Consider the following 57,671-nt stretch of genomic DNA (forward strand, 5'->3'; position numbering starts at 1 on the left):
GGTTATCAGGGCCTTAAAGCACGGCTCAAAGCTATGACTTCCGCTACAACCTTTTATTTTCCTTTGGATTATATCAAAAGGAGCGCTGGAAAAATATCCGGCGCTCCTTTTTCAATTCGTTTATTTCTTTTTCCTGCTGAAAAATTTGAATAATGTCCTGTTCATTGCCACAATATCGATCGGCTTTGCAATGTGGTCGTTCATGCCCGTGGCAAGCGACGCCGCAACATCCTCTGAGAAGGCGTTTGCGGTCATTGCTATAATTGGAATTTCCGCCGCGTCGGCACGCTCTTCCGCCCTTATTTCACGCGTTGCCTGATAACCGTCCATCACAGGCATCTGAACATCCATCAAAATCGCGTCATAGTGCCCCTGCGGGCTGCTGTTGAATTGTTCCACTGCTTCGCGCCCGTTTATTGCAGTTTCAATCGCTATTCCTGTCGGCGCAAGCAGCTCCGTTACGATCTCCATATTCATTTCATTGTCCTCCACCAGAAGGATTCTCTTGTTGCTGAAGTCAAACGTCTCTCCGTCCTTGTCCTTCTTTTCATGGCAAAAATCACGTTTTCCAATCACAAAGAGCAATACATTATAGATGGAGGACTGCAGCATTGGCTTGGAGATAAACGCGTTCGCTCCTGCCGCACGCGCATCTTTTTCGATTGATTGCCAGTCGTAAGCGGAAATAATGATGACAGGCGAATCCTTCCCCGTAATCTCCCTTATTTTTCGCGTCGTCTCTATTCCATCCATTCCGGGCATTTTCCAATCGATCAGGCAAATGTCAAATGCGTCTTTTCCATGCTGTGCCGCTTCAACCTGTTCTGCTGCCGCCGCACCGGAAAGCACCCATTGCGTCCTGATTCCCATTCGTTCCAGCAGAATGGCGACGTGTTCGCACGTGTCTTCGTCATCATCCACAACCAGCACATGAAGATCCCGCAAATCGTTTCGTTCTTCTTTCTTTTCACCTGTATCATCCACCTGGAGCGAAATTTCCACTGAAAAGGTAGTTCCTTCGCCCTGCTTGCTTTGTACGCTGATATCTCCGCCCATCAAGCCGATCATATTTTTCGTAATCGCCAGTCCAAGCCCGGATCCCCCATATTTCCCGGCAATATTTTCACCCTGCTCGAAGGGCTCAAATACCCTGTTCAAAAACGCCTCGTCCATACCGATTCCAGTATCTTTGACCGTAAACGTCATGTGTACCTTGCCTTCCCTTACAGGCCGCTGCCTGATAGAAAGCAGGACATGTCCTCCATCCGGAGTGAATTTCACCGCGTTGGAAAGCAGGTTCAGCAAAATCTGATTCAGCTTTCTCTCGTCGCCGATCAGCTTTTCTTCCGCCACCCCTACGAGCTTCAGATCAAAGCTTTTTCCCTGGGATTCACATTGCGTATGATACAGAGACGCAATTTCTTCTATCATCTCGCCAAAATCAAACGGATCGTTTTTCATTACGAGCTTACCGCTTTCAATGGCAGACATGTCCAGCACATCATTGATAATTCCTAACAGGTGCCGCGACGAATAGGCTATTTTATACAGGCAATCCGCAACCTTTTCTTTATTATCCAGCGCATTTGCAGCAATCGTTGTCATGCCGATAATCGTATTCATCGGCGTGCGTATCTCGTGGCTCATGCGGGAAAGGAACGCCTTTTCCGCTTCATTGATACGCCTTGACGCCACAAGCGAATCTGTGAGTATCTGGCGCGTACGCCGTGATTCGGTCACATCTGTAATTGATACGATATACCTCTGCAAAATCCCGTCCGCCATAATGGGATACGCCCGCATCATCATCCACCGCTCGCTTCCGTCCTTCGGATGGTTCAGCTTGATCTCCAGTTCTGCATTGTTTCCCATTTCGCCGTTTAAAAAAGCTTCCCGTATCCTCACTACGGAATCCTCATCCATGTAAGAATACAAAATATTTTCGTTTTCCACAAAAGCCGCCTGGTCTATGCCTAATATACGTGCGCTGTTCGGACTGATAAACTCGGACTTTCCTTTCTCCATGTCAACGATAAAAATCACATCGTCAATTTTATCGGATAATTGCGAAAAGAGATTTTCCCTGTAATAAATTTCCTGGTTTTTCTTTCCTACCGCATATCGAAAATAAACGGAAACCAGAATAATAACTGCTGTCAGTAACACGACAAGAACCGTATTGTTTCTTGTGAGACTGCTTGATTCATTGTTAAAGTCATTGATTACTTTTTGTTCGTAGGAAACAATTCCGTCCGATTCCTCCATGAAGCTGTCATACAAAACAGAAACGTTTTCCGCCATATCCCGTTCGATCCGGCTGTTATTATTCACATTTTCCGGATTCGCAAGCAACGCCTCCTGCGCATCTATAATTTGCGCGCCGGTATCCTTGAGCCGCTGTGCGGCGCCATCTGTTCCAAGATAATTGGTTTCAATCGAATCCAGGCTTTTTTCAAGCGCCGGTTCAAGACCGCTTATTGCCCTCTGTGCAATCTCAAAATCTGCTGGCATGGAATAGTTGATTAATTGCTCCATGCGCATACGCATTTCAGATACCGTGTTTGTAGCATTATTGACCTCCATCGTAACGGTAAAAGGATGCTTTAGTATCATATCGATGCTTTTATCCAGGCTTCCCACTCCAGTGATAGAAATGAGCATAAAAATAACAGCGAATACACAGACAAGAAAAGAGCCCGTTTTTCCGATTCTGTCCTGAAAACGTCCCTTTGGCTTCGTTGTTTTCTTTTTCATAATGACCGATTTCTCCTGAAAATTGAGCGGTCCCAAAAATATCGTCCATGAAACAGGACTACATAAAGTTAGTATATCTTAACTTGAGCGTTAACACAACCATCGTGCAGATTCTTTGCGTCTATTGCCGGCAGACTGCTTAATGCAAAAGATATTCAACCGTTTTTTCAAGCTTCATCCCACGGGACGCCTTCACGAGAACCGTATCCCCACTGTGGATGTGCCCCTCTATTTTTTCAAGCAGCTCATTCTGCGTTTTAAAATAGCTCGCATTCCCGCAACGCTCTGATGCGCCGTCATAGATACCCTTTGCAAGCTCCCCTACGCAAAGGATTTCGTCAATCCCTTTTTTTGCGGCATAGCTCCCCACCTGCCGGTGGTATTCCTCCGCTTTATCTCCAAGCTCAAACATATCGCCAAGCACGCAAACCTTGCGTCCCTTCGCATACGATAAAACGTCAATCGCAGCTTTCATAGAGCCCGGATTGGCATTATATACGTCATTTAATACTGTCAGCCCGTTTGCCTTTTCGATACACATCCGTCCGGAAATGGGAGTATATCCGGCAATCCCCCTGGCAATCTTCTCCGGCTCCATGCACAGCGCGAGTCCTGCCGCAATCGCAGCAAGCGCATTATAAATCATATGACGGCCGGGCGACGGAACATGAATCGCCATTTCTTTTCCATCAAAGTGCGCTGTAAAGTCCGATCCCTCAAGGCCCATTTCCCTGATATCCGTCGTATAGATATCGTTTTGAGTCCCTATTCCAAAGGTCGTTACGTCGCTTCTCGTCTCTTTTAATGTCCACAAATATTCATCGTCGCCGTTTACAAATACCCGTCCATCCTCACGCATATATTCGAGCATCTCGCTTTTCGCTTTCAGGATACCCTCTCTGGAGCCCAAATGCTCGATATGCGCCTGCCCGATGTTCGTCAGGAAGCAAAAATCCGGGCGCGCCATCTTTGAAAGGCTTCTGATCTCTCCAAAATGATTTGTTCCCATCTCGATCACAGCAACTTCATGCTCAGGCAAAAGCCGGAGTAAGTTCTGCGGAACGCCTGTCTGGTTGTTGAGATTCCCTTCTGTTTTAAGGACGCAAAATTGCTGTTCCAGCACGCTGGCAACCATCTCTTTTGTGGTCGTTTTCCCCACGCTCCCGGTAATGCCAATCATCTTTACGCCAAAGAGCCCTTTATAAAACTCCGCAATGTCCTGATAAGCCTGCAGCGAATCCTTCACCAGGATATACGGCTTTTGCGTTTCCAGCTTTTTTTCACTCAGGCAGCATACCGCCCCCGCTTCATATGCCGCCCCGATAAAGTCGTGCCCGTCAAAGCGCTCTCCCTTGATCGGCACAAACAGAAAGCCGTCTTCCACCTTGCGGTTATCGATCACAACGCCTTTTACCATCTGGCCTTTTACGGCTTCGCCTCCATTGTAAATACCATCGCAGGCGCGCGTCGCGTCATAGACTGAAAATTCCTTCATACCCGTTTCCCTTTACTTCTCAAGCGACAGCTCGATCACGCGGGCGCATAGCTGTTCATAAGAAATTCCGACCGCCTGCGCCTCCTGTGGAATCAGGCTCGTGGGCGTCATGCCGGGAAGCGTATTCATTTCAAGGAAATAGATATCTCCTCTCTCATCCAAAATAAATTCCCCGCGCGCATATACTTCCAGCTTCAGGGTTCGGCAGGCTATGAAAGCCAGCTCCTGCATCCTTTTGGTCGTCTCTTCATCAAGGCTTGCAGGACACACCTCTTCTGTCCACCCGGCCTGGTATTTGTGCGCATAATCATAAAACCCACCGCGTGGAATAATCTCAATCGGCGGAAGCATCTCATTTCCGAGCATTCCCACAGAAAATTCGCGTCCCTGAATGAATTCCTCCACCAATACCTCATTTTCATAACGGAACGCATCGGCCAGTGAATTTTTCAGCTCTTCCACATCATTTGCCACAGAAATTCCAATGCTCGAGCCACCGCAGCACGGCTTTACAATACATGGAAAACCGATCTCTGCCGCTTCAGAAGCGCCCTGTCCTTTGTAGAGCACTTTCCCCTTTGCCATCATAACGCCGCTCTGCAGCATCATCTGGCGCGTAACGCCCTTGTGCATCGCAAGAGCGCTGCCAAGATAACCCGTTCCGGTGTATTTGATTCCAAGTACATCCAAAAATGCCTGCATACGGCCGTTTTCTCCGTCCTCTCCATGCAGGCCCATATAAACGATGTCCGCTGCTTTGCAAACCTCTATTACATTTTTCCCTATCGTTCCAAAGCCGCTGTCTCCCCTGCCAGCCTTGATTTTTTCGATGTCCGGCGCTGTTTCTTCCACACGGACCGTTTCCACTTCACCCTTATCTGAGAAAATATCCAAAATGTTCTCCGGCAGCTCCTCTAATCCCAGAAAGGAATCCACCAAAACCGTTTTATATCCAGACCGGCGAAGCGCATTGCACACCATTGCGCCGGATGAAAGCGATACCTCTCTCTCCGTGCTGATGCCGCCCGCCAAAACAACTACATTCATCATATAAACTCCGTTCCAAAAGAATTTTGAACGGATTTATTATATCATATCCAGCCAAAAGTGTTAAGTAAAACGCGCTTTATTCACATTTGAAAATATACGAATTAATTTTATCTGTAGCAATATAAAACCGGGCTGCGCAGGCAGCCCGGTCTGTTCCTTTTTTGCATTTTTTATACGTTTATGCTCTGTGCAAACCGCAAAAACGCCGCTTTCCCTGCGTCAGTACGTTTAAATACTCCCGCATCCTCCAGCACGCGGCTGAATACCTTTCCAACCTCTTCGCGCAGGATGGCGCCGACAGCCTCCTTTTCAATCGTATCACGCCGGGCCAATATTTCGTCCACCCAGTCTGCATGGGAAGAAATCCGCTCGTCCGCGCGGATATCCTTTTCCATCAGGATCGCTTCTTCGAGCAGAGCAAGTTCCTCTTTTAAGCGCGCGGGGAGCACTGCAAGGCCCATCACCTCAATGAGTCCGATGTTTTCCTTTTTGATGTGGTGCAGCTCTGCATGCGGATGATATACCCCCAGCGGATGTTCATCCGTGGTGATATTGTTGCGCAGCACAAGGTCAAGCTCAAGTTTCCCGTCCGACATCCGTGCAATCGGCGTAATCGTATTGTGCGGCGTTCCTTCCGTCTCAGCAAACACAAACGCCTGCTCATCCGTGTAGGCCCGCCATGCCTGCAATATCCTGTCCGCGAGCTCCACAAGCCGCGCCTCGTCCGTTCCGCGCAGCCTCAAAACCGACATCGGCCACTTTACTATCCCAGCCTCAATCTCTTCATATCCGCTGAATAGAAACGGAGTCTCTATCGGCGCGCTCTCCATAGCAAATTTGTAATGCCCACCCTGGAAGTGATCATGCGTCAGGATAGATCCCCCCACAATGGGAAGATCGGCGTTGGATCCAAGAAAATAATGCGGAAATTGCTTCACGAAACCGAGCAGCCTGCGAAAAGTTCCTGCGTCTATTTTCATTGGCGTATGCTCTGCATTCAACACAATGCAGTGCTCGTTATAATAAACATATGGCGAATACTGGAAAAACCACGGTTTTCCATCCAGCGTGATCGGAATGATCCTGTGGTTCTGGCGCGCCGGATGGTTTACCCGTCCCGCATAGCCCTCGTTTTGGGGGCAAAGCAGACACTTTGGATACCCGCTCTGCGCCATGCTGCGTGCTGCCGCAATCGCCCGCGGATCCTTTTCCGGTTTGGAAAGGTTGATCGTGATATCAAGATCGCCATACTCCGTCTGCGCTTTCCACCGAATATCCTTTTTGACGCGGTACGTGCGGATATAGTCCGTATCCTGGCTGAGCTGGTAGAAAAAATCCGTCGCAGCCTGCGGGCTTTGTCTGTAAAGCGCTGAAAAACGGTCTATTACCTCATGTGGCCGCGGTGTTAAAAGCCCCATCAGCCTGGTGTCGAAAAGATCGCGGTATACCGTGCTGTCATGCTCGAGTATTCCCTGCTGTGCGGCGTAATCAAGCAGGCCCTTCAGGATTTCCTCGAGGTCTGCGCTATCCGCTTTGCAATCCGGCTCCGTGTATTCTGAAAGATGCAGCGCATCCAGGATTTCATTGGTTGCCCAAATGCGGTCTGCCTCCCCGATCAGGCCCTTATTAACGCCGTAATCCACCAATCTTTTTATTTGCAAATCAATCATATCGTATCCCCGTTATTTCGTAGCGTAGCCGTCCGGATGGCTTTTGTGCCATTTCCACGCGGATGCAATAATCTCTTCAAGCGAATCATGCTCCGGATTCCACCCGAGTGTTTCCCGCGCCTTCGCGCTCGACGCGATCAACTGTGCCGGATCGCCTGCACGCCGCGGGGCAATCACCGCCGGTATATCGTCCTGCGTCACTATTCGCGCCGTGTCGATCACTTCGTTCACCGTAAATCCAACGCCATTCCCCAGATTGAAAATATCACTTTCCCTGCCGTCCCGCAGGTATTTCACAGCCAGGATATGCGCCTGCGCAAGGTCTGTTACATGGATATAGTCGCGCACGCACGTACCGTCCTTCGTGGGATAATCGTCCCCAAATACGCTGATCGCTTCGCGTTTTCCATTCGGCACCTGCAATATCAAAGGAATCAGGTGCGATTCAGGATTGTGATCCTCGCCGATCCTGCCGCTCTCGTGTGCGCCGCACGCATTGAAATAACGCAGGGATACAAATTTAATGCCATAAGCAACATCCGCCCAATGAAACAGCTTTTCCATCGCAAGCTTGGTCTCCCCATACGGATTCGTGGGCTGGGTACGATCCGTTTCCATAATTGGAACACGCTCCGGCTCGCCATATGTTGCCGCCGTAGAGGAAAAAACGATCTGCTTTACGCCGTTTCTCTGCATCGCATCCACAAGGGCAATCGCCCCGCCTACGTTATTATCATAATATTTGACCGGATTTCCCACGCTTTCGCCCACCAGCGAATATGCCGCAAAGTGAATCACCGCGTCAATTTTTTCCTGTTCGAATACACTGTCCATGAAGGCCCCGTCGCGCACGTCTCCCTCATAAAAACGCGCCTTCGGATGCACAGCCTCCCTGTGCCCTGTCGCCAGGTTGTCGACAATTACAACATCCTCGCCTGCATCCTCCAGCTCATAAACCGTATGCGAGCCAATATAGCCCGCGCCTCCCAGAACCAATACCGCCATATTTTTCTCCTCCCGCTCTACAGAATTTCAAGTCCTCCCACGTGACGGATAAAAAGCACGTGGCAGCGTCCGCTTCCGAGCGCCGCGTCCATTTTCTTCCGGAACGCATCTGCCATATCCGCAGGTACGAATGCCTGCACCGTACCCGCAAAGCCGCCGCCATGCACGCGGAAGGCCCCTTTTCCATCAAGGAATTCATCACACAGGGCAAGCGTTACCGCAAGCTCCTGATGCTTATCCGCCCCCGGCACGCTGACGTTTTGCAGGTACATAAACGACGACCTTCCGGATTCGTTTACAAGCGCCAAAAAGTCCTCAAACCGGTTCTCCTTAAGCGCCTTTGCCTCCAGGATCGCCCTTTCATTGTCATGGTAAAAATGAAACGCCCGAAGAACCGCCCGGTCTCCAAGCTTTTCCCTGACCGCAGGAAGCTCCTTTATAAAGTCTTCTCTGGACACTTCCCTTAGCACCTTCTTGCCAAAATGTGCCGCAACCGCCTCCATCTCGCTGCGGATTGCCGCATATGCCGGCGTTAGACCGGCGTGGTCCGCACCGGAATCTACAATGCACAGTGCGTGCCCATGAAAATCCGCATCGATCTTTTCCACAACAGGATTTTCCTTATCCCTGAAATCAATCGCAATAACCCCGCCTGAAATAGAAGCTGCCTGATCCATCAGGCCGCACGGCTTACCAAAATAAACGTTTTCCGCATACTGCCCGATCTGCGCCGTCTCGATCGGCGTTACGCTTCCCCCGCAAAACATATGATTCATCGTTACTCCAAGCCACATTTCATATGCCGCTGAGGAGGAAAGTCCGGAGCCGGAGAGCACATCTGACGAAACATATGCGTCAAATCCACGGATTTCAAACCCACGCTTCTGCAGCTGGGCCGCCACCCCGCGTATCAGCTCTCCCGTCTTTCCCGCGTTTTCTTCATGCACCTTAAGATCATTAAGATCCACTGTACAAAGATCATATCCTTCCGAGAGGATGCGGATTTCATTGGTACCGTTTTCCGCCGCAACGCCAAGAGCGTCTACGTCTACGCTTGCGGCAAGCACGCATCCGTTCTGGTGGTCGGTGTGGTTCCCGCCGATCTCCGTCCTGCCGGGCGTACTGAAAATTCCCACCGCCGCCGGAGCGCCAAACAGTTCAGAAAAATTTTTCAATATCCGCAGATACCGTCCGCGCGCTTTTTCCACATCGCCATAGAGCGCTTCCAGCTTTTCATCGAGTTTTCCACTCTCGATTGTGCTTACCGCTTCATTCCATTCAGTCATCTTTTTCCTACCTTTATCTCAAAAAATTAGTACCATTATATGAATATGCCTGCCGCGAAACAGGTGATTTCCACTGAAAATATGCAGTCCCAAACGCTTTTCAAAAAAGCAGGCGTTCTGATTCTTTCATTTTATGATAGAATATTTTAAGACCTCCGTCAAGGAATACCATACCCGCAATTAGCACGGCTTATAAGCACTTTGCTTCCGCCCAGTCAAAAACGTCCTCTGCCGCGGCGATGCGGCAAAGGACGTTTTCGTATCGTTATCTTTTTTCAGTCAACCATTGCGACCGCGCGAATCGGCGAGCCGTCGCGGTCTTTGAGCCGGAGCGGAAGCGCAATCAGCGTAAACTCCTCCCCTGCCGCAAGCTCTTCCATGTTTGCAAGCCCTTCAATAATCAGTACATCGTTTCCGAGCATCGTTTCGTGGATATACTTCCAGTCTTTTCCGTTCGGAGTAGGCATGTCCATTCCTACAAGCTTTGTTTTTTTCCGGGCAAACCATTCCGCCAGTTCCCGCGAAACAACCGGGAAATCATTGAAAAATTCATCCTTTGGAAATACTTTATCCCAGCCGGTATGCAAAAGCACCGCAAGCCCCGCTTCTATTTTGTCCGCGTAGGGTTCAATATCCGCCACTGTAATTGGCTCACCCGGCTTTTTTGCCGTCAGGTCTACTTTAAACGCGCGCGTCACACAGCGCTCGAGACTGATTTTGTCGATCGTCTGTCCGTCATAGAAAAAATGCCTTGGCGAATCAAAATGCGTTCCCTGATGGGTGGAAGTCGTCACACGTGAAAGATTATAACCAAGCGTGTCCAGATTACAGTGCCAGGAAATCGAAAGCTTCGGATCCATCGGCATGGTAGGAGCGCCATCGTACATTTCGGCGGTGAGGTCAATCAGCTTTGTCATATCACTTGCCTCCTTACAGCAAATAAATGAAGCGTAGCGCATAGCGCAGATACAATCATATGCGTTTGATTGCAGTTTTGATCAAATGTTGCCTTCGCATCCATTTGACAGGCTGCAACCATGTCCAATCAATCGCTTCCTGCAAAATTAGAGTCCTTGCCAAGCCCTTCAGGCCCAAGGCTCAGATAGCCGCCCTCCACAGGAATATCGGCTGCAGTGATCGCGCTCGCGTCGTCGCTTAGGAGGAAGGCGACTGCGGACGCGATCTCTTCCGGCCGTTCCAGTCTCTGGAGCATGTGAAAATCTCCCCACATCTCTTCCGCCGTATCCCTGTCTCCGTTCGGCGCTGCTTTTTTCACTTCGTCCGTCCATACCCATCCGGGGCTGACGCAATTTACGCGGATTCCGGGCGCAAGGTCAAGCGCAGTGCAGCGCGTCAGCTGCTTCACCGCTCCCTTCGCCGCATTGTACGTCCAGCGCTCAGGCTGCGCGATGTGTCCGGATATGCTGGACATATTTACTATCGAACCGTTTTCCCTGCCACGCTGGCTGACAAATTCCTGAATCATCGTCGCATAGGATACCGGGCCTGCTTCCATCGTATGCAGCCAGTCCTCACGCGATGCGTTAAGTCCCTTTGCCGTGAATGGGAACGCGTTATTTACAAGATAATCGAGCGTTCCGAATTTTTTGATCGCCCCCGCGATCAAATCCTTGCAGAACTGCGGGTCCTTCATATCGCCCGCCATAAAATCAACATTATCAAATTTTTCTTTCAGTTCACTGAGCGTCTTTTCTCCTGTCTGTGCGTTCCTTCCGCAAAATAAAACGCTTACCTCTTCTTCGAGCAGCCTTTCCACACACGCGCGTCCGATTCCCCTTGAACCGCCCGTGACGATCGCCGCTTTTCCTTTTAAGCCTCTCATTGGTTACCTCCTGCTCATTTTTCGTCCGGCAAACGCCGTATCACATACATTTTTTATGGGGCGCCCTGTAAAAAGGGCGCCCCACCATTTCATCTGATTCTTATTTTACCATATTGCTTTAGAACTGTGCCGCATATTCTTCGATATTGGATTTGTCATAGATAAGCGGCTCTTTCAGGGAAATGATCTGTCCATTGTCTGTGAAGGTGAACGTACCATAGTCCCCGGCTTCAAAGCTTGCGCCCGGCTCGATTGTGAGCGAACCATCCTTGAGCGCTACCGACATATAAACGCCGATGTCGCCTTCCATCGGAGGATTCCACAGTGCAAATTTTTCTACCGTGCCATCCAGGATGAATTCTTTCATTTCGGAAGGAAGTCCAAGGCCTGTCAGTTTTACTTTGTCGCCAACGCCTTTTGTCTGGATTACCTTTGCCGCCGCTGCGATACCAACCGTCGTCGGAGCGATTACGCCCTTGAGGTCAGGATATTTTGCAAGCAGGGCTTCCATCTCTGTGGTGGATTTTTCCGGCTGGTCGTCGCCATAAACAACCTCTACGAGTTTCATGTCCTTATATTTGTCATTCGTCTCGAGCAGGTTCTTCATGTCGTCGATCCATGTGTTCTGATCCGGAGCGTCCGTCGTAGCGGAAAGAATCGCGAAGTCGCCCTTGAAATCGATCATATCTCCAAGCGTGTCAAGAAGCACGGTTCCTGTTGTAGTAAAGTCAACCGGCATAATCGCCGCGTCGCGATGATCTTCGCTTCCGGGAATGTCCTGATTGATAATCACAATCTTCGTTCCCGCTGCGCGCGCATCGTCAAACGTTCCATTGAGTGCGTCATTTGAGTTTGCCGCGATGAAAATAACGTCTGCGCCATTCTGTACGGCAGCTTCAACATACTCGATCTGCGAGGTCGCGCCCGCATCCGCCGGGCCTGTCGTTGAGAATTCAACCTTATCTGCACCCAGCTTTTCAGCAGTTCTCTGGAATCCGAGAACAATGGATTCAAAATACGGATTTCCCTGATTCTTAGGGATAAACACGACCTTTACCGGGCCGTCCGAGGAAGCGGGTTCACCTGATTCGGCAGTACCGCTGTCCGAAGATTCAGCAGGTGCCTTGGATTCTTCTGCCGGAGCGCTGGATGTCGAAGACTCAGCCGCCGGAGCGCCGCAAGCCGCAAAAGCGAACAATGCAACGAGAACCACACATACGATTACTGTAAGTTTCTTTTTCATTTTTTTCCTCCTGATTTTACCTTATTTTCCTTACTCTTACATCAGCGCATTTGCGCTGAAATCAATTTCAAATTAAATTTTCATCCCTTTTTGTCTTTGATCAACTGGGCGACATTGGGGATAACGATGGAGAGCAGGAGCAATACGCCCATTACAAACATCTGGTCCTGCGCCTTTACATTGGCTACGATAAGCCCGGTTTTCAAAATTACCACGATGATAACGGCGAGGAAGGTGCCAAGGATGCTCCCTTTGCCGCCGTTGATGTCCGCTCCACCGAGCAGCACCATAGTAACAATATCAAGCTCTCCTCCGTCTGCCATATCAAAACGTACCAGGAGCAGCCGCGACATGGTGAGGATGCCTGCAAGCCCTGCCATCAGGCCGGAAAAGCTGAACAGCAGGCATTTGATTTTTTTGGTGTTGACGCCGGAATATACCGCTGCGCGTTCATTGGTGCCGATTGCATATATTTTTCTGCCAATCGACGTCTTGTGCAGGATGAAGAAGAATACCACCGCCATAATGATAAACAGCAGGATTGTTACGCCAAATACGGCGTTCCCGGCTTTAAACACCGGTATTTTCTCCACGCTGTTAAACCAGTCCGGAAATTTTCCAAGGCTTGCGTCGCCGATAAATATTTGCGATAGCCCACGGAATAACGACATCGTACCGATCGTAACGATCATGGACGGCAAATTCGCATACGCGACCAATACGCCGTTAAACGTACCAAAGCCAAATGCGATTGCAAGGCCAATCACGCACGCAAGCCCCATATCCATTCCTGCATGGAACATCATTGCCGTGAAGGTAGCCACGCACGCCATGATAGACGCTACCGAAAGGTCGATCTGCCCCGCGATAATAATGAGCGTCATTGTGAAGGCCACAAGGCCAAGCTCCATATACTTCGTAGACGATTTCAGGATATATGCCATATCGCGGAAACTCGGCGATAAAGCGGCTGCAACGATAATGACAAGGATAAGCAGTATGAAGGTAAACGTTTCGCGGCTTTTTACAACCGATTTCAATTTCATCTGCCGCACTGTTTGTGTATTACTCGCTTTCATTTAACCGACCTCCTTTTCAAGTTTCATTGACTTTCTCTTCTGTGCCGTCTGGACAGACATATCAACCAGAAGGGCGATTACAATGATAAGTCCGTAACAGAATTTTTGGAATGTACCGGGCATCCCGACCATGGCAAGCATCGTATTGACCGTTCCGAGCAGGATACAGCCAAGGAAGGTTCCAAGTACGGTTCCCGAGCCTCCCGAAACGCTTACGCCACCGATGATTGTCGCTGAGATGACGACGAATTCAAGCCCGTCGCCGGTATTGGAAGGATTGACGTATCCATACCTTGCCGCATACATCATTCCCGCTATCCCGCATAAAACGCCGGTGATCGAGAAGATGTTGAATACCACCTTTTTGTTGTTGATGCCCCTCAGGTGGGCTGCTTCAAAATTGGAGCCAACCGCATAGACCTCGCGGCCAAAATGCGTATACTTCAGGATAAAATAGAATGCCACTGCAATTCCAACCGCGATCCATACGATCCACGGAATGATAAAGTTCCCGATTTTCAACCCTTCCGTTACAAATACGGAAAGCCCGCTGGGAAGCTCGTATCCTGTAATCTGCTTGCCATCCGCAAAAATGAAAGTCAATCCGCGGAATGCGTTCATCGTACCAAGCGTAACGATGATTGCCGGTATTTTCAGGTAGGAGATCAAAAATCCATTGAAGGCCCCGCACAGGTAGCCGACACCCATTGAAACGAGGAAGCCCAGCCAGATCGGAATATTGAAATCGCGGAACAAAATCCCGGCAACCATTGCCGATACCGCCACAATCGCCCCAACTGAAAGGTCAATATTTCGTGTGATAATGATCATCATCATGCCGACCGATACGGTCAGGATAAGCGGAGTCCATAACAGTATGCTGTTCATAACCTCCGGAAAACGGTCTGCGCCAAACAATTCAGGCTTTGCAACCGCCACCGCTATAAAAATAACCGCGATGATAATCAGGGTAACCCGCTCCTTGACTCCGATCGGAAAGTTGCCTTTTTTCTTGATTGTATCGTTCATTGCACTGCCTCCTTCCGGATATTCTTACGCGTTGAAGCCGCTGTCATGATCTTTGCGCTGTCAAGCTCGTTGCGCTCCATTTCTCCTGTCACATGGCCTTCGCACATCACGTACACCCTGTCGGAAAGCTGCAATATCTCCTGCATCTCGGAAGAGATCATCAGGATCGCCTTGCCCTGCTTCGCGAGCTCGCTGATCAGCTTATATACCTCGGCCTTTGCGCCTACGTCAATTCCCCTTGTCGGTTCGTCCAGGATCAGGATGTCAGGCTCTGTCAGCAGCCATTTTGCAATGACAACCTTTTGCTGGTTCCCGCCCGAAAGCTCCGATACCGGCTGGTTCGCATCGCGCATCTTCACCTTCAGGTAATCGGAATATTGGCTTACCAGCTCGTTTTCTTCTTTTGTATTGACAAACGATCCCTTGCTGATTTTCTTCAAAATTGCAAACGTCATATTTTGTTTGATACTGAACGGAAGGATCAGCCCTGTCTGCGCCCTGTCTTCCGAAACCATTGCCACGCCTTTGTTCATGGAATCGATCGCATTTTTGATCTCGACTGTTTCTCCATTGATTTTGATCGTTCCTCTCACCGCAGGCTCCGTACCGAAGATTGCCGATGCAACCTCGCTGCGTCCCGCACCCACGAGGCCCGCCATTCCGACGATTTCGCCGCGCCGCACCTTGATGCTTACGTCCTGGTACTTGCCCGGATAGGTAAGCCCTTCCGTTTCAAGAAGCACTTCGCCAATCTCGGTTTCTTCCTTCACGATCAGTTCCTTAAAGGTTCTGCCGACCATCATCTGTACGAGCTTATCCTGGTCTACATCCTTCTTAAAGCATTCCCCAACAAGCTCTCCGTCGCGCAAGACCGTAATCCTGTCGCTGATTTCCATGATCTCTTCCAAACGGTGCCCGATAAATACGATGCCCTTGCCCTGCTTTTTCAGGCGTTCCACAATATCAAACAGTGATTTCACCTCGCCATGGGAAAGCGCAGCAGTCGGCTCGTCCATGATAATTACCTTTGCGTTCTGTGAAAGCGCGCTTGTAATCTCGATCATTTGCTGGTCCGCAATCGTCATCCCGCGCACAGGATCTTTTGCTCCCATATGTACTTCAAGCGACTTCAAAAGTTCATCCGCCTGTTTGTATTTTTCCTTCCAGTTGATCGTCATCTTCCCTTCGCCGCGTGTATGTCCAAGATAAATGTTCTCCGTTACATTCAAATCCTGGAAAGTAAGCGGCTCCTGATGGATGAGCGCAACGCCTGCCTCACGTGCGTCATGAGGAGTTTTAAACGATGCCGGTTGCCCGTTTATGCTGATCTCTCCGGATGTTGGCGTATAAACGCCGCTTATAATTTTCATCAGCGTCGATTTCCCGGCTCCGTTTTCACCGATCAGGGCGTGTACTTCGCCCGGGTAGATATTAAAATCCACATCCTTAAGCACAACGACTCCGCTGAACGATTTGACAATGTTTTTTGCGCTTATAATCGGATTCAATCCTTCTGCCATTGCATTATCTCCTTTTCCCTGTTATTTCTTTCGGAAATACCATTACATTTCCGCTGTCTTACCACATTGATATTCCGCCATTGACGTCGATGCACGCGCCGGTTACATACCGCGAAAGGTCAGACGCCGCAAACAGCGTCGCATCCGCTACCTCCTCCGGCGTTCCGATCCGCTGCAACGGAACCGTCTGCGGATCATAGCCAAATTCCGTTGTCATATCGGTAGCGATCAGCCCCGGCGCAACGCTGTTTACCGTAATATTGTACTCAGCAGCGGCCTTGGCAAGCGATTTTGTCAGGTTAAGAAGCCCGCCCTTTGACGCCGCATAATCGATTCCGATCGTAAGGCCTCCGGATTTTCCAGCCTGAGATGCCATGTTGATGATCCTTCCGTATTTACGGCCCTTCATCATTTTGAGCGCCTCACGTGAGAACAGGAATGCTGCGCGCAAATTAACGTTCATGGTAAGATCCCAGCTTTGTGTTGTAATATCCTGCATATCGATAATTCTGCCAATGCCCGCACAGTTGAGCAGGATATCAAGATTTTCCTGATACTTTTTAAATTCCGTAAACACCTTTGAAATTTCTTCTTCGTTTACAACATTTGTTTTGACCGCTATGCAGCGCGTCCCAAATTCCTTCGTAATCTCGTCCGCCCGCGCCTGCCCCTCTTCAAGGTTGAGATCGGCAATCAATATAAATGACGCGCCCTCCTCGGCAAACCTTCTGGCACACGCGGCCCCAATTCCGCCTGCGCCTCCTGTAACAATCGCTGTCTTGTCTTTCAGTAGTTTCATGTGCTTCCTCCATCTTCAATTAATGAACTCCAACTCATCAAATTGAAAAAACAAACAATAAATTACTCCTTTTTTGAGAATATAAATACAATGGCGTTGTAGGGAAACGCCAGCCCGGGCCCACCCATTTCCTGTAGCATGGAAACAACCGGTGGCACGCGTTGTACGCACAAAAATGTTTCCTGCAACTATTCTTGCGCAGCCATTTGTTAAACTGCAATAAGGCGCATATTAATCAAGCTTAAAAGTAAATAGAAAATTGTGTAAAAGTTATGCTTATTCCAGATAGAACGCCTCATGTAAATACTGGATGCCGCTATCGATCGCGCCGTCAAAATCCGTATCGATCATCTTTGTGGTGATGGCATTCCAGCGCTTGCAGTCTTCATTGTTGTTCACATAATCAAAAGAAGCCTGTGCGTCGTCGCTCTCAAACACATAGATAAACTGACAACCGTTTTGAAAAATAGAATAATTACGAAAACCTGCATCGTGATGCGCTTTCATAATTTCCGGCCACGGATGCGCGTGCATCTCAAGGTATTCGTCAAGACATTCAGGTTTAATATTCCATGTCCAAGCATACTTCATAATTGATCCCACCCTTTTCAATCGTTTTGTTTGCTGTTTGCTTAAATCCCTTTATTATTTATATGGCTTTTTTGGCTGCCCTATCGTTAAATTTTGTTCGTATTGTCAACTGTCAACATTTATAAGGCGTAAACGACAATCCTCTGATTAATTTAGCATAGATAAATTCATTTTCATTTTGTAACTGAGTTTTTTGGAGTTCGAATTGCTTACTGTTTTTTGTTAACATTATTATACGTCGTGATTTTCCAAAAAGCAAGCCCATTTTAAAAGTTTTATTTTTCACAAAGATTTTTAACGTTTCAAAATACTACATTTTGAAATGTTATTGAAATCAAATACTGTATTTTGTTGACAATTCACATATTGTGCTCTAAAATAATCCTAAAGATAAAAAATTCACATAGATTGGATTTTACCATGACTACGAATTTAAAAACAAACCTTGCACAACGGATTTCAGATATTCTTCGTCAGGAGATATTGGGAAACGAGATCCACGAGGGCGACCATTTTAATGAAACCGCTCTTGCAACCCGCTTTGGCGTAAGCCGGGGCCCGATTCGCGAGGCGCTTCGCCTGCTTGAAATGGAAGGCCTTGTAATGACGCCCTCCAACGGGCGATCTGTGGCGACTGGTTTTACGCCGGACGATATCGGCGGCTATTATGACTTGCGTTATTTTATCGAATCCGAATCGATCAAACGTATTTTGTCAAAACCTGCCGACGATGACTACTGGGAATGGATTCGCAAGATGGAGTCTATCCTCGACCAGTCCCGTATCCAGCTTGAACTCAATAACGAAGGCGTTTTCACTGAGCTTGACGGTGATTTTCACCGCGCGATTATCATGCAGGCGAATTTTAAGGTGTATATCCATGTCTGGAAGATCACCAATAACCTGAGCCGCAGCATCATGGAGATGAACCGTACCTATATTATGCAGCAGCAGCTCCACAACCTGCGAAAGACATTTACCTTCCATGATAATATACTGCTCGGCCTCAAAAACCGCGATCTTGAGTTTACGCTCTCCAATTTGCGCGCCCATGTAGAAAAAGGCGTGGAAACCTACCTGACGATTATTGAGCATCTTTCCGATATCAAAAAATAAGCAAGGTTAATTTTTATAAGAAATTACAAAAGAGCCATGCCCATCTGGACGAGGCTCTTTTTTTGATTTCTATACCGGGTTATATTTCCAGGCGGCGTATCCTTTATTTTACTCACGATCCATATCGCATCTTTTGGCTTCCCGCATAAAACGTTCCATCTTGCAGCAGCCATCGTGATGCCTGTGGAATTCGTGCATTTCCGGGCCGGGGCCATGCGGGCCATGGGGGCCGTGCGGGCCGGGATGCGGCCTGTGCGGCGGTTCTTGCTCTCCAGCATCATCAAGCTCTTTTTGCCATGCGCCGCACAGCTTGTCAAGTAACGCGCCCAGCTGTACACGTTCCTCTTCGCACAGCGCTTCGAAAATTTTTGCCTGCTGTTCTTCCTTTCCGGCAAGCGCTTTTTCGGCAAGCGCCTTTCCTTCGCCGGTCAGCGTCACAATCATATTCCGTTTGTCCTGCTCGTCAGGCGTACGGGTTACGAACCCCTTTGCCTCAAGCTTTTTAAGCAGCTCGCTCAATGACGACGGGCGGATATCCAGCATCTCAACCAGCTCCTTTTGTCCAACCGGTTCTTTTCGCAGGATCAGGAGCAGCAGCTTTCCCTGCCCCGGATGAATCATCGGCCCTTCCTCATGCCGATGGTGTAAATGTGTCACTCTCTTCATCAGGTGAGCAAACCGTATCGCTTTTTCCTCTAAATTTTCTATTCTGTTGTTCTCTTCCATTTCGTTATCCTCCAAATTCATTTAGGTACCTTAACATCAATTTAACACACCATATCCTTTCCTGTCAAGCATTATTTTTAGGTGCCTTATTAATTTGAAAGATTTCTCTTTCACAAGCCTGCCAAGATTGTTTTTTGTTTTTTTCGATAATAGATATATCCGGTAAGGTCAGCCGCAAGCCAGCCGATTGGAATAGCCCACCAGATTCCAGGCAGCCCTATTTCAGGAATTGCTGCGAGCACATACGCAAGAAGGACACGCAGCCCAAGCGAAATCACAGTCAGTACAACTGATATCTCCGGCAGGGCAAGCCCCCGGTAAAAACCATAGAACAGAAACAGATATCCGATCAGGCAATAGAAGCTTGCCACAATCGTAAGGTATTGTATTCCCACCTCAATTACGCCGGTTTCCAACGGGCTGATAAAGCAAGTCATAAGCTGTCTTGCAAACAGGATCACCACTGAGGAAATCGCCACGCAGAAAACAGTGCTCATCAAAAAAGCGGCTCTGGTTCCTTTGCGGATGCGGGCTTTGTCGCCCGCGCCCTTGTTTTGGGCAATATAGGTGGAAAACGCATTTCCAAAGTCCTGTACCGGCATGTAGGCAAAGCTGTCGATTTTCACCGCAGCCGCAAAACCCGCCATGGCGGTTACCCCAAATGTATTCACGAGCCCCTGTACCATCAGAATACCAAAATTCATAATCGACTGCTGAATACTGGTCAGCACAGAGTTATGAATAATTTTTTTCAGCACATTCCTGTCCCAGCAGATCATCCGCCTGGAAATCCGCAGCAGCGGCACCTTCACAACGCAATAGATCAGGATAGCAACCGCTGAAAACGCCTGTGCAATCACAGTCGCAGCCGCGGCTCCCACAACGCCCATCCCCAGCGGCACAACAAATAGTATATCGAGGCCGATATTAATTCCTGCCGAAATCATCAAAAAAATAAGCGGGGTAACAGAATTTCCCATACTACGCAACGCCGCGGCAAAATAGTTATAGAGAAACACAAAGAAGATGCCTGCAAAGATAACCTGCAGATAGTCTCTTGTCATCCCGTTTATGCTCTGGGGAATGTGCAGGAACACAAGGATCGGCTCCAGCAGCACAAAGCTTAATATATTGATCGCAACAGAAACCAAAGCGATAAAGACAAACGCATGGAAAAAACTTTTTTGGAGTTCATCGTAGCGGCTTGCGCCAAATGCAAGTGAAAATACAATTCCACTGCCCATGCAAAGCCCCAGTATAACCGAGGTAAGAAACACCATCAGCGTATAAGATGCCCCAACTGCCGCCAAGGCGCCAGGCCCGATAAACTGCCCTACGATTACCGTATCCGCAATGTTGTAAAACTGTTGGAACAGATTTCCCAAAATCATGGGCATGGCAAAAAAAAGAATTGCTTTCGCTTCGTTTCCCTTTGTCAGATCCTTCTGCATTATCCTGCCGCCCTTTATTTCTTTTCGAAAGTTTTATATTTCTTTATGTAAGTTATTATAAATTGCCATGTCCGCAGTGTCAACCAAATAAGCACAAAACTGTCTTTTTGTTGCGTTGTGGCGTGTAATATTATACAATCAAAGCAGAACGGCAAAAGAGGGAACATGCAATGTATCTAAAGGGCCTGGATGAAATCGATCGGAAAATTATAGAGCTGCTGACTCAAAACGCGCGTATTTCCTACGTGGATATTGGCCATGCGGTCAATTTGTCGCGTGTCGCGGTTAAAAACCGGATACACGCGCTGGAGGAAAAAGGCGTGATTGAAGAATACACCACCATTGTAAATCCCCAGAAGGTGGGGAATGCCGTATCCTCTTACTACGAAATCGAATTTTTGCCGGAACATTTCAGCGCGGCGGTTGAACGCTTGCAAAAGGAAGAGAGCGTCACGCAAATTTATCATGTGTCAGGGAAAAACAAGCTGCATGTGCACGCCGTCACTGCCGGCAATGATGAAATGGAGCTGTTTTTAAGCAACGTCATCTATCAGCTTCCAGGGGTTACCAGCCTTTCGTGCAATATTATTTTGTCCCGTATCAAAGATATCAAAGGCCTGCGTTTGTAAAGTGTGCTGATTTGTTAATATTTATTTCATTAAATTGACATTTCCTATTCATATCTGTGTCGTAATATAATTACTATAGTAAACTTTTTCATTTTTCTTCCTTATAGCGGGCGCTCCTTTGCAGGGAGCGCCTTTTTAAATCCCGTTGTTTAAAAAATATTGTTCACCCAATATTGCATCCTCATACTCTGGATATGATACGGTTTGCGATTGAAGTTTCATTTCCCATAAAGTCATGTCCCGTTTTCCGGTCTATTATGCAGTTTTTGAAAGATATTCCGAAAGGAAAAGGGCTGTTCTTTTGAAGTTAAATATAAACCTGGAACAATAGAGCCTCCCTGTTTTTTAGAACAGCTATGCGCCAATGATTAATTCCTCGGGCCATACAGGTGGGGAAAATATAAAAGAGCGGGGATTTCTCCCCGCCTTTCCTAATATTTGATGATGTAGTTACATACAAGGTAGGGCTGTAGGTTGTTGTGCGTTTGGCCGCCGCCAGTATAGCTTGTGCTTTGTGGACCGGATGTCTTCCCCGTCTGATAGGGGAAGACCGTTGCTGCAGCGCCAATATAGTTAGTAAGAAATGTATGGCTATGTGACGGTATTTCCGCAATCGTCAATGTATGCTTTTCCTCGCCGCCGGTCTTGCCAAGTATGTCAAACGTACCGGCATCCTTGCCGATGCCCACGCGTCCACGCATATCCGGCACACGGAAGGTACCTGCTTCATCGTTCGTTTCATTATATTTTGTTCCAATCGTTTCATACAGCTTTGCATAATTACCGTTTGCAGGATAGCTCGTTCCGTCACACCACAGATAGCCTGCCGGAAGAATGCCGCCCGCAAAAAACTTCATACAGCCTGCTGGCTCCTGTGCAGCCTCTGCTATGTCTTTTGCCGCTGCCGCTGCTGCTTGCGCTGCCACCGCCTTTGCGTCCGCCGTTGCCGCATCGGTTTTTGCTTCGCTTGCCGTGGCCTGCGCGTTATTCGCCGTAACAAGCACGCCGTTTACCGTTGCTCCAAGGGTTGTCACGGATGCTGCCGACGCATAATACGTCGATTCGTTGCCGCCGAGTTTAACCGCGTTTTCCGCAAACTGGCTTCCCGTCGCACTATCCGCATGCTCGGCATTTTTCACCACCCCCGCATGCTCGCTCGCATACTCCGTCTTTGTCATATAATCCAAAATTTTTTCGTCCATCTTTATTCCTTCTTTCCGTTGCTTTTTGAGAACATTCCCGCGCGCCGGTCTGTCTTCTGCTATTAATGATAACAGTACCTGTGCGACATTGCCCGCCATCCAGCAGACATAAGAAAAGACATTGAGCAAAGCGTGCGTCCCAAAGGAAACTGCCCAGACAATGCTATGATAAAAAACTTTTTCAGGCATTTAAAGAGTGAGTTATTATATTGACAGGAATTTGATTCTATGGAGCAATTTAAAGAGCAACTTATAAGAATATTGCAGGAGGAAAAACTAAAAAGCTTGCCGTCTGCGAATCGCAGGCTGCAAGCCCTTCCGCTTTTCCATGTCTTTCAAAACAGAACATTTTCGAGTATAAAAACTCCATATAATAAAAACAAATCCCTAAAACCACATGGTTAAAGGGATTTTTGGAGCTGATGACGGGATTTGAACCCGTGACCTCGTCCTTACCAAGGACGTGCTCTACCCCTGAGCCACATCAGCAAAATTATTGTCAGCCCTAGTATTATATGATACTATTCACAAATTTTCAATAGGTTTTCCGGTGATTATTGATAGAATGATTCGATTCAATGAACCAAACGCAGGTGATTTAACATTAAAAATGAAAATTTCTGATTTTTTTCAAATTTTTTGCAGGAAATAAAAAATAGATGGAGAATATATATAATAAGATCACAGGAAAATGTTTGAAATCGTCAAAACCGTTTATATTACTAATAAGACGGAAGATACTTCGGCGGATAGTTGATCCGGAAGATATCCTCAATAAAGTGAAAGGGCGTGATACCAATGTACGATCTAGATAGTTCTATATGGGGCACGCACACACAAGCCCAAAAATAGAGCTTTGAGGAGCACGAAGGGAATCGCGGAACATATTTTTTAAATTGACAGTTTGCAGTTTGGAAATATCCGCGGCGGCGATAGAATAATAAGATTCATCGCAGCAGGACCGCAAAGAAGGTCCGGTGGGGGCGCCAACAAAAGCAAGCGCATAGCGGACGCTGTAGCCGCATGGGGTTTGGAAACAAATAAATGTGTGTGGTGCCGAATCGCAGACCTGCGAGTAACTACTTGCGCTACCGGAAAAGCCGGTTTTCGTGTAAATATATGGTAATAAAGCCTTGCGCGTAAATGTGGTGGTCGGCAGAAACCGATGGGGGATGCATGATCCGAAGGTATGGCAAAACGAGCAGAGATGCAAAATAAAAACTGAATGTAACGATGCAAAGAGGGATTCCTGATGGAAGCCCTCTTTTTTTCTTTATTTCAGGCACCTCAAAGAAGGATTTTGCGGCCTGTATTGATCCACAACTGTTTGCGCGCACTGGATAAACGTTCTCATTGCATCGCTCATAAATTTATTTTTGTGATACACAAGGCAGAAGGTCCTGTCCCACTTTCCCATATCATTTTTAACGGCAAACAGTACGCCGTCCTCTATTTGCTCCTTCACAAGGCGTACGGAAGCAATCCCCACGCAGTTTTCCTGCAAAACCATACGCAGCGTTGCGTCAAAGCAGGATACTTCCCATTTGATATATATTTTCGCATGGTTTTCCCTGATAAAATCTTCAAAAAGCTCCCGCGTACCGCTTCCCTGTTCACGCATCACAAATTCCGCTTCCTGCAAATCCTCAAGCCGGATTTCTTTTTTTTGCGCAAACCTGTGGTCGTTTCTGCAAAACAATACCAAATAGTCAGTTTCCAGTGGGATCGCTATAAGCTCCGGGCTTTTAATCGTTCCTTCCACAATCGCAATATCAAGCTCGGAGCGCAGCAACCGCTCCTCCACGGTTTGCGTATTCCCAACGTAGGTATAGGTTTCCACAGTGGGTAATTTACAGCTGAATTCCCTGACAATATCCGGCATACGGCAGGTTCCTACCGTAACCGACGCACCGATCCGAAGGCGGGCCCTGTTTCGCCCGGGTGACATATTGTATTCCAGATTGTCAAACGCTTCCACTGCCTTGCGCGCGTATTCCAGAAGCTTTTGCCCTCCCTCTGTAATATACAGCCTTTTTCCAAGGCGTTCGAAGAGCAATATTCCATAATGCTCCTCCAGTTCGCGAATGGTTTGGCTCACCGTAGGCTGCGAAATAAAAAATTTTTTTGCAGCTGCATTCATTTTGCCAGTTTCCGCAACCCCGATAAATATTTTTAAATGCCGGATGGTCATATCCATTTCCCTTCCTATATAGGTTTTACCTATTATATAGTTTACATATTATCATTTTTAGCAAACCACAACAAGTGTTACAATAATAGTATTAAAATAAATAAAAGGATGTGTTATTGTGAAAGTAGTGATTATCGGTGGCGTTGCCGCAGGAACAAAGGTTGCGGCCAAGCTGAAACGGGAAGACCGTTCGATTGAAGTTCTTTTGATTACCAAAAGCAAGGATATTTCTTATGCGGGCTGCGGGCTGCCCTACTATGTAGGCAACGTAATCGAAGACCGCGGGCAGCTTATTGTAAATACGCCCAAAAGTTTTGCCGCGCTCACCGGTGCGGACATTATTACGGAGACAGAAGCCATTGCCGTTGACCGTGAAAACAAGCGGATAACGGCGCGGAACCTGAACACCGGAGAAGAAAAAGCTTACGGCTACGATAAGCTTGTGATCGCTACGGGCGCTTCGCCCTTTGTCCCGCCGGTTTCCGGCGTCGACCTTGCCAACGTTTTTTATATGCGTACGCCGGAAGACGCGATTACGCTCCGTGAACAAATCGATACGCAGGAAATCAGCCGGGCCGTTGTTTGCGGTGCGGGCTTCATCGGCCTTGAGGTAGCGGAAAACCTTCTTGCAAAAGGTATTCGCGTTTCCGTCATCGATATGGCAGATCAAATCCTTCCGGGCTTTGATCCTGAATTCGCGGGCTATGTGGAAAATAAGCTCGCCGATAGCGGGATTATGTGTTTTACAGGCACTTCACTTGAAGAGATTATGGGCGACGGCAAAGTGGAAAAAATCAAAACCAGCAAACGCGCTATGAAGGCCGATGCTGTTATCCTCGCAATGGGTATCCGTGCCAATACTGCTTTTCTGGACGGAACGGGCATTGAGCTCATGCCAAATAAAACCATTGCCGTAAATGAATTTTTGCAGACAAACGATCCTGATATCTATGCGGTTGGCGATTGTATCAGCGTCAAAAACCTGATTACAGGAAAACCCGCATGGTCGCCCATGGGTTCCTCAGCCAATATCGAAGGGCGTATTGCTGCGCAAAACATAACAGGGAAAAAGCAAACTTACCGTGGCGTTCTTGGCACAGGCATCTGCAAGCTTCCCGGTATCAATGTCGGCAAGACGGGCCTTTCCGGGGCCAGCGCAAAGGAAGCCGGTTTTGATGCTGAAACAGTGATTGTTGTTGTGGATGATAAGGCTCACTACTATCCCGGCGCGTCTAACTTTATCATCAAATTGATTGCAGACCGCCCGTCCCACAAGCTTTTGGGATTACAGGCAGCCGGGCCCGGCAGCGTCGATAAAATTGTGGATATTGCCGCAACGGCACTCACGCTTGGCGCGCAGCTTGAGGATGTGGAGGGGATGGACCTTGCTTACGCTCCCCCGTTCTCCACGGCGATTCATCCATTCGTGCATGCGGTCAACGTAATGCTCAACAAATTGTGCGGTTGTTTTGAAACCTGCACCCCTGCGGATTACCAAAAGGGTGCCATGGAGGGCTATCAGTTGATTGACGCGTCGCCTGCGCCGTCCATAGAAGGCGCTCCCTATGTAAACCTTACTGATGTCTGCGGGCCTGTGGAGGGAATTGATCCCGATCAAAAGCTGTTGCTTGTATGTGCAAAGGGAAAACGCGCCTATATGCTGCAAAACAAGCTGAAGCATTATGGATACAAAAACACAAAGGTTTTAGAGGGCGGATTGTCTTTTAACGATATTGAGGAATAATCAGGAGGATTTTTTAATGGCACTTAAGGTTACACCAGAGGAAGAGAAAAAAGTAAAGGCGCTCGGTTTTTTGCGCAATAAAGGAACCGATAATTTTTCAGGCCGTATTATTACAGTCAACGGGAAGATTACATCAGAGCAGAACGCCTGCATTTCAGAGGCGGCAAAACTTTATGGGAACGGAATCGTGACACTCACCACACGCCTCACCATTGAGTGCCAGGGTATCCCCTACGATAAAATAGAGGATTTCCGTGCCTGCATTGCAAAGGAAGGGCTTGTAACCGGTGGAACAGGCTCCAAAGTACGTCCTGTCGTGAGCTGCAAAGGCACCACATGCCAGTACGGGCTGATCGATACCTTTGCCCTCTCTGAAGAAATCCATCATCGTTTTTTTGAGGGATATGCTACTGTAAAGCTTCCCCACAAATTTAAGATCGCCGTGGGCGGATGTCCGAACAACTGCGTCAAGCCGGACCTGAACGACATCGGTGTGATCGGTCAGCGCATACCGGATTATGACGAGGAACTCTGCAACGGCTGCAAAAAATGTGTAATTGAAAATAACTGTCCTGTAAATGCGGCAAAGGTAATTGACGGCGTGCTCGAGATCGACGAAACCCTATGCAATAACTGCGGTCGTTGTATTGATAAATGCCCCTTTGACGCAATCGAGGATGGAAAAACAGCTTATAAAATTTATATCGGCGGACGCTGGGGTAAAACAACCGCCTGCGGGCAGCCGCTGTCCAAAATTTTCACTTCGGAAGAGGAAGCGCTGAAGGTCGTAGAAAAGGCAATCCTCCTGTATCGTGAAAAAGGAAAAACCGGCGAACGGTTTGCCACCACAATCGACCGGCTTGGCTTTGACGCGGTAAATGAAGAGTTGTTATCAGACGATATCCTGGCTCGAAAGCAGGAAATACTGGATGCGCAGCTTCATCTGGCTGGCGGAGCCACCTGCTAAGCAATCACATAAAAATTTTACACATCCGTATAAAAAAGAAGGCAACGGTTTTGCCGTGTGCCTTCTTTTTGTTTTATACTTTTCAGACCACCTTTGGCTCAGCTCCCTGCGGCCCGTTTTCCCGAGCGATCCTGATGTGCAGCTTGCGCTCAAGGTCTTTTATTTTTCCACGCTCGCGGGGGGAAATCAGCGTACACGCCTTTCCGTCTTTTCCCGCGCGCCCCGTTCTGCCAATGCGGTGAACGTAGTAGTCGCTTTTATCCGGCACGTCATAATTGATCACCATATCGATCTTTTCAATATCAATCCCGCGCGCTGCAACGTCCGTCGCCACAAGCACCTTTGTCTTTCCCTTGCGGAATGTATTCATGATGGTGTCGCGTTCCCGCTGCCCCATATCCCCATGCAGGCAGGCTGTCGCGTATCCCTTATGGAATAACTCGCGCTGGACCTCCTTCACCTTTCGTTTGGTGTTGCAGAATACAAGCGTCAGGCGCGGCTGCGAATGGTTGATCAGGTCGCAGACAGTATTGGACTTCCTGTTTGTTTGCATATAAGACTGTGCAACCGTTTTTACAGGCTGATTTTTTTCACCTACTTCTACCTGCTCTGGTTCAACCTGAAACTGTCTTGCAATCTGGCGCACTTCCCTGTTCATCGTTGCCGAAAAAAGCATCGTCTGGCGGCTTTCCGGCACGCAGGATAAAATCTCCTTCATATCGTCCCTGAAACCAAAATCCAGCATTTCATCCGCTTCGTCGAGCACTACTGTGCGTACATTCTTTAGCTTTAAAACGTTCCGCTTGATCAGGTCTTTCAGTCGGCCCGGCGTTCCCACTACAATCTGTGCACCTGCGCGCAGAGCACGGATTTGAATACTTGCAGGCTGCCCGCCGTATACGCTCACTGTCCGCAGGCCTTTGATATGACCTGAAAGCTCCTTTGCAACCTTTGCGGTCTGCATCGCCAGTTCGCGCGTCGGACACATAATCAGCGCCTGCACCTTCTTATTCGGCGGAAAGATATTCTCCAGAATAGGAATCATAAAAGCCGCCGTTTTTCCTGTTCCCGTCTGGGCAAGCCCAATCATATCCTTTTTTTCCAAAAGGGCGGGCAATGTCTGCTCCTGAATCGGCGTTGGTTTTGAATACCCCACCTGCCGGAGCGTGTCGTTCATTTCTTTTGTCAATAATTCTGAAAAGCTCAAATAGTTACCTCTTTCTTTCATTTGCAATCAAAAAGACTTCGCCATCAAAAGCAAAGTCCTTCGTTCTTACTTTGTTATGACGCTGTGGCCTGCATAAGCTCAATCTTATGCGGTTGTATCATAAATACCCTGCCACCAGCTTTTTCACTGTCCGCGTCCGGCATAACCGGATCATACTTATTAATACTTTGCAAGTATACCACACTTTCCCCTGCTTGTAAAACAATTCATTTTCAAACAAAACAATCCCCGCAATAAATGCGGGGATCGTTTGATTACTTCTGTCAGGAAAGCTTATTTTTCTTCTGCAAGTCCCTTGTAGTATTCGTAGCGTTCCTTTGCTTCTTCTTCGGATTTCTTGAACAGTTCGTCCGCCGTCTCCGGGAAGAGCTTCTTCAAGGATTTGTACCGCGTCTCGCTCATGATGAAATCCTGGAAGCTTGCCGTAGGCGCTTTGGAATCCAGAGTGAACGGATTCTTTCCTTCTGCCTTAAGCGCAGGATTGTATCTGTACAGCTGCCAGTAACCGGCTTCTACCGCACGTTTTTCCTCATGCTGTGATTTGCCCATATTGATGCCGTGGTTGATGCACGGTGCATAAGCAATAATGAGGGACGGGCCCGGATAAGCTTCCGCTTCCTGCATTGCTTTTAAGAGCTGCGACTGGTTTGCACCCATCGCAACGCTGGCAACGTAAACATAACCGTATGTCATGGCAATCGCGCCAAGGTCTTTTTTCTTCACCTTTTTACCGGATGCCGCAAATTTCGCGATCGAGCCGGTAGGCGTCGCCTTGGAGGACTGTCCGCCTGTATTGGAGTAAACTTCAGTATCCATAACGAGGATGTTTACGTCCTCGCCCGAAGCGATTACGTGGTCAAGTCCGCCGTAGCCGATATCATATGCCCAGCCATCTCCGCCGAATACCCATACGGATTTCTTGATGAACAGATCCTTCTGGTCGAGAATTGCCTTGCAGGTATCGCATTTGTCTGCAACCTTTTCGAGGGCAGCTACGAGGTTTGCCGATGCAATCTTGGATTCTTCTCCCTTGTCGGCAACCTCCAGCCATGCTTTCATGGCTTCAACAACCGCCGGATCTTTCTGTCCGTCAGCGTCGATCGCAGAGCGTACCTGATTCTTGAGCGCGCTCCTGCGAGCCGTGAACGCCAGGTTCATGCCATAGCCAAACTCAGCGTTATCTTCAAACAGCGAGTTTGCCCAAGCCGGGCCTTTGCCTTCATCGTTTACCGTGTACGGGCATGTCGGCGCGCTGCCGCCATAAATGGAGGAACAGCCTGTCGCGTTACCGATCACCATTCTATCGCCAAACAGCTGTGTTACGAGCTTCACGTAAGGCGTCTCTCCGCAGCCTGCGCAAGCGCCTGAGAACTCAAACAGCGGCTTTAAATACTGGCTTTCCGGAACGAGGTTCTTTTTGATCTCGATCTTCGGTTCAGGAAGACTTGCCGCGAATTCCCAATTTGCAGCCTGCGATTTTTCCATTTCGGCAAACGGCTTCATGATAAGAGCCTTTTCTTTCGCCGGGCAAATGTCTGCGCAGTTTCCGCAGCCCGTGCAATCGAGCGGGGAAACCTGAATACGGTAGCTGTAGCCTTCTTTGCCGCGTGCAGGTTTTGTTTCATATCCAGCCGGAGCGTTTTTCATCGCTTCTTCGTCTGCGAGGAACGGACGAATTGCCGCGTGCGGACAAACGTACGAGCACTGGTTACACATAATGCAGTTGTTAATCTGCCATTCAGGCACGTTAACCGCAATACCGCGTTTTTCGAATTTCGTGGTTCCAACCGGAACAAACCCGCGCGGATCAAACGCCGAAACCGGAAGCTCGTCGCCCTTCTGGACAAGGATCGGATGAATCACATCGCGGAAGTATGCGTCGTCCGGAACTGCAACGCAGTCTGCGCCCTGCGTCGTGGTCGCCCAGCTTTCCGGATATTTCACTTCCTCAACGGCCATACCGGCGTCAACTGCCTTGTAGTTCATGTTTACAATGTCGTCGCCCTTTTTGCCGTATGTCTTTTTGATCGCCTTTTTCATGTAATCGATCGCATCCGCTTCCGGAATAATATTCGCAATCTTGAAGAACGCGGACTGCATTACCATATTCGTCCTGCCGCCAAGGCCGATCTCGCCGGCAATTTTGATCGCGTCGATGTTGTAGAATTTCAGCTTCTTTTTCGCGATAATGTTTTTCATAACCGCCGGAAGCTCTTTCTCCATTTCTTCCTCAGACCAAGGCGAATTAAGCAGGAATGTGCCGCCTTCCTTGATGCCTTCCAGCACGTCGTAACGGGTAACATAAGACGGATTGTGGCAGGCAACCATATCCGGCTGCGTAATGAGGTATGCCGACTGGATCGGGGACTTACCAAAACGCAGGTGCGAAACCGTGATACCACCGGATTTTTTGGAGTCGTAGGAGAAGTATCCCTGCGCGTACATATCCGTGTGGTCACCGATAATTTTGATGGAGTTTTTATTTGCGCCAACCGTACCGTCGCTGCCAAGGCCGTAGAATTTCGCGCTGAAAAGTCCGTGCGGCGAAGAATCGATCTCTTCCTTCACTTCAAGGGACGTATTCGTCACATCGTCGTTAATACCAACCGTAAAGTGGTTTTTCGGAGTCGCTTCCTTCATGTTGTCAAAAATTGCTTTGACCATGGAAGGCGTATATTCTTTGGAACCAAGACCATAACGCCCTGCGAGAACTTTTACGAACCTGCCTGCTTCAAAGAGCGCCGTCACAACGTCTTCATACAGCGGCTCGCCCAGGCTGCCGGGTTCCTTTGTCCTGTCAAGGACCGTAACCGTCTTAGCGGAAGCCGGAATCGCGTCAACGAACGCGCTTGCGTCAAACGGACGGTAAAGGCGAACCTTTATGAGACCGTATTTTTCACCTTTTGCGTTCAGGTAGTTAATTGCCTCTTCCGTTACGTCGCAGCCGCTGCCCATTGCAACGACAACATGCTCTGCATCCGGAGCGCCGACATAGTCAAACAGGTGATACTGCCTGCCGAACATTTTTGCGAATGCGTTCATTGTTTCCTGAACAACTGCAGGAGTCGCGTTGTAATATTTGTTTGCCGCTTCCCTGTTCTGGAAATAAATATCAGGGTTCTGTGCCGTACCCTGCTGGTGCGGATGGTCAGGATTCATTCCCCTTGCGCGGAATTCGTCGATCGCTTTCCAGTCTACCATTTCAGCCAGCTTATCATAATCGAGCAGCTCGATCTTGGAAACCTCGTGTGACGTCCTGAACCCGTCAAAGAAGTGTACAAACGGAACCTTTGCTTTGAGTGTGGAAAGGTGCGCAATCGCAGCCATATCCATCGTTTCCTGTACGGAAGCCGCAGCCAGCATGGCAAAACCAGTTTGTCTTGCAGCCATCACATCGGCATGGTCGCCAAAAATAGAAAGTGCGTGAGCCGCAAGCGCACGTGCGGATACATGGAACACGCATGGCAGCAGCTCGCCGGAGATTTTATACATATTCGGGATCATCAGCAGAAGGCCCTGAGAAGCCGTGAACGTTGAAGTAAGCGCACCCGCTGCGAGCGAACCGTGAACAGCACCTGCTGCGCCACCCTCAGACTGCAGCTCGGAAATCTTCATCGTCTGCCCAAAGATATTTTTTCTTCCCACAGCAGCCCATTCATCACAGGATTCTGCCATCGGCGAAGAAGGAGTGATCGGGTAAATCGCGCCAACGTCGGAAAAAGCATATGCGACGTGTGCGGCGGCGGTATTACCGTCAATTGTTTGTTTTGCCATTATTAGTGACCTCCTAATATTTTTAATTCTAGCCTAAATAATCGTAACATTATAATTATAGTATTTCCCCACCTCAAAAGTCAAGGAATAGCAGGCGGGGAAAGACTTATTTTGCAATTTTAACGGCCTGTCTTTCAAAACAGGCGGCGACACCCCTTTTTCCTGTTGGTTTATGCAGGAAAAGCCTATCTTTTTTTGACAGAAAAAACGGACTCGTTTCACGAATCCGTCTCCTGCCCTTTAAAAGTATGTCCGCTGTATTTTTCCTGCTGCTTTCGCACCCTTTTCAGCGGCGCTTTCTTATACAGGCGCTTGAACGGCTTGCGTTCCTCCTGCGGCAAAATAGACTTTCCATGGAAGGATACGTTATAAAATTCGCTTTGCAGCTGCGAAATATCTATCCTGTCTTCAAAAAATGCCTGCACAAGATTGATCCGGCGAACGCTCCACGCCACCGCCTTGTCCAGCAGGCTGAAATAAAAATCGTAATCGTAAAGCCCTTCATATGTCTCGATCGGTTGGTACAGCATGGTTTTCAGCTTCAGCTGCGAGATCACATTCATCAGCCTGAGCGTACGCAGGTCTTTTTTGTCCGGCTGGGATACGAGACCGTTATAATATACATAATAACGGCTTGCACGCTGGTAGGGCTGCTCCTCCACCCTGAGCCCGGGGAACAGGTAAGACATGTGCTTGTAAAACCGGTCGATTTCCCCGGATTTGTCCCAGATATCCCGCGCGAATTGCTGTTTGTCAAACGTATAAGCGTCCACGCCGTTCTTTTTTGCATAAAGGATATCAAGCGCGCACTCCAGCGTGTTGTGCGTTGACATCGGTTTTGTTTCCTTATTAATGTGGGGATGCAAAAGCATATCGAGGCAGTAGTGCGTGATGTATCCGTAAAAATAGCTTTTGAGCGTATCGCTCCCCTGCTCCTTCACATACTGCGCCCCCTCGCAGAAAAAACGTTGCGGGCGCGTATAGTGCAGGGCCCATCCAAGCATTTTGGATTTTGCGCCAAGCAAAAAGAAATAAAATTTATACAACAAAAAAATATCCCCGCCCTGCGATCCGGAATAGTATGCGTTTTTATTCTCCTCAATGATACGTTTCGCCTGAGTATCGGTAAGATCCCGCAGGATATTATCCGCGGCGATCTTGTGCGTCAGGGTTGTGGGCATCTTTTTGCCTCCGTTCGTTTTGTATTGATTCCATAAACCATATCTTAACACATTTTACGCCACATGGCCCAAATTTATGGTAAAATTATATTGAATTTAATGCAGTTTCTTAAATGGATGCGTATGAAGCATTTACAGGAAATCGCTGTGCAGCAAACTTTTCATGCGTATAACGCGCTGCAGTTTGCTAGTATACAATAAGAAAAGGGAGTCGGCATGAAGGAATTCTGGAGTGAAAAGGCAAAGCGCCTTACGCCTTATACCGCGGGCGAGCAGCCCACGCAAACGATGATCAAGCTCAATACAAATGAAAACGCATATCCTCCCAGCCCCAAGGTTAAAGAGGCCATTATGGAGGCCGCCGGGGATTTGAGGCTGTACCCCAACGCGGATGCGGATCACCTTCGCAAGGTGATTGCAGCGCATCACGGCGTTGCCCCCGGCGAGGTTTTTTGCTCCAACGGTTCAGACGAAGCGCTGGCATTCTGTTTTGCTGCTTTTTTCTCAGATTCACAGAAAACGGAGGCAGAAGACGGCTCCACAGCGTGGTTTCCCCGCAGCTATCCTGACAGCCATGTCAGGACGCTGGATGTAACCTACAGCTTTTATCCCGTGTGGGCAGAGCTATTTGACGTTCCACTCCAGACAGTACCTCTAAAGGAGGATTATTCTGTTGATGTGGAAAAGCTTTACGGCGCACGCGGCGTCGTGCTTGCCAATCCCAATGCGCCAACAGGTATTGCGTTGCCGCTCTGCGCGATTGAAAAAATCCTGCACAAAACGAACGGCGTAGTGATTGTAGACGAGGCTTATGCTGCCTTTGGCGCGGAAAGCGCAATCCCGCTTGTCAAAAAGCACAAAAACCTCGTTGTGGTCCGTACCCTCAGCAAATCGCACAGCCTTGCAGGGCTACGCGTGGGTTACGTGATTGCGGATGAAAACCTGGTCTCAGCTCTCAGAACCGTTAAAGACAGCTTCAACTCCTATCCGCTCGACAGGCTTGCACAGGCGGGCGCCTGCGCGGCGATCGAGGATACGGAATACAACGAACAGACCACGCAGGACATCATCGCCACACGCGCCTATACCATCGGCGAGCTATGGAAAATCGGCATATCCTGCCTGCCTTCCCACGCAAACTTTATTTTTGTGGAATTTTCAAACCCCAGTGCAAAGCAGGTGTTTGCAGCGCTGCGCGACAGGGGCATCCTCGTACGTTACTTTCCCCAAAACCGCATGGAAAACTTTTTGCGCGTAACGATTGGCACGCGTACGGAAATGGACGCGTTCCTTGCAGCGGTAAAGGAGATCATATGAAAATAGGCGTAGTGGGCCTTGGGCTTATCGGCGGCTCGATTGCCCGTGCAATCAAGCAACATACAAACCATGTGGTGTGCGGCATGGATACGAATCCCGCTGTAATTTCCGCCGCATACGCCGCGGGGGCGATCGATACCGATACGGACGTTTCGCAGTGCGATGTTGTTTTCGTATGCCTTTACCCGCGCGACTGCGTTTCTTATATGTTGAATACGGAGTTTAAAGACAATGCTGTCATTGCGGATATTTCAGGCGTTAAGCGCTTCCTTGCAAAGGAGGTGGCGGAGCCGCTCCGAAAAAGAGGGTTGCGTTATGTGGGCACGCATCCAATGGCAGGCCGTGAAACGAGCGGCTTTGAACACAGCGACGCAGACCTTTTCCAAAATGCCAGCTTTATCATCACACAGGACGAGCATACCGACGAAGATGCCCAGGCGCTCCTTTCACAGCTTGCAAAAGAGCTTGGCTTCTCCCGCATTACTGTGTGCAGTGCGAGAAAGCATGACGAGGTGATCGGCTATACGTCACAGCTTGCGCACGTCATTTCCAACGCATATGTCAAAAGCGATGCAGCGCAGGAATTTGAGGGTTTTTCCGCCGGAAGCTTTATGGATCTTACGCGCGTGGCAAAGCTCAATCCCCAAATGTGGTCGGAGCTTTTTATAGAAAACGGCGATATTTTAGTAGCCGAAATCGATGAATTGATCGGCAATATCAAGGATATCAGGGATGCGGTTGCAGCAAAGGACGAGTCGCGGCTGCGCGGACTGCTCAAGCGCGGCAGCGATATCAAGGAAACATTATCCCGGGAGGATTAGTATGAAGCATATTAAGTGGCTGGCGCTTTTGATTGCGGCCCTTTTTTGCCTTTTTGGATGCGCCGCTCCAGACGTTACGTTTGACCTGCCGGCGCTTCAGGAAAAAAGCAGGGCCTATACGCAAAATATGATAGACGGCGATTTTGATACCGTTTCCTCGGGCGTGGCGCAAGCCGTTGCAGAGAAGCTCAGTGCGCAGACGCTTCGCGAAGGCTGGGATAAAACGGTCTCCGGGCTTGGCAGCTTTGAGCAGATTGCGGATTCCCCGGCAACACAAACCGGCGCGGCGGCGACTGTAGACGTCGTGTGTGATTTTACGAATAAGGGACTGCTGATACGCTATACATACAATGCCAGGAATGAAATTTCCGGTCTTTGGCTGACCTATGTTCCAAAGACCACCCAGACGCAGAGTACGGATGCTTATGAAGAAAAAGAGGTTTCTGTAGGCGAAGGTGAGTTTGCCCTCTCCGGCATTCTTACGTTGCCTAAGGGAGCGGGCAATTATCCTGCCGTCCTTATGGTGCACGGCAGCGGCGCGCAGGATATGAACGAAACGATCGGCGCGGCAGGCAACCAGCCGTTTGCGGATATTGCACACGGCCTTGCGGAGCAGGGCGTCGCTTCGCTTCGGTATAACAAACGTACGCTCCAATATCCTGATGAACCGCAGGATCCGCAAAAGCTCACCATAGAATATGAGGTTCTGGACGACGCGGCGGCAGGCGCGCAGCTTTTGAAAAGCACGCAAGGCGTCGATCCGGATCATATTTATGTACTCGGCCATAGTCTGGGTGGAATGCTTGCCCCCAAAATCACAGAACAAAACGGTCTTAACGGATTGATTTCCCTTGCGGGCTCCCCGCGTACCCTTGAGGATATCTTATACGACCAGAGCATGGATGAAATCGAAAAACAAGGACTTACAGGCGATAAAAAAGACGCTTACGTTTCGCAGCTCAACCTCCTGATCGATCAGGCAAAAAACGCAAAGCAGGGAGACTCCAACGTTATTTTAAACGCACCCGGTAATTACTGGTATTCCCTGAACAGTATCGATACGCCTGATATCGCAAAATCGCTTTCTGTTCCCATGCTGTTTTTGCAGGGCGGTGCGGATTTTCAGGTCTACCCGGAGAAAGATTTTAACGAATGGAAAACGCTGCTCGCCGGAAAGCCAAACGTTGAGTTCAGGCTGTATCCAAACCTGAACCACCTGTTTATGCAAAGCAGCGGCGAGAAAAGCCTTGCCGAATATGACGGGAAGGCAAATGTCGATCCGCAGGTCATAACTGATATTGCCCAGTGGGTTCTGGCGCATACAAAATAGTTGTTTTTTGTTGCCTTGCATGAGAAAAAAGTGTAGAATAATCCATAATAAAGTTACCATTGTTTACAGATAATATATTACCAGACTGCATTTATATTATATTCTGATAAGAGCTGATTGATTTCGATTGAAAGTTGGTGTTCATGACTAAGGAATATCATTCCCAAAAAATATATACTGTGATTGGCATATTGGTTGTCGTTTGTATTGCCTTCGTTTTAGTTTACAACGCCGGCGCTTTGCTTCCGTCTACCGTTCATAGTGATGGTATTTCATTTGATTCCGGCTGGACAATGGATGCGGAAGGCCAGATTTCGCAGCAAAACCTGCCAGTTTCCTATGCCGGCGCGGAAGATCAAAAAGTCACCCTCAGTCACGCGTTCGCAGACGAAACCCTAAGCGGGAACTCGCTTTGCCTGCAGGCTTATTCAGCTCCGTTTTCTGTCTATGTTGACGACGTCCTCATCTATCAATACGGACAGGAAGCAATCGCTCAGGGCTATTCCTCCGTGGGCAGCGGCTATCATATTATTCCCCTTCCGGAAAGCGGACATACCGTTCATATCGTCTTTGATCTGCCCGTAGGCTCGGACGGGTTTATCCTGACCGATGCAACAGTCATGCCCGGCGCGGATTACCTGACATATTTTATCCGCCAGCATATTTTCACAATTATTTCTTTTGTTATCTTGTTTGCAGTATTTATATACGTCATTATCTCGCGGGGCTTTCGCGCGCCGGGTTCAAACCGCAGCACCCCTGCGTTCGTATGTATGGCGCTGTGTGCCGCCGTGTGGGTGGTCGCACGCTCCGGCCTGCTTCAGATTTTTATCAATAACCTGCTTGTTGTAAACGCAATCGATTTTCTTTCCTTTTTCCTGCTGCCCCTTACAGTCATTTTCTTTGTCAAAAAGCAGTTTCATATGGATGATTCCCGCATCCTCAACACACTGCTTGTGGTGGGCACCGTTTTCTTTTTTGGGGCTTGCATCCTGCATACGCTTCAAATTGTGGATTTTACAAAAACGTTGATCGTTTTCCATCCCCTTCTTGCAATCGATATGATTCTCCTGCTTTTCAGTATCTTCTGGAAAAAAGACGCCGCCATTCCGGTTGTCCTCAAGGCAGGCGTGGCGATTCTCGTAGTCAGCGGCGCGCTTGAGATGGTGCTTTATTATGTGCTCTCGTTCCACTTTCTTCGTTTCTCCGTCCTCGAAATCGGCCTTCTCGCATTCACGCTTTCCATGCTGTATCTATGGAATACAGAATCCAAAAACGTGCGTCTGCAACTGCGCCGCCAGTCCGTATTCAAACGAATGGCGTTCACAGACGAGTTGACCGGTCTTGACAACCGCACCTCCTTTGAGCAGAGGATATCCGTTCTCTCCACAATAGAAAGACGCGGAGTTTATGTGGTTATGATTGATCTGAACGGCCTTAAGCTCGTTAACGATACCCAGGGACATACTGCGGGAGATGAATTTATCAGGCAAAGCGCGGATACGCTTCAAAAAATCGTGAACGGCTCCGGCCAACTGTTTCGCATTGGCGGAGACGAATTTGTCGCGCTGCTCGAATGCAGCGATAAGCAGGCTGCTTTTATCATCAAAAAATTAGAGCCCTATCTCAGGAAAAACGACGGTACCCTCTCTCCTTCTTTTGCGATTGGCTATTCTTTCTTCGATCCCGCAAAGGATGAGGATTTGAACACAGCCTTTCGCCGCGCAGATAAGCGAATGTACCTTTGCAAGCGAAACATCTATTCTCCAAAAAAGAAAAATCCCTGACGGTTATCCTGTCTGGCACAGCTTTGTTACCATTTCGCGTACCCGGTACGAATTTTCTTCATTGCATAATATGACAAGGATATCCCCCGGGCGAATGCGTACCGTACCCTTGGGGATAATCTCATGGCTGCCTCGTTTCACCGCCACGATCAGGCTGTTTTCCGGCCATTCGATCTGGCTTATTTTTTTCATGCAGATCGGCGTGCCAAAATGTACGGGCAGCTCAATCAGTATTTTAACCTCCTGCTTTTGCGGCGCAGACTGCGCCTCGTCCTGCCTTGCAATAATACGCTCCAAAAGCTGTTCATAAATTGGTTTTGATTTCAGCAAATCCGCAATCACATAAGCGATCAGGGAAACCAGCGTTACCGACAGCAGCTGCGTGAACGATCCTGTAAGCTCGCAGATCAATATGATGCCCGTGATCGGCGCTCTTACGATCGCCGCAAAAAAACCTGCCATTGCAAGCACGATAAAGTTTTGGATCAGCTCGCGCGGCACGCCGAACACCTGCACCATCGCCGTGCCAATGCCTCCGCCAAGGAGCGCTCCCAGCACAAGCAGCGGCAAAAAAATGCCGCCCGGAGCTCCCGAGCCAAAACTCACCATCGAAAAAATAAACTTGATTGCAAACACAGCGAATATCATAACAAGCGCAAATTTCCCACTGATCAGCATAGGGATCAGTGAATTCCCGCCGCCAAGCACTGCGGGGAATGTAAAGCCCAAAACGCCCGCGCATAAAAACGGAATCAGCAGCCGAACTTCGGTTTTTTTGATCTTTCCATACAACTGCTGTGATTTTTTGATGCAGAAATTGTAAAATACCCCCACCGCGCCCAGGGCGACGCCCAAAACCACAACCACCCAATAAAGGTCAAGAGGAATATTCTGCGTGATATCAAAGCTGAAAATCGGCGCGAGTCCAAATACGTTCCTCGAAATAAAATCCGCCGTCACCGACGCCGCCATCGTGGAAAGAAGCACCTCGACAGAAAAGCTTTTATGCAGCTCCTCAAGCGAAAAAAGGACTCCTGCAAAGGGAGCGTTGAACGCCGCCGCAAGTCCTGCGCTCGCCCCGCACGTCATCAACAGCTTTTCTTCTATTTTGATGCGTTTGGAAATGCGCGAAAATCCCTTGCCCGCCATTGCGCCAAGCTGTATGGACGGGCCTTCGCGCCCAAGCGACAGTCCCGCGCCAATCGCAAGCGCGCCGCCCACAAATTTCGCGATCAATACCTTCCACCAGTTCTGGCTGAATACGCCGTGCAGTTCTCCCTCCACCTGCGGAATTCCGCTGCCGCTGATCATAGGCTGCCAGCGCACAAGCCTTGCTACAAGCAGGGCCAAAATTGCAATGGCGGCAAACCATGCGATCTTAACCATAACCAGTTGGTTTCCATAATCGAGCACGAAAAAAAGCAGGTCGTTTGCATGCTCGATTACAATACGAAACAGCACGGAAACAAGCCCTGCGAGCGCGCCTACAATTACACCCTGCAAAATAAGCCCATACCTGAAATTCTGAAACCGTTTTAGAACTGTATGCGTGTTATTTTTCAATTTACTTCTCTTCCCATCCAAGCTTCCTTTTCATCTTAATCCGTTCAGAATATACTTTCAAGGGCAGAAGCAAAAAAAGCGGCTGTCCTGCCGGATTGTTTATTGGAATCCTTCAAAATCAAGTATCTTAAAGCTGTTTTTCCAATAATCGATCAGCCCTTCCTCCCGCATCCGGGACAGCTCGCGCGACATTGCGCTGCGGTCTACGCTCAAATAGTCTGCAAGTTCGTTGCGGTTGATGTCAAGTAAGAATGGATTTGATTTCTTCCTTCCATATTCCGCAAGAAGGTATGCGCCCAGCTTTTCACGCGTTGTACGTCTGCCCAGATAATCCAGTTTTTCATTCAGCGCCACATTTTTGCGGGCAAGCATACGTACCAGCCGTTTTATGAGTCCGTTGTGGAAAGCACATGCACTTTCGCATGTTGTAAGCAATTTATCAACATTCAAAAAAAGCACGCGCGTATCCTGTCCTGCTACCACCGCCACAGGACTTTCCCTGATTCCCGCGCATACAAACGCCTCTCCAAATATTCCGCCCTGCGGGATTGCCGCAATCATGCTGCGTTTTCCAAAGTAGTCTTCCCTGACCACCTGCGCCTGGCCTTCGAGCACGATCCCAAAGCTTTCTATGTGCGTTCCCACGTTCCATACCATATCCCCCTTGGGGTAGCTCCTGATCGAATAACCAAGGCAGGCCAGCATAGCGCTGATTTCCTGTTCTTTTGTTTCCAGAAAAAGTTCATTTTTTTGAAGAACCTCAATATATTGTTCCACAACGGCTCCTTTTGTTGCAAAAGCAACATATTCTTTTCCCGTATTGTACTATTCTTAAGATCATAAATCAACAATCGGTTTATCTATTACTTACCATCTCAAAGGAGGATTATGAAATGGAAATGTTTTGCTTTCAGTGTGAACAGACCGCAAAAGGAACCGGCTGCACGGCAGGCGGCGTATGCGGCAAAAAAATCGATACTGCGAATCTACAGGATGATTTGACCACCGTCATGGTGGAGCTTGCCTGTGCGGCGCAGGACCATCATAACGAGGAAACAGACCGGTTCCTTGTCGACGGGCTTTTTACGACCGTAACCAACGTTAATTTTGACAACAATGACATCACAGCCCTCGTAGAACGCGGCAGGCGGCTGATTCGCGAGCATGGCGGCACCTGTGAGTTTTCTGCCGATCAAATCTGGCACAATCAGGAGGATATGCGCAGCCTGCAGGCATTGCTGTTATTTGGTATGCGTGGGATGGCGGCGTATGCGCACCACGCGCGCGTGCTTGGCAAAACCAGCCGCGAAGTAAACGATTTCTTCTATCGCGGGCTTTCCTCGCTTGCGCTGGAGCACTCCGTCCAGGAAAGGCTCGCCCTCGTAATGGAATGCGGGCAGGTAAACCTGAAATGTATGGAGCTTCTCAACGACGCAAACGTAGGGGCGTATGGCAACCCCGAGCCCACCACAGTATCCACGGATATCGAAGCAGGCCCCTTTATCATTGTCACGGGCCACGACCTTCACGACCTCAAGCTCCTGCTCGAGCAGACGGAAGGAAAGGGCGTCAATATCTATACCCACGGTGAAATGCTCCCCGCACACGCTTATCCGGAGCTTAAAAAATATTCGCACCTGAAGGGTAATTTCGGTACGGCATGGCAAAACCAGAAAAAAGAATTTGACGGCGTACCCGCGCCTGTGCTCTTTACGACAAACTGCCTGATGCCGCCGCTTTCTTCCTATTCCGACCGGATATTTACCACCTCTGTAGTGGGCTATCCGCAAATGGCGCACATCGGCGAGGACAAGGATTTTACCCCTGTGATCGAAAAAGCGCTTGCATTGGGCGGCTATCCGCAAAAAACCGAAATGAGCGGTATCAACGGCGGGCACGTCTTAACAACGGGCTTTGGCATGAACACCGTGCTTTCCGTGGCAGACCAGGTAATCGATGCTGTGAAAAGCGGAAAAATCAGCCGTTTCTTTTTGGTGGGCGGCTGCGACGGCGCAAAGCCGGGCCGCAATTACTATACGGATTTTGTCAAACAAACGCCCGAGGATTCTGTAATCCTGACGCTTGCGTGCGGCAAATACCGCTTTAACGACCTTGACCTTGGCACGGTGGCCGGCTTGCCGCGCATTATGGATATGGGCCAGTGCAACGACGCGTATTCAGCAATCCAGGTAGCGCTTGCCCTTGCGGACGCTTTCGATTGCGGCGTAAACGATCTGCCTCTTTCCATGGTTCTTTCCTGGTATGAGCAGAAGGCCGTCTGTATCCTGTTGACGCTGCTTTCGCTCGGCATTGAAAATATTTACCTTGGGCCTTCCCTGCCTGCGTTTGTTTCGCCGGGCGTACTGGATATTCTTGTAGAAAAATTCCATATCAGCCCAATCTCTACGCCGGAGGAAGATCTCAAAAAGATACTTGCCTGCAGCGATTGATCTGAATGCAGGTTATGCAAAACATATGATAAATCGCTTGCATATGAAATTGATACCAAAGCCTGTAACTGGCCTTTTGACAAATTGCTATAAAGCCTCGTTTTGCTTTTCCACCCATCATATTTATGGTATACTGGGGAAAAAACAAAGGCGGTCATACATATGCGTGAAATGAGAAGAAAAGAGCGCGAAACCTCGCCTGAGGAAGCGCTCGACCTGTTTCGGAATTGCGAATATATGGTGATGTCCATGGTGGATCCGGACGGAAATCCCTATGCCGTGCCGCTCTCGCCCGCCATGGACGGCGACGTCGTTTATTTTCACTGTGCGCTCTCAGGCACAAAGCTTGACTGTATCAAAAAGCAGCCCCGCGTATGCCTCGTATGCGCGGACGGCGTTCAGGCAATCCCCGAGCACTTTACCACCGCTTATCAAAGCGCGATTTTGTACGGGGAGGCTTCCGTCGTCGATGACGATACGGAAAAAATACATGCGCTCCGGCTCATATGCGAGAAATATGCGCTCCCTAATATGGCAGGTTTTGACGATGCGGTTAAAAAGTCCCTCAGCCGGACCGGTATTGTGAAAATAAAAATCGACGGGGTAAGCGGCAAACAGAAAAAAATCCCAAAAAATTCCTGATATAATGTACCAAAAAAGGGTGCTATCCACAGGGCAGTAATCGAAAGGAATCACTGCCAGGCAGTATCTGAAAATAAGGCCGGTGACAAAATTGTCACTGGCCTTTTGCAATGTTACGCATTGAACCCCCATTTTTGATGATTCAGGTGCAAGCACCTTAAAATTATCTTTTAAAACCTGCATGAACTAAGATATTTTTATTCATGCGGCTCAATCCCTTTAAAGAACTCCGCAAAATCCACATTACAAACTTGCTGAAATGCAACCAAATCCGTCACCTTTATATTGCGTGTTCCGAGTTCAATCCTTGAATACCCGCTACGGGAAATCGTGCTTCCAAGTGTCTGCATCCTGCTCACAAGATCATTTTGGAAAAGTCTCCGTTCTGAACGAATCTTTTTTAAGTTTTGACCAAAATTTGCATTTTGTATTACTTTTTGCATAACTGCCTCTTTCCGCAACCACATAGTTGCTAATTATATCTTAATTATAGAGGACAAATCATGCTACAATGCCACTATATGGTGGCTATTTATAATTAAGGAGTTTATTATGTCAAATAAAAAAGTATTGGAATGTTTGGCGCAAAATATAGAATGAAAAAACGGTATAGCGGAAAACCGCCATACCGTTTCAAATACTCATACTGTCTTATGCAGCAGCCGTTAATCACCGTTCTTTTTTATAGCAATTTGTCAAAAGGCCAGTTGCAGGCTTTTGGTATAAACTGCATATACAAACGGTTGATCGCAAGTTTTGTATAACCTGCTTTACGTTAAATCGCTGTGAAACTCGATTACCGCTTTTATCACCGGGCTATCCTGCATAAAAATCTCTTTCAGCGCGTCCGTATCCTCGATTTTTACCCTGTGCGTAATCAACTTTTCCACATCGATCACCCGCCGCCTGATCAGGTCTATACTAAGCGGAAACATCCTTGCAGGCTCTGCAAATACCGAAATAATGTTGTTCTTGTTAAAAACAAGGTCGTCAATATTCACCGGCACGACAGCCCCTTCCCCAAAATCGAGCCCGATATTTACAATGTTGGCTCCATAGGCGGCAAGCTGCATTGCATCCGGGATAGTCCTCGGCGGCGAGGTAACGATCACTGCGTCCGCCCCTCCGCCAAGATACTCTTTTATTTTTCCGGTATAGTCCGGCTCTGAAGCATAAAAAACCGCATCCGCTCCCAGTTCTTTTGCTGCGGCGCTCCTTGCGGCGCTGCGCTTTCCCTGTGGGCGCGAACCCACGCACACAACGCGCATCGCTCCATAATGCTTTGCAAGTGCGGCTGTCATAATACCAAGTATCCCGGTCCCCATGACGACAAGCTTTCCTTCCGGCGGCAGCTGCGCCGCGAAAAATGTATTCAGGCACACCGCAAGCGGCTCTGTGACGCACGCAACGATATCGTCTATACCTTCGTACCGGTTCAGCATGTTTTCATGGACGCACAAATATTCGCCCATGCCGGACTGCCCTTCCAGCGTATACATATTGCGGCACAAATGTGTTTTTCCATTTTTGCAGGCCTCGCACGTGCCGCACATTGTCACATCCTCCACAATAACATGGTCGCCCGGCTGTACCTTCGTAACACACGCTCCCACCTCCGTCACAACGGCAGAAATCTCATGCCCCATCGGCGTATATTCCTCCATGCGTTCCAGGATATGGATATCCGATCCGCACACGCCGCACGCGAGCGTCTTAACAAGCACCATATTTCCTTCCGGCTTTGGAAGCTCCTTTTCACGCAGCGCAATGTTATATCCGCGCTTTCCCTGTAAATACTTCATCGTCCGTCTCCTTTTCGTTCTTCAGTCACGGCCCGTTATGCTGCCGCTGCAAGCGCCGCATTCAAGCTTCATAACATTCCCCTGTCTTTCTATTATACACGAATCAAAGCCAAAGGGCTGCCGCTCAGGCGGCAGCCCTTTTTTCGTATCGCCCGAGCCAGGAGGAGGAAATACTTCTCAGCTTTCTCGCTTTTCAGTTGCAGTCCGCCGTAAGCGGGCCCGCGAGGTCCCTGATATAAAAGAGCTTTCCGGGCATGGTCGGCATGAAGCTTGCCGGCACCCATTTATCCGGCCCATAACGCAGCGCCACCCAAAAGGACATACCCTGCCACATCATACCGCGGCTGTATGCGCCGTCGCAGCCGCCGATAATCCTGTCGGACTGCAGAAACAATCCGGGCCCAATCGTATTTGCAAAGCATGGCACAAGCGTCGTCCTGCTTTTAAAGCTGTGCAGTGCGTTTTGCTCGATCGTAAGCGGATTCAGGTGCGCTCCCAAACGGTGCGTTTGCGCCTTCCACTCTTCGAGCGTATCAAACTCGCCTGCAAATTGAGGTTCCCAGAAGGCAATATGGAATACGCGCCCAATGCCAAACACAGTCACAAGCTCCGCGCCCTCTGCCTTCAGTTTTTCGATTTTCCCGGCATAGGTCGGTAAATTGTCCTTTGTGGCAAAATTGCGCTGGCTCTCCGGAACGGTAAGCTCGCCGAGCGGCCCATAAAACGCCTCTTCCATGGCATTCTGGAACGATCCCTTTTCTGTTGCGGGCAGTGTCGTCCCTGTTTCGTCGCTCCATTCGTCCATGTTAAAGCCGTATACGTGCCTGCAGTCCACATTCCATTGCTTCAAAAAATAGACCGCCCAGCGATACATCCCCATCGGCCCTACAGGCAGGATCAGCGCCAGCTTTTTCCCTTTCTCCTTCGCCTGCCTGATCGTATGGGCAATTTCGTGCCCCATCATCATGCCGAACGTAATGTCGTTATCGCATTCCACAGGCGCAAAGCCTTCGTGCCAGAAGCTCTGCCGCTCCATAACCTCCTGCGGGCCGTGGGAGCAGCATTCGTCTATTTTTTTGAGATCCCATCCCTCCGGAAAATAATGCTCCATATTAGAGCCCTTGATCGTCGATAATAAATCCATTTCATTTCTCCTATCTCTTATCTGTATTTGTCGCTTTTAAGGCAATAAACGTCTGCAATCCATTCTCGGCCATCCCTGGTACCTGCGGAAGCCCTCCGCATACTGGGCTCCGCATTGCAGCCCGCGGAAGCGCGAGCATGTAGCGTGGAATTCCACAAAATCGATTCCGTCGTGCTCCTTAAGCCATTTCAGCTGGCTCTCGTGGCACTCGATGGCCCTGAGCTTTGTTTCCAGCGTATCGGTGATGTCCACATATTCCGTGGGCATAAATCCGATGCCTGCCAGCGTCTCCATAAAGAAGATCGGCGCGACCTTGTCGATGCTGGGGCTTTCCGTTTCAAGGTGCGGCAGCGTCGCCATAAAGCTCGCGTTGTAGGCAAGCTCGCTCGCCTGCTTGTGGTCGCTCATATAATCCTCCGGATTATGCGTAATAATCACATCCGGCTGTGTTTTGCGGATCACCTCCACAACGCGCAGCTGCACTTCGCGGTTTCCCGCATCCACCATCGCGTCGCCAACATCAAGGCAAAAATGCTCCGCGCCAATGATCGCCGCTGCTGCCGCGGCTTCTTTTTTGCGTATTTCACTCAGCTCGTCCGGCATAATGATTTTATGTCCAAGATTTCCATTTGCAATATTGCACATAAAAACCTTATGCCCCAGCTTTGCATATTTTGCAAGCGTTCCCCCGCAGCATCCGTCCAAATCGTCCGGATGCGCGCACAGTCCCAATACATTCATAACCGTATGCCCTCTCTTTCCCGTGCCGCTTTCAGCCGCACCATTCTTTGATAAAATCGATCAATGTGTTTTTCACGATCGTCATGCTCTCAATGTCCACCCACTCGTCCGGCCCGTGCAGCTTTTCGCCCGCCGGCCCAAATACGGCGGCAGGCATATTCCCATATTCCTTCAAAGCGAACAGGTCGCAGGAAAACATCGCCCCGCACACCTTTGCTTTACCTGTATACCGCGCAGCCTTTTCGGCAAGGAGCGGCAGGGCCGGGCTGTCTTCAGACTGTGCGGCCTTGCAGTAGTGGTATACCTGCCGGATTTCCAAAATTTCCGGCTTTTTATAGTGCGAGTTGATATAATCCAGAAAATAATCTGTGGCTTCACGCTCCGTTTCGTTCGGATACGTCTGGATTACAATTTCGATCCATGCGTCTATGGGCGCGGAAAGCTGTCCGCCGGGCGTAATATCCCCTGCCTTTAGCTTTGTGACCACAAGCTGTGGATCCTGCGGCGTTTCCTTCCAAAGCTCCGGCTTCTCGAGTATCTTCATCCGTTCCCGGTCGTATTCCCGCAGCACGGTAATCAGGTCGTTCATGTCGTATACCGTATTGGATATTTCTTCCCCCGTGTACGGCATCCCGGCAATCCCCTTCACGGTAAGCCGGAACAGCAGGCTGCCCACGCATGCAGGGCAGATCGCAAGCCCGGTTGGCTCGAGTATAATTCCATAATCTGCATTGTGGCCCATCATACGCGACGCGAGCGTGCCGCTTGCCCCGGCGCATTCCTCGTCCACCACGCTTTCAAACAGGATATCGCCCTTTGGCACAAAGCCGCTTTCCCTAAGCTCCCGCAGCGCCGTAAGCGCACAGGCCAGGCCTGCCTTCATGTCCGCGGAACCCCTGCCGTAAATACGCCCTTCCTTTGCCACGCTTTCATACGGCTCGCACACCGTCCAGTTCATCGGCTCCTTTGGCGCCACGTCCATATGTCCGGTCAGCAGCAGCGAACGTCCGCCGCCGCTTCCCTTCCAGATGCCAATCACATTGCTTCTTCCCTCATAATTCCTGTCGTGCAAAAACGCCTCGTTTTGTTCAAAACCCGGCACATCCGGCGGGGACAGCTCCGTAACCTCCATCCCCAGCCCCAGGAGATACCGCTTCACGTACTCCTGTCCCTCTTTTTCATGCCCATCCGGCGGCCTGTTTTCCGTCTCAATATTTACGAGCGACTGCGTCAGCCGTACCAGTTGCGTATTATAACTTTTTTTATCCATTTCACGCCTCTATTTCCGGATAGCGCCCCTGTTCCATGTCGTGAGCTGCTCGAGTCCTGTTTCCGTCACAAGGACTCCATCTTCAAACCGCACGCCGAATTCGTTATCCGCAATCCAGATATCTACGTTGAACACCATATTGGGTTCCAAAACCATGCCGGTACGGTTATCCACCCACGGCCCTTCGCATTCCTGCATTCCCGTTCCGTGCGCAGGGCCGTACAGCGTCAGGCCCTCAAAGCCCTCTTTTCTGAGCCTCGCCTGAAACGTATCGTATACGCTTGCAAAGGGCACTCCCGGCTTCATCACATCGATTGTTTCACCCAGGCAATCAAGCGCGACGCGTATCATATCTTCCTGCTTCTGCGGCAAATTGCCAAGCACTACAGGGCGAACCAGATTCCCGCAGTATCCGCCGTACTTTGCGCCAAAGGTGAGCTGTACCATCTCGTTTTCACCAATCACCCGCTCTGTGGATTTGCACAGGCTCTGGTAAGTCGCCGGGCCGGACGTCACCCAAATCGGATACCCCGTTCCCTCCGCGCCCATCCGGTATGCCGCCGCGCGCCACGCGGCCTCGATCTCCCATTCGCGCACGCCGGGGCGAATCATCTCCGCCGCTTCCTTCATTGCTTCTTCCGTGATACGGTATGCCTCGCGCAGCATCATAATTTCATTTGCGCTCTTATACCTGCGCACCTTCATCACCAGCTCTTCCGCAGGCACGATCTGCGCCCCCTGCGCGCCGGAAATCAGGTCTTTCATAATTTCGTGCGGAATGGTATTCACATTTGCAATGCCGATCTTTTTGACCGGGAAACGCTCCCTTATCTCGTCGAGTATCATCTGGTAGTTGCAGGCGTTTGTCGGCTTATCCCATTCCGGGGCGCTCGTTTCCACATACATCGGGTGGATGCGTACATCGCCTATCTGTGCAAACTGTACTGCAAAGTCATAAGACTCCGGCCCTCCGGTAAGCAGGATCGGTTTCCCTTCCCGCGGAACCAGTATCCCTACAAAATCAAACACTGCCCAGAAATTGGATAAATATCTTACCGTAGCGCTTTCGCATTCACAGGCATGCGTGATCAGAAGGTCGATATCCTGCTCTTTCATCGCTTCCTGTATTTTGGAAATACGCTCGTCATATTCGTTTCTTGGAATGGTCATTCTTTCTTTTGTCATTTCCTGTTCTCCCCTGTTTCTGCCTGAAACCATTGCGGCCATTACCGCAATTCAAATCGTTTGGGCAGGGATATCCTCCCATGCCTTCCTGCACATAGGCCAATGCTTTTACCTGCATTTGTTTTTTATTTTGCGTTCCGCCGCAAATTGCGGCGGAACGCTCTTTCTGTCTGTGCTACTGGACGTATTTCATATATTCGCTGATGTTGTTTTTATCCACGATGCCAAGCTCGATGTTCTGCTCTTTGGGAATATCCGTATCTCCCTCAAAGTATTTCTTCGCTGTGTCAAGCGTCGTCTCCACAATGTTTGCCGGAGGTACTGCAACACACATCATGTAATAAGGATCGCCGTCGTTGATCGCATTGAAGGGTTCTGCTCCCCAGTCGCCGGCTACCACGATTTTCGGACCTGTAACGCCCGCTGTTTCGAGTGCGGATTTTGCGCCAAACGCCGCGTTGCCCACTGCCGCCCAGATAATATCAACAGGCTTTGCAATGTTGTTCGTCACGATATTGGCAGCGCTTTCACGCGTTTTACCGAAATCCTGGTCAAACACATATTCGATGTTTTCTTTTCCCAGTTCTTTTTCAATCGTTTCTTTGAATTTTTCGGAACGGATCGACGTATGCGGCGCGTCGAGCATGGCAAGCACACCTACCCGCAGCTTTCCGCCAAGATTTTCTTTTGCATAATCCGCTACATATTCACCCGTGAGCACGCCTGTCTGCGCGTGATCCCATGCGATGTGTGAAACGAGATCCTCCCAGTCTGTACCCGAGTCGAACGCGATTACAGGAATTCCTGCCGCCTCCGCTTTATCGAGTGTGGGCTGGATGCCGTCCGGTGAAACCGGATCGATGAGGATCATGTCGTATTGCTGGTTGATAAAATCCTCCACCTGCTTCTGCTGCGTTTCTGCGTTGATGTCGCCGTCCTGGATATTGACTTCGCTGAAGCCCATTTCCGGCGCCTGTACCATCAGCTCGTCGTAGACAGCCTTGCACCACTCGTCATAGATCGAGATATGAGCGACTGCAAGGCGTTTTCCCTTAACCGCATCCGAAACCTTGGAAGCATCCGAGCCTGCCGCCGGGGTTTCGCTGCCATCCGCCGCCGGAGCTGAACTGTCATCTGCCGCCGGAGCCGCGCTGTCACTTGCCGCCGGGGCGGATGATTCTGCGGGCGCGCTGCACCCAAACAGCGAAACCGTCATCAGGATTGCCAGAACCAGTGCAACAATCGATACTTTCTTCATTTTTCTTCCTCCTTAAGATTCTTTTATTTTTAAATCGGTTTCCGATTTAAATTATTATGCGCCTGTTCCCTAAACGCACATTGTCATAATTTTTTCCTGCGTGGCTTCTTCCCTTGTGAGTTCGCCGGCAATTTTGCCGTCGTGCATTACCATCACGCGGTCGCTCATCCCAAGTATTTCAGGCAGCTCTGACGAAATCATAATGATTGATTTTCCGCTTTTCACCATCTCGTTCATCAGCTCATAAATCTCTGCCTTTGCCCCTACGTCCACGCCGCGCGTGGGCTCGTCCATAAAAATAATGTTGCTCTGCTGCATAATCCATTTTGCAATGACCACCTTCTGCTGGTTTCCGCCTGAAAGGTACTGCACCTCCGTATCGAGCGACGGCGTGGATATGTTAAGCTTATCCACATATTCCCTGCCGTATTTATCTTCGAGCGACGGCATCACCACGCCATGCTTTATGATATTCTCCATCTTGACCATGGAAATGTTTTCCTTTACGGACAGGATCTGTACAAGCCCCTGCTCCTTCCTGTCTTCCGGCACAAGCCCAAACCCGTTTGCAATCGCATCCTGAAAGCTCTTTTGGTGAACAGGCTTTCCGTTGAGCAACACCTCGCCGCTGTCTATCTTATCGATTCCAAGTACTGCCCGCGCGACCTCCGTCCTGCCTGAACCCACAAGTCCCGCAAATCCAAGTATCTCGCCCGCGCTCACATGAAAGCTGATGTCCTCGAGCACCCCCTTGCGGTTTAATCCCTTTACCTCAAGCACTGTCTCTCCCGGTTCAACCTCGGCTTTGGGATATTCGTTCACAAGCTCGCGTCCCACCATGAGGGAAATCAGCTTTTTCCGGTCGACGTCCGCTACCGGAAAGGTATCGATCTGTCTGCCGTCACGCAGTACGGTCGCATTGTCCGCCAGATCAAAAATCTCCTCCAGCCTGTGCGAGATATAGATGATGGTCATCCCCTCCGCTTTAAGCTTGCGGATGATGTCAAACATAATCGTCTGTTCCCGCGTGGTGAGCGTGGCAGACGGCTCGTCCATAATCAGCAGGCTGCAGTTGATGTTGATCGCCTTACAGATTTCAACGATCTGTTTTTTGGCGACGGAAATGTCCTCCACCACAGCGTCCACATCGATATCGATGCCCAGCTCATCCATCATTTCCTGTGCTCTCCTGCGCATCGTGCTCCAGTCCACCAGGCCTTTTTTATAGATCAGATTTCCAAGAAATATATTTTCTGCCACCGTAAGCGTTTCCGAAAGCTTCAATTCCTGATGTACGACGCTGATCCCTTTCATCTGGGATTCATGCGGCGTATTGAAACGCTCCGCTTCCCCGTTTAAAATAACCTGCCCTTCGTCCGCACGGTAGATTCCTGCGAGTATCTTGATCAGCGTCGATTTCCCGGCGCCGTTTTCTCCCACCAGCGCGTGCACCGTTCCACGCTGCACAGCAAAGCTCACATCATCAAGCGCCTTTACGCCGGGAAAGACCTTGGATACGTGTTCCAAAACCAAAATATTATTATCCATACTGTCCGCCTTTCCAAAGAGTATTATTTGTTGCGCTTATTCCTGATTACGTCAATCGCCACCGCGCCAATGAGTACAACGCCTTTTAGGACAAACTGTACGAACGGGTGCACATTGAGCATTGTCATGCCGTTGAAGAACAACGTCAGGAATATGGCTCCAAAGAGCGCCTGTACGATTTTTCCTTTACCGCCTGCAAGGCTTACGCCGCCAATAACGCATGATATGATCGTATCAAACTCGTACAGGTTACCGTTTGTAACAGCCGCCGAATCCAGTCTTGAAAGAAGGATGATGCCGCCGAATGCCGCAATACCGCCGCCCAGCACATAAACGATTGTTTTGTATTTTTTGACGTTAATGCCTGCAAAGTAAGCGGCCTCGTTACTCCCGCCGATCGCATATACATTTCGTCCCATTCGTGTACGCCTGGCTACGAATGAAAATATGACATACAAGGCGATCATAATGATCACGCAAATCGGTATCCCCCATTCTGCGCCGCCTACAAATCCCCTGCCGAAAAACTCAATTTCCTGGGGCATAGACGGTATGGGCGATGCGTTGGTCACGATTCTCGCAAGGCCGGTGCACACCATCTGCATTCCGAGCGTCGCCACAAAGCAGGGTATTTTGCAATAAGCGATCAAAAATCCATTTGTCGCGCCCACCGCGCATCCAAGCGCAAGCGCTGTAATAACGGCAATCCACGGGTTTACCTCGCCAAATTTCATCATCCATGCCGCCACGCAGCTAGTAAAGCACAGGTTTTGTCCAAGCGACAGGTCAAAATCGCCAGTCAGGATGATGAACGCCTGGCCAATCGCAACAATCGCAAGCGCGCTGCTCTGGATAAATATGTTCCTGATGTTGCTATAGGTGAGGAAGTACTCGGATGAAAACGCAAATACTACTCCCAGCACCAGAATTGCGATCACAATGGCATAATTTTTTGTGAACCTGGAAAATCCATTTTTTGCGTTTGATTTAAGCTTTCCTTCTTCTGCGTTGATTGATACTGAATTAAAAATCATTTTCTACCACTCCTTAAACCGTATTTTTGAAACCGTTCCCTCAAAAAAGGCAACACGAAATAAACTTCCTTTCAATACAGGACAAAAAACATTTTAAATTGTTACTTGCTTATTGGATTACTTCCTGAAGAATGATATTATCATGTACATACTCTTTTAACATTTGGATCCCTCCCAAAAGCTGTGCGTTTTCTCCGCAAATACTGTATCTGATTTCGGGTTTGAACAATCCCAGTTGACTAAACTGCCGATCCAGCGCGTTGCAAATGTATTGGTTTTCTTTTGATATGCTTCCCCCCAAAACGATAATTTCCGGATTGATCATCAAATCAACATTGATCGCGAGCATTGCCCACATTTTTATTGTTTCTTCCAATATGATTTCAATATCTTTGTCATGATGCTTTGCCGCTTCTTCCAGCAGCGCGAGTGTAATTTTTTCCTCCCCCCTTTCCTCCATCAGGTTTTTTAATATAGAAGCCTTTCCCTCCGCGAGCGCTGATTGTGCCTTTTCGATCAGCATTTGCAGGCCCGCAAGGTGCTCTACCTGACCTTTTCCGCTGATATATTCCTCCATGCTGCGCGTTCCAAGGGACGCTGTCTGTCCAATCTCGCCCGCATAGTTTTTATTTCCCGTTACAAGCTTGTTATTTACAATCACCCCCATACCGATTCCCATGGAAGACGTCAGCATGATGTATACAAGATTTTCCACAAACGGATAAACCTCCGCTTTTTCGCCCACCGCTGAAAGCCATGATACATTGTTTGCAATCACGGGCACGCCCAGAATGCGTTCCGCATAATCGATCAGCTTTGTATCGCTGAGCATACAGACGTCGGGTATGGTATGGATAGTCCTTTGGTTCTTGTTGATTACGCCGGGTACTGCAAAACCCGCCGCCAGAATTCCCTTGTTTCTCTGGTTCCTGTCCCGGAGCAGCTCGTTTTTGATGTTTTCGAGTATCACAAGCAGCTGCTCGAGCGTTCCCTGCGGATCGTACTTCACACTGTACCGCCCGAGGACTGTTCCGTTGAGGTTCGCGATATACCCATAAACCACCATAGGCGTAATGTTGTAATGCAGCAGATATCCGTATTCACCATTGAAGCAAAACAGCTCCGGGCTCCTGCCCTTTCCTGTTTTTTCCTTTCCAATATAACGGATGAGATCCTTTTCCTGCAGGCTTTTAAAAATCCGGCTGACCGTAGCCGGGCTCAGCTTTGTTTTTGCCGTTACGTCAATCGCTGATATTTCCCTGCTGCCAATCAGGGCGTTGAGTACCTGAAGCTGGTTACGGTCTTTATCTGAGAGGCCTGCTCTGTTCATATTCATGCTTATTCCCCGCTGTTTTCAACTGCTGTTTTGATGCCGGCATAAAGGCCGGTTTCATAGAAAGCGATCCATAATTGAAAACTATACTTTTTCGCTCATGGAAAAAAGCACAAAAAAAACGCCCAAACGGGCGCTGTGGGCGTAATAATAAAACGAACGAAAAAGTATTCTTTTTTGGTCGCCTTTGACTGTAAAAATTTTAAATGTTTTTTGCTTTGTAATACAATTATGTTTTTCCCTGATTGTGATTTTATCATAACGCTTCGCTTTTCATTTGTCAATAATTATTTTCTCTTTGAAAATAATATTTTTTATACGATGTAATGCGTTCCTTTTTTCGCTGTATAAAAGGATTCATCCAAAGCCGCGCCTTACTTTTTCCATTGAAACAATGTCATGAAATCTATTTTTATTCTCCTCCGCGCTCCATAAGCGCTCCACACCGTCCTGTCAAAAAACAGTCTCCTGCGCGCTGAAATCTTTATACAACTTTAATAAAGTTTCGTTTGAACCGGGTGCGATTGGGCGTATAATAATATCACAAAGGATGAAAAGAGGGATCAAAATGGATATTGCGCGTTCCAAAAAGATAAAAGGCTTCGTGCTCGACGGACTGTTGTTTTTCCTGGGCAGCCTGATTTACGCCCTTGCAATCAACACATTCACAGCGCCCAACAACATCGCTCCAGGTGGGCTTACCGGCGTTGCGACAATGCTTAATTATGTATTTGGCCTGCCAATCGGTACCATGATCCTCGTGACCAATATTCCGCTTTTTATCCTTGGCTTCCTGTATTTTGGCTGGAAGTTCATCATCAAGACAATCATCGCTACGGCCCTGTCCTCTGTGGTGATCGATATTACATCAGGAATCTTCCCACAGTATCACGGCGAACCGCTCATTACGGTCGTATTCGGCGGCCTGCTTTCCGGCGTGGGGCTCGCGCTCATATTGGTACGCGGCGGCACCTCCGGCGGCACCGAGCTTGCGGCAAACCTCATCGCAATCAAATTTCCCCACATATCCATCGGCAAGCTGATCCTTGTGCTGGATGTGATCGTCGTACTGGTCTCCGCATGGGTTTACCAGGATTTTGAAAGCCCGCTTTACGCTATGATTGTGATCTTCATCACTTCGTGGGTAATCGACGCGATTTTATATGGCACCAGCATTGGCACCGGGAAAATGATGTTTATTGTTTCCCCCAAAAATAAGGAAATCGCAGACAGCATACTCAATAAAATGGAGCGCGGTGTGACTGCGCTCAAATCGCGCGGCGGCTACAGCGGCGTGGAGGGCGAGGTTCTTTTGTGCGCGGTGCGCAGGCAGGAGGTTTATAAAATCTACCACCTCATCCACGAGATCGATCCGGACGCATTTATCATCGTTGGCGACGCGGGCGAAATCAGCGGCGAAGGCTTTCGTAAAATCGCCGAAAAACCAATGGCGAAAAAATTTGTCAAAAAGCAGTAAATATTCTTTCCTATCTAAATTTTGTTGCAAATGCAACATCATTTATTTTCTGTTTTGGTATGATAATTATAACAAAACAAAGAACGAGGTAATGGTATGAAACGGAAAATTATAACGATAGATGAAGAAAAATGCAACGGCTGCGGTTTGTGCGTATCCGCCTGCCAGGAAGGGGCGATTGGCCTTGTGGATGGAAAGGCAAAGCTGCTGCGCGACGATTATTGCGACGGACTTGGAAACTGCCTGCCCGTTTGCCCCACAGATGCGATCACCTTCGAGCAGCGTGAAGCCGCTGCCTTTGACGAAGAAGCGGTAAAGAAAAATATGCAGGCAGCGCAATCACAGAAGGCGCCGCTGCCCTGCGGGTGTCCGGGCTCCAATTCCAAGGTCATCGAGCGCAGCGCACCGGCAAAAACCCCGGCAGCGCCCGCAGCTTCTGCCGAAATGGATTCCCAGCTTTCGCAGTGGCCGGTGCAGATCAAACTGGTTCCGGTAAACGCGCCGTACTTTAATGGGGCCCACCTGCTGATTGCGGCAGACTGCACGGCGTTTTCCTACGGGAATTTCCACAACGATTTTATCCGCGGAAAAATTACGCTCATCGGCTGCCCCAAGCTTGACGACGTGGATTACGCGGAAAAGCTGACGCAAATCCTGAAAGAAAACGACATCAAAAGCGTCACAGTGGTACGGATGTCGGTCCCATGCTGCGGAGGCATACAGAAGGCGGTCACAGACGCGCTGCGCGCTTCCGGCAAGATGATCCCGTGGAGCGTTACCGTCATAGATACGGATGGCAGCATCATCGAACAGTAAGTAATGCAGGACGGATGTCAAATTAGTTTGACATCCGTCTTTTTTGTGCCTATCATGTTATATATACAAAAAAGGGAGAATTGGTAAATGAGATGTGAATGTGCGCAGTGCGGAGTTTATATGGTACATGCAGAGGACCTTACCCTGGGCTGTGTCTGCCCAAACTGCAAGTCGCGCTGTACGGCGTGCCTTGGTACAAACAGCGTCATGAGCCGCGAAGAAATCAGAGCGCTCAAAGACGATCCGCGGTTTGCCTCCTTCACTGGAGACGAAGACGAATTTTACAGCAAATAAGTAAAACACAGCGCATGACGCGCGTGCAATAAAGGCCCTTTCTGCGCAGTGGCGGAAAAATCTGCCACATGCGCCCCAATCACACGAAAAGGAGAGAGTGTAATCATGATCATCAATTCCAAAACTGCCGAGGAAACCGCTATCCTTGCCGTAGCACAAAAGATGTGCGCAGCGGCAAGGACCGCCCCCAAAACACGCGGACTTGATTTTATCCAGACCTGTATCCTGACCGGCACGGAAAAAGACGCGCTTGCAGATGAAATGGACCGTCTTGCACCCATTCTCG

48 protein-coding genes and 1 tRNA gene (1 of these 49 running past the window's edge) are annotated in these 57,671 nt (G+C 49.0%); 14 read left to right on the forward strand and 35 right to left on the reverse strand.

Annotation, left to right across the window (positions count from 1 at the left end; translation table 11 throughout):
* Positions 1–120 precede the first annotated feature (120 nt).
* The 14 genes from ACS5WU_RS07590 to ACS5WU_RS07655 all read right to left on the reverse strand — a co-directional run bounded on the left by ACS5WU_RS07590 (position 121) and on the right by ACS5WU_RS07655 (position 17,364).
* Positions 121–2,754: a hybrid sensor histidine kinase/response regulator gene (locus ACS5WU_RS07590; protein WP_059109232.1), complete on the reverse strand. Its 2,634-nt coding sequence runs from the start codon at positions 2,752–2,754 to the stop codon at positions 121–123.
* Between the two features lie 139 nt (positions 2,755–2,893).
* Positions 2,894–4,249 (reverse strand): UDP-N-acetylmuramoyl-tripeptide--D-alanyl-D-alanine ligase, encoded by a 1,356-nt coding sequence (locus ACS5WU_RS07595; RefSeq protein ID WP_046442505.1) that lies wholly within the window; start codon positions 4,247–4,249, stop codon positions 2,894–2,896.
* A gap of 12 nt (positions 4,250–4,261) precedes the next feature.
* Positions 4,262–5,299 carry a D-alanine--D-alanine ligase family protein gene (locus ACS5WU_RS07600; RefSeq protein WP_307757010.1) on the reverse strand — a complete coding sequence of 346 codons (1,038 nt, stop codon included), beginning with the start codon at positions 5,297–5,299 and terminating at the stop codon, positions 4,262–4,264.
* A gap of 170 nt (positions 5,300–5,469) precedes the next feature.
* Positions 5,470–6,969: a UDP-glucose--hexose-1-phosphate uridylyltransferase gene (gene galT, locus ACS5WU_RS07605; RefSeq protein ID WP_046442507.1), complete on the reverse strand. Its 1,500-nt coding sequence runs from the start codon at positions 6,967–6,969 to the stop codon at positions 5,470–5,472.
* A 12-nt stretch (positions 6,970–6,981) separates the two neighbouring features.
* Positions 6,982–7,974 carry a UDP-glucose 4-epimerase GalE gene (gene galE / locus ACS5WU_RS07610; RefSeq protein ID WP_046442508.1) on the reverse strand — a complete coding sequence of 331 codons (993 nt, stop codon included), beginning with the start codon at positions 7,972–7,974 and terminating at the stop codon, positions 6,982–6,984.
* Between the two features lie 17 nt (positions 7,975–7,991).
* Positions 7,992–9,260, reverse strand: a complete 1,269-nt coding sequence (locus ACS5WU_RS07615; RefSeq protein WP_302760006.1) for a galactokinase — start codon at positions 9,258–9,260, stop codon at positions 7,992–7,994.
* Between the two features lie 275 nt (positions 9,261–9,535).
* A complete protein-coding gene (locus tag ACS5WU_RS07620) occupies positions 9,536–10,177 on the reverse strand; it encodes a cyclase family protein (protein ID WP_046442510.1) in 642 nt (213 codons plus the stop codon).
* A 128-nt stretch (positions 10,178–10,305) separates the two neighbouring features.
* Entirely contained in the window at positions 10,306–11,103 is a 798-nt protein-coding gene (locus tag ACS5WU_RS07625; RefSeq protein ID WP_046442511.1) for an SDR family oxidoreductase, read from the reverse strand.
* Positions 11,104–11,221: 118 nt separating this feature from the next.
* Positions 11,222–12,346 carry a substrate-binding domain-containing protein gene (locus ACS5WU_RS07630; RefSeq protein ID WP_052740218.1) on the reverse strand — a complete coding sequence of 375 codons (1,125 nt, stop codon included), beginning with the start codon at positions 12,344–12,346 and terminating at the stop codon, positions 11,222–11,224.
* Positions 12,347–12,426: 80 nt separating this feature from the next.
* Positions 12,427–13,425, reverse strand: a complete 999-nt coding sequence (locus tag ACS5WU_RS07635; RefSeq protein WP_046442512.1) for an ABC transporter permease — start codon at positions 13,423–13,425, stop codon at positions 12,427–12,429.
* Positions 13,426–14,454, reverse strand: coding sequence for an ABC transporter permease (locus tag ACS5WU_RS07640; RefSeq protein WP_046442513.1), 1,029 nt, complete (start codon positions 14,452–14,454; stop codon positions 13,426–13,428).
* Positions 14,451–15,974 carry a sugar ABC transporter ATP-binding protein gene (locus ACS5WU_RS07645; RefSeq protein ID WP_052740221.1) on the reverse strand — a complete coding sequence of 508 codons (1,524 nt, stop codon included), beginning with the start codon at positions 15,972–15,974 and terminating at the stop codon, positions 14,451–14,453. The genes ACS5WU_RS07640 and ACS5WU_RS07645 overlap by 4 nt, the downstream gene beginning before the upstream one ends.
* Positions 15,975–16,032: 58 nt before the next feature.
* Complete coding sequence (locus ACS5WU_RS07650; RefSeq protein ID WP_059109227.1) at positions 16,033–16,773, reverse strand: SDR family NAD(P)-dependent oxidoreductase; 741 nt, start codon at positions 16,771–16,773, stop codon at positions 16,033–16,035.
* A gap of 276 nt (positions 16,774–17,049) precedes the next feature.
* A complete protein-coding gene (locus tag ACS5WU_RS07655) occupies positions 17,050–17,364 on the reverse strand; it encodes an L-rhamnose mutarotase (protein ID WP_052740223.1) in 315 nt (104 codons plus the stop codon).
* A gap of 420 nt (positions 17,365–17,784) precedes the next feature.
* Between ACS5WU_RS07655 and ACS5WU_RS07660 the strand changes: the two genes are divergently transcribed.
* Complete coding sequence (locus tag ACS5WU_RS07660; RefSeq protein WP_082674840.1) at positions 17,785–18,480, forward strand: GntR family transcriptional regulator; 696 nt, start codon at positions 17,785–17,787, stop codon at positions 18,478–18,480.
* A gap of 108 nt (positions 18,481–18,588) precedes the next feature.
* Here the strand turns inward: ACS5WU_RS07660 and ACS5WU_RS07665 are convergent, their stop codons facing one another.
* Both ACS5WU_RS07665 and ACS5WU_RS07670 read right to left on the reverse strand, forming a co-directional pair.
* Complete coding sequence (locus tag ACS5WU_RS07665; RefSeq protein ID WP_302760007.1) at positions 18,589–19,206, reverse strand: MarR family winged helix-turn-helix transcriptional regulator; 618 nt, start codon at positions 19,204–19,206, stop codon at positions 18,589–18,591.
* 110 nt (positions 19,207–19,316) lie between these two features.
* Entirely contained in the window at positions 19,317–20,657 is a 1,341-nt protein-coding gene (locus ACS5WU_RS07670; protein WP_465089073.1) for an MATE family efflux transporter, read from the reverse strand.
* Positions 20,658–20,827: 170 nt separating this feature from the next.
* Between ACS5WU_RS07670 and ACS5WU_RS07675 the strand changes: the two genes are divergently transcribed.
* On the forward strand, positions 20,828–21,286 hold the full coding sequence (locus ACS5WU_RS07675; protein ID WP_046442517.1) for an Lrp/AsnC family transcriptional regulator: 459 nt from the start codon (positions 20,828–20,830) through the stop codon (positions 21,284–21,286).
* A 431-nt stretch (positions 21,287–21,717) separates the two neighbouring features.
* Here the strand turns inward: ACS5WU_RS07675 and ACS5WU_RS07680 are convergent, their stop codons facing one another.
* The 3 genes from ACS5WU_RS07680 to ACS5WU_RS07690 all read right to left on the reverse strand — a co-directional run bounded on the left by ACS5WU_RS07680 (position 21,718) and on the right by ACS5WU_RS07690 (position 24,685).
* The gene (locus tag ACS5WU_RS07680; RefSeq protein WP_302760008.1) at positions 21,718–22,488 is read right to left on the reverse strand and encodes a phage tail protein; all 771 of its coding nucleotides are present in this window, start codon (positions 22,486–22,488) and stop codon (positions 21,718–21,720) included.
* Positions 22,489–22,902: 414 nt separating this feature from the next.
* Positions 22,903–22,977, reverse strand: a tRNA-Thr gene (locus ACS5WU_RS07685).
* 784 nt (positions 22,978–23,761) lie between these two features.
* Entirely contained in the window at positions 23,762–24,685 is a 924-nt protein-coding gene (locus ACS5WU_RS07690; protein WP_302760009.1) for a LysR family transcriptional regulator, read from the reverse strand.
* Positions 24,686–24,797: 112 nt separating this feature from the next.
* Here ACS5WU_RS07690 and ACS5WU_RS07695 point away from each other — a divergent pair, with 112 nt between their 5' ends.
* Positions 24,798–26,423: an FAD-dependent oxidoreductase gene (locus ACS5WU_RS07695; protein ID WP_302760010.1), complete on the forward strand. Its 1,626-nt coding sequence runs from the start codon at positions 24,798–24,800 to the stop codon at positions 26,421–26,423.
* 16 nt (positions 26,424–26,439) lie between these two features.
* Entirely contained in the window at positions 26,440–27,390 is a 951-nt protein-coding gene (locus ACS5WU_RS07700; protein ID WP_046443213.1) for a 4Fe-4S binding protein, read from the forward strand.
* A gap of 82 nt (positions 27,391–27,472) precedes the next feature.
* On the opposite strand, the gene ACS5WU_RS07705 is transcribed toward ACS5WU_RS07700, so the two are convergent.
* The 4 genes from ACS5WU_RS07705 to ACS5WU_RS07720 all read right to left on the reverse strand — a co-directional run bounded on the left by ACS5WU_RS07705 (position 27,473) and on the right by ACS5WU_RS07720 (position 33,573).
* Positions 27,473–28,618 (reverse strand): DEAD/DEAH box helicase, encoded by a 1,146-nt coding sequence (locus ACS5WU_RS07705; protein WP_465089074.1) that lies wholly within the window; start codon positions 28,616–28,618, stop codon positions 27,473–27,475.
* Between the two features lie 53 nt (positions 28,619–28,671).
* A complete protein-coding gene (locus tag ACS5WU_RS07710) occupies positions 28,672–28,800 on the reverse strand; it encodes a hypothetical protein (protein ID WP_268872437.1) in 129 nt (42 codons plus the stop codon).
* Positions 28,801–28,891: 91 nt separating this feature from the next.
* Entirely contained in the window at positions 28,892–32,392 is a 3,501-nt protein-coding gene (gene nifJ / locus ACS5WU_RS07715; protein WP_046443214.1) for a pyruvate:ferredoxin (flavodoxin) oxidoreductase, read from the reverse strand.
* 218 nt (positions 32,393–32,610) lie between these two features.
* Positions 32,611–33,573 carry a zinc dependent phospholipase C family protein gene (locus ACS5WU_RS07720; RefSeq protein WP_046443216.1) on the reverse strand — a complete coding sequence of 321 codons (963 nt, stop codon included), beginning with the start codon at positions 33,571–33,573 and terminating at the stop codon, positions 32,611–32,613.
* A 216-nt stretch (positions 33,574–33,789) separates the two neighbouring features.
* Here ACS5WU_RS07720 and ACS5WU_RS07725 point away from each other — a divergent pair, with 216 nt between their 5' ends.
* The 4 genes from ACS5WU_RS07725 to ACS5WU_RS07740 all read left to right on the forward strand — a co-directional run bounded on the left by ACS5WU_RS07725 (position 33,790) and on the right by ACS5WU_RS07740 (position 38,828).
* A complete protein-coding gene (locus ACS5WU_RS07725) occupies positions 33,790–34,890 on the forward strand; it encodes a pyridoxal phosphate-dependent aminotransferase (protein ID WP_302760013.1) in 1,101 nt (366 codons plus the stop codon).
* The gene (locus tag ACS5WU_RS07730) at positions 34,887–35,711 is read left to right on the forward strand and encodes a prephenate dehydrogenase (protein WP_302760014.1); all 825 of its coding nucleotides are present in this window, start codon (positions 34,887–34,889) and stop codon (positions 35,709–35,711) included. The genes ACS5WU_RS07725 and ACS5WU_RS07730 overlap by 4 nt, the downstream gene beginning before the upstream one ends.
* 1 nt (position 35,712) lies before the next feature.
* A complete protein-coding gene (locus ACS5WU_RS07735) occupies positions 35,713–37,041 on the forward strand; it encodes an alpha/beta hydrolase (protein WP_302760015.1) in 1,329 nt (442 codons plus the stop codon).
* Positions 37,042–37,184: 143 nt separating this feature from the next.
* The gene (locus ACS5WU_RS07740; protein ID WP_302760016.1) at positions 37,185–38,828 is read left to right on the forward strand and encodes a sensor domain-containing diguanylate cyclase; all 1,644 of its coding nucleotides are present in this window, start codon (positions 37,185–37,187) and stop codon (positions 38,826–38,828) included.
* A gap of 3 nt (positions 38,829–38,831) precedes the next feature.
* On the opposite strand, the gene ACS5WU_RS07745 is transcribed toward ACS5WU_RS07740, so the two are convergent.
* Both ACS5WU_RS07745 and ACS5WU_RS07750 read right to left on the reverse strand, forming a co-directional pair.
* Complete coding sequence (locus ACS5WU_RS07745) at positions 38,832–40,391, reverse strand: ClC family H(+)/Cl(-) exchange transporter (RefSeq protein WP_046443220.1); 1,560 nt, start codon at positions 40,389–40,391, stop codon at positions 38,832–38,834.
* A 99-nt stretch (positions 40,392–40,490) separates the two neighbouring features.
* Positions 40,491–41,168 (reverse strand): Crp/Fnr family transcriptional regulator, encoded by a 678-nt coding sequence (locus ACS5WU_RS07750; protein WP_046443221.1) that lies wholly within the window; start codon positions 41,166–41,168, stop codon positions 40,491–40,493.
* 116 nt (positions 41,169–41,284) lie between these two features.
* Between ACS5WU_RS07750 and hcp the strand changes: the two genes are divergently transcribed.
* Together hcp and ACS5WU_RS07760 are read left to right on the forward strand one after the other, a co-directional pair.
* Positions 41,285–42,841 carry a hydroxylamine reductase gene (gene hcp, locus ACS5WU_RS07755; protein WP_465089075.1) on the forward strand — a complete coding sequence of 519 codons (1,557 nt, stop codon included), beginning with the start codon at positions 41,285–41,287 and terminating at the stop codon, positions 42,839–42,841.
* Between the two features lie 162 nt (positions 42,842–43,003).
* Positions 43,004–43,483 (forward strand): pyridoxamine 5'-phosphate oxidase family protein, encoded by a 480-nt coding sequence (locus ACS5WU_RS07760; protein ID WP_465089076.1) that lies wholly within the window; start codon positions 43,004–43,006, stop codon positions 43,481–43,483.
* A gap of 197 nt (positions 43,484–43,680) precedes the next feature.
* On the opposite strand, the gene ACS5WU_RS07765 is transcribed toward ACS5WU_RS07760, so the two are convergent.
* The 10 genes from ACS5WU_RS07765 to ACS5WU_RS07810 form a co-directional block, all read right to left on the reverse strand.
* The gene (locus ACS5WU_RS07765) at positions 43,681–43,926 is read right to left on the reverse strand and encodes a helix-turn-helix domain-containing protein (protein WP_465089077.1); all 246 of its coding nucleotides are present in this window, start codon (positions 43,924–43,926) and stop codon (positions 43,681–43,683) included.
* Between the two features lie 327 nt (positions 43,927–44,253).
* Positions 44,254–45,285 carry a zinc-dependent alcohol dehydrogenase gene (locus tag ACS5WU_RS07770; protein WP_465089078.1) on the reverse strand — a complete coding sequence of 344 codons (1,032 nt, stop codon included), beginning with the start codon at positions 45,283–45,285 and terminating at the stop codon, positions 44,254–44,256.
* A 193-nt stretch (positions 45,286–45,478) separates the two neighbouring features.
* On the reverse strand, positions 45,479–46,429 hold the full coding sequence (locus ACS5WU_RS07775; protein ID WP_046443226.1) for a sugar phosphate isomerase family: 951 nt from the start codon (positions 46,427–46,429) through the stop codon (positions 45,479–45,481).
* Between the two features lie 36 nt (positions 46,430–46,465).
* Entirely contained in the window at positions 46,466–47,170 is a 705-nt protein-coding gene (locus tag ACS5WU_RS07780; RefSeq protein WP_059108499.1) for a PIG-L deacetylase family protein, read from the reverse strand.
* Positions 47,171–47,201: 31 nt separating this feature from the next.
* Complete coding sequence (locus tag ACS5WU_RS07785; RefSeq protein ID WP_302761491.1) at positions 47,202–48,440, reverse strand: M20 family metallopeptidase; 1,239 nt, start codon at positions 48,438–48,440, stop codon at positions 47,202–47,204.
* Positions 48,441–48,449: 9 nt separating this feature from the next.
* Complete coding sequence (locus tag ACS5WU_RS07790) at positions 48,450–49,625, reverse strand: M24 family metallopeptidase (RefSeq protein WP_197408868.1); 1,176 nt, start codon at positions 49,623–49,625, stop codon at positions 48,450–48,452.
* A gap of 175 nt (positions 49,626–49,800) precedes the next feature.
* Positions 49,801–50,883: a sugar ABC transporter substrate-binding protein gene (locus ACS5WU_RS07795; protein WP_059108496.1), complete on the reverse strand. Its 1,083-nt coding sequence runs from the start codon at positions 50,881–50,883 to the stop codon at positions 49,801–49,803.
* A 69-nt stretch (positions 50,884–50,952) separates the two neighbouring features.
* On the reverse strand, positions 50,953–52,431 hold the full coding sequence (locus tag ACS5WU_RS07800; RefSeq protein WP_131924743.1) for a sugar ABC transporter ATP-binding protein: 1,479 nt from the start codon (positions 52,429–52,431) through the stop codon (positions 50,953–50,955).
* 23 nt (positions 52,432–52,454) lie between these two features.
* Complete coding sequence (locus tag ACS5WU_RS07805; protein WP_052740426.1) at positions 52,455–53,465, reverse strand: ABC transporter permease; 1,011 nt, start codon at positions 53,463–53,465, stop codon at positions 52,455–52,457.
* Between the two features lie 109 nt (positions 53,466–53,574).
* Entirely contained in the window at positions 53,575–54,801 is a 1,227-nt protein-coding gene (locus ACS5WU_RS07810; protein ID WP_302761494.1) for an ROK family transcriptional regulator, read from the reverse strand.
* A gap of 565 nt (positions 54,802–55,366) precedes the next feature.
* Between ACS5WU_RS07810 and ACS5WU_RS07815 the strand changes: the two genes are divergently transcribed.
* The 4 genes from ACS5WU_RS07815 to ACS5WU_RS07830 all read left to right on the forward strand — a co-directional run.
* Entirely contained in the window at positions 55,367–56,275 is a 909-nt protein-coding gene (locus ACS5WU_RS07815) for a YitT family protein (protein WP_235843823.1), read from the forward strand.
* A gap of 96 nt (positions 56,276–56,371) precedes the next feature.
* The gene (locus tag ACS5WU_RS07820) at positions 56,372–57,091 is read left to right on the forward strand and encodes an ATP-binding protein (protein ID WP_302761995.1); all 720 of its coding nucleotides are present in this window, start codon (positions 56,372–56,374) and stop codon (positions 57,089–57,091) included.
* A gap of 87 nt (positions 57,092–57,178) precedes the next feature.
* Entirely contained in the window at positions 57,179–57,385 is a 207-nt protein-coding gene (locus tag ACS5WU_RS07825; RefSeq protein ID WP_302761997.1) for a hypothetical protein, read from the forward strand.
* A 105-nt stretch (positions 57,386–57,490) separates the two neighbouring features.
* Positions 57,491–57,671, forward strand: partial view of a ferredoxin domain-containing protein gene (locus ACS5WU_RS07830; protein ID WP_046443237.1) — the beginning only. 362 nt of this gene lie beyond the right edge of the window; only the first 181 of its 543 coding nucleotides appear in the window; the start codon lies at positions 57,491–57,493; its stop codon lies beyond the right edge, outside the window.

Source organism: Christensenella sp. KGMB01412 (genome assembly GCF_055522415.1).

What these genes read in the sequence shown, in the direction of transcription:
- ACS5WU_RS07590 (WP_059109232.1), bottom strand. Translation starts at nt 2,754, where the DNA reads ATGAAAAAGAAAACAACGAAGCCAAAGGGACGTTTTCAGGACAGAATC.
- ACS5WU_RS07595 (WP_046442505.1), bottom strand. Translation starts at nt 4,249, where the DNA reads ATGAAGGAATTTTCAGTCTATGACGCGACGCGCGCCTGCGATGGTATT.
- ACS5WU_RS07600 (WP_307757010.1), bottom strand. Translation starts at nt 5,299, where the DNA reads ATGATGAATGTAGTTGTTTTGGCGGGCGGCATCAGCACGGAGAGAGAG.
- galT (WP_046442507.1), bottom strand. Translation starts at nt 6,969, where the DNA reads ATGATTGATTTGCAAATAAAAAGATTGGTGGATTACGGCGTTAATAAG.
- galE (WP_046442508.1), bottom strand. Translation starts at nt 7,974, where the DNA reads ATGGCGGTATTGGTTCTGGGAGGCGCGGGCTATATTGGCTCGCATACG.
- ACS5WU_RS07615 (WP_302760006.1), bottom strand. Translation starts at nt 9,260, where the DNA reads ATGACTGAATGGAATGAAGCGGTAAGCACAATCGAGAGTGGAAAACTC.
- ACS5WU_RS07620 (WP_046442510.1), bottom strand. Translation starts at nt 10,177, where the DNA reads ATGACAAAGCTGATTGACCTCACCGCCGAAATGTACGATGGCGCTCCT.
- ACS5WU_RS07625 (WP_046442511.1), bottom strand. Translation starts at nt 11,103, where the DNA reads ATGAGAGGCTTAAAAGGAAAAGCGGCGATCGTCACGGGCGGTTCAAGG.
- ACS5WU_RS07630 (WP_052740218.1), bottom strand. Translation starts at nt 12,346, where the DNA reads ATGAAAAAGAAACTTACAGTAATCGTATGTGTGGTTCTCGTTGCATTG.
- ACS5WU_RS07635 (WP_046442512.1), bottom strand. Translation starts at nt 13,425, where the DNA reads ATGAAAGCGAGTAATACACAAACAGTGCGGCAGATGAAATTGAAATCG.
- ACS5WU_RS07640 (WP_046442513.1), bottom strand. Translation starts at nt 14,454, where the DNA reads ATGAACGATACAATCAAGAAAAAAGGCAACTTTCCGATCGGAGTCAAG.
- ACS5WU_RS07645 (WP_052740221.1), bottom strand. Translation starts at nt 15,974, where the DNA reads ATGGCAGAAGGATTGAATCCGATTATAAGCGCAAAAAACATTGTCAAA.
- ACS5WU_RS07650 (WP_059109227.1), bottom strand. Translation starts at nt 16,773, where the DNA reads ATGAAACTACTGAAAGACAAGACAGCGATTGTTACAGGAGGCGCAGGC.
- ACS5WU_RS07655 (WP_052740223.1), bottom strand. Translation starts at nt 17,364, where the DNA reads ATGAAGTATGCTTGGACATGGAATATTAAACCTGAATGTCTTGACGAA.
- ACS5WU_RS07660 (WP_082674840.1), top strand. Translation starts at nt 17,785, where the DNA reads ATGACTACGAATTTAAAAACAAACCTTGCACAACGGATTTCAGATATT.
- ACS5WU_RS07665 (WP_302760007.1), bottom strand. Translation starts at nt 19,206, where the DNA reads ATGGAAGAGAACAACAGAATAGAAAATTTAGAGGAAAAAGCGATACGG.
- ACS5WU_RS07670 (WP_465089073.1), bottom strand. Translation starts at nt 20,657, where the DNA reads ATGCAGAAGGATCTGACAAAGGGAAACGAAGCGAAAGCAATTCTTTTT.
- ACS5WU_RS07675 (WP_046442517.1), top strand. Translation starts at nt 20,828, where the DNA reads ATGTATCTAAAGGGCCTGGATGAAATCGATCGGAAAATTATAGAGCTG.
- ACS5WU_RS07680 (WP_302760008.1), bottom strand. Translation starts at nt 22,488, where the DNA reads ATGGACGAAAAAATTTTGGATTATATGACAAAGACGGAGTATGCGAGC.
- ACS5WU_RS07690 (WP_302760009.1), bottom strand. Translation starts at nt 24,685, where the DNA reads ATGGATATGACCATCCGGCATTTAAAAATATTTATCGGGGTTGCGGAA.
- ACS5WU_RS07700 (WP_046443213.1), top strand. Translation starts at nt 26,440, where the DNA reads ATGGCACTTAAGGTTACACCAGAGGAAGAGAAAAAAGTAAAGGCGCTC.
- ACS5WU_RS07705 (WP_465089074.1), bottom strand. Translation starts at nt 28,618, where the DNA reads ATGAAAGAAAGAGGTAACTATTTGAGCTTTTCAGAATTATTGACAAAA.
- nifJ (WP_046443214.1), bottom strand. Translation starts at nt 32,392, where the DNA reads ATGGCAAAACAAACAATTGACGGTAATACCGCCGCCGCACACGTCGCA.
- ACS5WU_RS07720 (WP_046443216.1), bottom strand. Translation starts at nt 33,573, where the DNA reads ATGCCCACAACCCTGACGCACAAGATCGCCGCGGATAATATCCTGCGG.
- ACS5WU_RS07725 (WP_302760013.1), top strand. Translation starts at nt 33,790, where the DNA reads ATGAAGGAATTCTGGAGTGAAAAGGCAAAGCGCCTTACGCCTTATACC.
- ACS5WU_RS07730 (WP_302760014.1), top strand. Translation starts at nt 34,887, where the DNA reads ATGAAAATAGGCGTAGTGGGCCTTGGGCTTATCGGCGGCTCGATTGCC.
- ACS5WU_RS07735 (WP_302760015.1), top strand. Translation starts at nt 35,713, where the DNA reads ATGAAGCATATTAAGTGGCTGGCGCTTTTGATTGCGGCCCTTTTTTGC.
- ACS5WU_RS07740 (WP_302760016.1), top strand. Translation starts at nt 37,185, where the DNA reads ATGACTAAGGAATATCATTCCCAAAAAATATATACTGTGATTGGCATA.
- hcp (WP_465089075.1), top strand. Translation starts at nt 41,285, where the DNA reads ATGGAAATGTTTTGCTTTCAGTGTGAACAGACCGCAAAAGGAACCGGC.
- ACS5WU_RS07760 (WP_465089076.1), top strand. Translation starts at nt 43,004, where the DNA reads ATGCGTGAAATGAGAAGAAAAGAGCGCGAAACCTCGCCTGAGGAAGCG.
- ACS5WU_RS07765 (WP_465089077.1), bottom strand. Translation starts at nt 43,926, where the DNA reads ATGCAAAAAGTAATACAAAATGCAAATTTTGGTCAAAACTTAAAAAAG.
- ACS5WU_RS07770 (WP_465089078.1), bottom strand. Translation starts at nt 45,285, where the DNA reads ATGAAGTATTTACAGGGAAAGCGCGGATATAACATTGCGCTGCGTGAA.
- ACS5WU_RS07775 (WP_046443226.1), bottom strand. Translation starts at nt 46,429, where the DNA reads ATGGATTTATTATCGACGATCAAGGGCTCTAATATGGAGCATTATTTT.
- ACS5WU_RS07780 (WP_059108499.1), bottom strand. Translation starts at nt 47,170, where the DNA reads ATGAATGTATTGGGACTGTGCGCGCATCCGGACGATTTGGACGGATGC.
- ACS5WU_RS07785 (WP_302761491.1), bottom strand. Translation starts at nt 48,440, where the DNA reads ATGGATAAAAAAAGTTATAATACGCAACTGGTACGGCTGACGCAGTCG.
- ACS5WU_RS07790 (WP_197408868.1), bottom strand. Translation starts at nt 49,625, where the DNA reads ATGACAAAAGAAAGAATGACCATTCCAAGAAACGAATATGACGAGCGT.
- ACS5WU_RS07795 (WP_059108496.1), bottom strand. Translation starts at nt 50,883, where the DNA reads ATGAAGAAAGTATCGATTGTTGCACTGGTTCTGGCAATCCTGATGACG.
- ACS5WU_RS07800 (WP_131924743.1), bottom strand. Translation starts at nt 52,431, where the DNA reads ATGGATAATAATATTTTGGTTTTGGAACACGTATCCAAGGTCTTTCCC.
- ACS5WU_RS07805 (WP_052740426.1), bottom strand. Translation starts at nt 53,465, where the DNA reads ATGATTTTTAATTCAGTATCAATCAACGCAGAAGAAGGAAAGCTTAAA.
- ACS5WU_RS07810 (WP_302761494.1), bottom strand. Translation starts at nt 54,801, where the DNA reads ATGAATATGAACAGAGCAGGCCTCTCAGATAAAGACCGTAACCAGCTT.
- ACS5WU_RS07815 (WP_235843823.1), top strand. Translation starts at nt 55,367, where the DNA reads ATGGATATTGCGCGTTCCAAAAAGATAAAAGGCTTCGTGCTCGACGGA.
- ACS5WU_RS07820 (WP_302761995.1), top strand. Translation starts at nt 56,372, where the DNA reads ATGAAACGGAAAATTATAACGATAGATGAAGAAAAATGCAACGGCTGC.
- ACS5WU_RS07825 (WP_302761997.1), top strand. Translation starts at nt 57,179, where the DNA reads ATGAGATGTGAATGTGCGCAGTGCGGAGTTTATATGGTACATGCAGAG.